The 55,130-nt window shown below is 66.2% G+C and carries 54 protein-coding genes (1 of these 54 running past the window's edge); 40 read left to right on the top strand and 14 right to left on the bottom strand.

The genetic code is table 11. The features are described 5' to 3' along the window. Together phaC and AC1DMS_RS27300 are read left to right on the top strand one after the other, a co-directional pair. Nucleotides 1-1,407, top strand: partial view of a class I poly(R)-hydroxyalkanoic acid synthase gene (phaC, locus tag AC1DMS_RS27305; protein WP_012747153.1) — the 3' portion only. 345 nt of this gene lie to the left of the window's left edge; 1,407 of the gene's 1,752 nt are visible here — the last part of the coding sequence; its start codon lies off the left edge, out of view; it ends in the stop codon at nucleotides 1,405-1,407. A gap of 65 nt (nucleotides 1,408-1,472) precedes the next feature. Further along, nucleotides 1,473-2,651, top strand: coding sequence for an acetyl-CoA C-acetyltransferase (locus tag AC1DMS_RS27300; protein WP_012747154.1), 1,179 nt, complete (start codon nucleotides 1,473-1,475; stop codon nucleotides 2,649-2,651). A gap of 509 nt (nucleotides 2,652-3,160) precedes the next feature. Here AC1DMS_RS27300 and AC1DMS_RS27295 read toward each other — a convergent pair. Continuing rightward, on the bottom strand, nucleotides 3,161-4,072 hold the full coding sequence (locus AC1DMS_RS27295) for a LysR family transcriptional regulator (protein WP_012747155.1): 912 nt from the start codon (nucleotides 4,070-4,072) through the stop codon (nucleotides 3,161-3,163). Between the two features lie 110 nt (nucleotides 4,073-4,182). Here AC1DMS_RS27295 and AC1DMS_RS27290 point away from each other — a divergent pair, with 110 nt between their 5' ends. The 5 genes from AC1DMS_RS27290 to AC1DMS_RS27270 are packed head-to-tail and all read left to right on the top strand — an operon-like array spanning nucleotide 4,183 to nucleotide 9,161. After that, nucleotides 4,183-5,157 (top strand): tripartite tricarboxylate transporter substrate binding protein, encoded by a 975-nt coding sequence (locus AC1DMS_RS27290; protein WP_012747156.1) that lies wholly within the window; start codon nucleotides 4,183-4,185, stop codon nucleotides 5,155-5,157. An 8-nt stretch (nucleotides 5,158-5,165) separates the two neighbouring features. Next, nucleotides 5,166-6,074, top strand: a complete 909-nt coding sequence (locus tag AC1DMS_RS27285) for an HTD2 family dehydratase (protein ID WP_012747157.1) — start codon at nucleotides 5,166-5,168, stop codon at nucleotides 6,072-6,074. A 20-nt stretch (nucleotides 6,075-6,094) separates the two neighbouring features. After that, the gene (locus tag AC1DMS_RS27280; protein ID WP_041945650.1) at nucleotides 6,095-7,276 is read left to right on the top strand and encodes a CaiB/BaiF CoA transferase family protein; all 1,182 of its coding nucleotides are present in this window, start codon (nucleotides 6,095-6,097) and stop codon (nucleotides 7,274-7,276) included. Beyond that, the gene (locus AC1DMS_RS27275) at nucleotides 7,273-8,160 is read left to right on the top strand and encodes an HpcH/HpaI aldolase/citrate lyase family protein (protein ID WP_418147160.1); all 888 of its coding nucleotides are present in this window, start codon (nucleotides 7,273-7,275) and stop codon (nucleotides 8,158-8,160) included. The genes AC1DMS_RS27280 and AC1DMS_RS27275 overlap by 4 nt, the downstream gene beginning before the upstream one ends. Beyond that, entirely contained in the window at nucleotides 8,157-9,161 is a 1,005-nt protein-coding gene (locus tag AC1DMS_RS27270; protein WP_012747160.1) for a tripartite tricarboxylate transporter substrate binding protein BugD, read from the top strand. Before AC1DMS_RS27275 ends, AC1DMS_RS27270 begins: the two co-directional genes overlap by 4 nt. On the opposite strand, the gene AC1DMS_RS27265 is transcribed toward AC1DMS_RS27270, so the two are convergent. Then, nucleotides 9,158-9,682, bottom strand: coding sequence for a CinA family protein (locus tag AC1DMS_RS27265; protein ID WP_012747161.1), 525 nt, complete (start codon nucleotides 9,680-9,682; stop codon nucleotides 9,158-9,160). The genes AC1DMS_RS27270 and AC1DMS_RS27265 overlap by 4 nt on opposite strands. A gap of 223 nt (nucleotides 9,683-9,905) precedes the next feature. Between AC1DMS_RS27265 and phbB the strand changes: the two genes are divergently transcribed. The 3 genes from phbB (at nucleotide 9,906) to AC1DMS_RS27250 (ending at nucleotide 13,858) form a co-directional block, all read left to right on the top strand. Beyond that, nucleotides 9,906-10,643: an acetoacetyl-CoA reductase gene (phbB, locus tag AC1DMS_RS27260; RefSeq protein ID WP_012747162.1), complete on the top strand. Its 738-nt coding sequence runs from the start codon at nucleotides 9,906-9,908 to the stop codon at nucleotides 10,641-10,643. 126 nt (nucleotides 10,644-10,769) lie between these two features. Further along, complete coding sequence (locus AC1DMS_RS27255; RefSeq protein WP_012747163.1) at nucleotides 10,770-12,113, top strand: dicarboxylate/amino acid:cation symporter; 1,344 nt, start codon at nucleotides 10,770-10,772, stop codon at nucleotides 12,111-12,113. A gap of 47 nt (nucleotides 12,114-12,160) precedes the next feature. Next, nucleotides 12,161-13,858, top strand: a complete 1,698-nt coding sequence (locus AC1DMS_RS27250) for a cation:proton antiporter domain-containing protein (protein ID WP_012747164.1) — start codon at nucleotides 12,161-12,163, stop codon at nucleotides 13,856-13,858. A 34-nt stretch (nucleotides 13,859-13,892) separates the two neighbouring features. On the opposite strand, the gene AC1DMS_RS27245 is transcribed toward AC1DMS_RS27250, so the two are convergent. Next, entirely contained in the window at nucleotides 13,893-14,297 is a 405-nt protein-coding gene (locus tag AC1DMS_RS27245; protein ID WP_012747165.1) for a hypothetical protein, read from the bottom strand. 392 nt (nucleotides 14,298-14,689) lie between these two features. Here AC1DMS_RS27245 and AC1DMS_RS27240 point away from each other — a divergent pair, with 392 nt between their 5' ends. Further along, entirely contained in the window at nucleotides 14,690-16,048 is a 1,359-nt protein-coding gene (locus AC1DMS_RS27240) for a homoserine dehydrogenase (RefSeq protein ID WP_012747166.1), read from the top strand. A 53-nt stretch (nucleotides 16,049-16,101) separates the two neighbouring features. After that, a complete protein-coding gene (locus tag AC1DMS_RS27235; protein ID WP_012747167.1) occupies nucleotides 16,102-16,488 on the top strand; it encodes a DUF1090 family protein in 387 nt (128 codons plus the stop codon). Nucleotides 16,489-16,506: 18 nt separating this feature from the next. On the opposite strand, the gene AC1DMS_RS27230 is transcribed toward AC1DMS_RS27235, so the two are convergent. After that, entirely contained in the window at nucleotides 16,507-17,358 is an 852-nt protein-coding gene (locus tag AC1DMS_RS27230) for a PA4780 family RIO1-like protein kinase (protein ID WP_012747168.1), read from the bottom strand. A gap of 315 nt (nucleotides 17,359-17,673) precedes the next feature. On the opposite strand from AC1DMS_RS27230, the gene AC1DMS_RS27225 reads away from it, so the two are divergent. The 6 genes from AC1DMS_RS27225 to AC1DMS_RS27200 all read left to right on the top strand — a co-directional run bounded on the left by AC1DMS_RS27225 (nucleotide 17,674) and on the right by AC1DMS_RS27200 (nucleotide 24,160). After that, nucleotides 17,674-18,060 (top strand): hypothetical protein, encoded by a 387-nt coding sequence (locus tag AC1DMS_RS27225; protein ID WP_012747169.1) that lies wholly within the window; start codon nucleotides 17,674-17,676, stop codon nucleotides 18,058-18,060. A 116-nt stretch (nucleotides 18,061-18,176) separates the two neighbouring features. Then, nucleotides 18,177-19,145, top strand: coding sequence for a tripartite tricarboxylate transporter substrate binding protein (locus tag AC1DMS_RS27220; RefSeq protein WP_012747170.1), 969 nt, complete (start codon nucleotides 18,177-18,179; stop codon nucleotides 19,143-19,145). 86 nt (nucleotides 19,146-19,231) lie between these two features. After that, complete coding sequence (locus tag AC1DMS_RS27215; protein WP_041945468.1) at nucleotides 19,232-20,623, top strand: acyclic terpene utilization AtuA family protein; 1,392 nt, start codon at nucleotides 19,232-19,234, stop codon at nucleotides 20,621-20,623. Next, on the top strand, nucleotides 20,620-20,988 hold the full coding sequence (locus tag AC1DMS_RS27210) for an AtuA-related protein (RefSeq protein WP_012747172.1): 369 nt from the start codon (nucleotides 20,620-20,622) through the stop codon (nucleotides 20,986-20,988). Before AC1DMS_RS27215 ends, AC1DMS_RS27210 begins: the two co-directional genes overlap by 4 nt. Nucleotides 20,989-21,035: 47 nt before the next feature. Next, nucleotides 21,036-22,007 (top strand): tripartite tricarboxylate transporter substrate binding protein, encoded by a 972-nt coding sequence (locus AC1DMS_RS27205; protein ID WP_012747173.1) that lies wholly within the window; start codon nucleotides 21,036-21,038, stop codon nucleotides 22,005-22,007. Between the two features lie 62 nt (nucleotides 22,008-22,069). After that, complete coding sequence (locus tag AC1DMS_RS27200; RefSeq protein ID WP_478181996.1) at nucleotides 22,070-24,160, top strand: alpha/beta hydrolase domain-containing protein; 2,091 nt, start codon at nucleotides 22,070-22,072, stop codon at nucleotides 24,158-24,160. Here the strand turns inward: AC1DMS_RS27200 and AC1DMS_RS27195 are convergent. Beyond that, a complete protein-coding gene (locus AC1DMS_RS27195) occupies nucleotides 24,157-24,954 on the bottom strand; it encodes an NAD(P)H-dependent oxidoreductase (protein ID WP_478181995.1) in 798 nt (265 codons plus the stop codon). The two genes, AC1DMS_RS27200 and AC1DMS_RS27195, sit on opposite strands and share 4 nt — an antisense overlap. An 89-nt stretch (nucleotides 24,955-25,043) precedes the next feature. On the opposite strand from AC1DMS_RS27195, the gene AC1DMS_RS27190 reads away from it, so the two are divergent. Then, the gene (locus tag AC1DMS_RS27190; protein ID WP_478181994.1) at nucleotides 25,044-25,937 is read left to right on the top strand and encodes a LysR family transcriptional regulator; all 894 of its coding nucleotides are present in this window, start codon (nucleotides 25,044-25,046) and stop codon (nucleotides 25,935-25,937) included. A gap of 46 nt (nucleotides 25,938-25,983) precedes the next feature. On the opposite strand, the gene AC1DMS_RS27185 is transcribed toward AC1DMS_RS27190, so the two are convergent. Together AC1DMS_RS27185 and AC1DMS_RS27180 are read right to left on the bottom strand one after the other, a co-directional pair. Further along, entirely contained in the window at nucleotides 25,984-26,388 is a 405-nt protein-coding gene (locus tag AC1DMS_RS27185; protein WP_478181993.1) for a nuclear transport factor 2 family protein, read from the bottom strand. 124 nt (nucleotides 26,389-26,512) lie between these two features. Further along, entirely contained in the window at nucleotides 26,513-27,007 is a 495-nt protein-coding gene (locus AC1DMS_RS27180) for an Lrp/AsnC family transcriptional regulator (RefSeq protein ID WP_206168836.1), read from the bottom strand. 65 nt (nucleotides 27,008-27,072) lie between these two features. On the opposite strand from AC1DMS_RS27180, the gene ilvB reads away from it, so the two are divergent. Further along, the gene (ilvB, locus tag AC1DMS_RS27175; RefSeq protein WP_478181992.1) at nucleotides 27,073-28,863 is read left to right on the top strand and encodes a biosynthetic-type acetolactate synthase large subunit; all 1,791 of its coding nucleotides are present in this window, start codon (nucleotides 27,073-27,075) and stop codon (nucleotides 28,861-28,863) included. On the opposite strand, the gene AC1DMS_RS27170 is transcribed toward ilvB, so the two are convergent. Together AC1DMS_RS27170 and AC1DMS_RS27165 are read right to left on the bottom strand one after the other, a co-directional pair. Beyond that, a complete protein-coding gene (locus AC1DMS_RS27170; protein WP_478181991.1) occupies nucleotides 28,860-30,419 on the bottom strand; it encodes a cation:proton antiporter in 1,560 nt (519 codons plus the stop codon). The genes ilvB and AC1DMS_RS27170 overlap by 4 nt on opposite strands. Before the next feature lie 85 nt (nucleotides 30,420-30,504). Beyond that, on the bottom strand, nucleotides 30,505-30,696 hold the full coding sequence (locus AC1DMS_RS27165; RefSeq protein WP_436035723.1) for a hypothetical protein: 192 nt from the start codon (nucleotides 30,694-30,696) through the stop codon (nucleotides 30,505-30,507). Between the two features lie 38 nt (nucleotides 30,697-30,734). On the opposite strand from AC1DMS_RS27165, the gene AC1DMS_RS27160 reads away from it, so the two are divergent. Next, complete coding sequence (locus AC1DMS_RS27160) at nucleotides 30,735-31,250, top strand: DUF305 domain-containing protein (RefSeq protein WP_478181990.1); 516 nt, start codon at nucleotides 30,735-30,737, stop codon at nucleotides 31,248-31,250. A 25-nt stretch (nucleotides 31,251-31,275) separates the two neighbouring features. Here AC1DMS_RS27160 and senC read toward each other — a convergent pair whose 3' ends face one another. Beyond that, nucleotides 31,276-32,349, bottom strand: coding sequence for a selenophosphate synthetase SenC (gene senC, locus AC1DMS_RS27155; RefSeq protein ID WP_478080655.1), 1,074 nt, complete (start codon nucleotides 32,347-32,349; stop codon nucleotides 31,276-31,278). Beyond that, nucleotides 32,346-33,341, bottom strand: coding sequence for a selenosugar synthase SenB (gene senB, locus AC1DMS_RS27150; RefSeq protein ID WP_307591361.1), 996 nt, complete (start codon nucleotides 33,339-33,341; stop codon nucleotides 32,346-32,348). Before senB ends, senC begins: the two co-directional genes overlap by 4 nt. Between senB and senA the strand changes: the two genes are divergently transcribed. The 7 genes from senA (at nucleotide 33,329) to AC1DMS_RS27115 (ending at nucleotide 39,515) form a co-directional block, all read left to right on the top strand. Continuing rightward, entirely contained in the window at nucleotides 33,329-34,579 is a 1,251-nt protein-coding gene (gene senA / locus AC1DMS_RS27145) for a selenoneine synthase SenA (protein WP_478181989.1), read from the top strand. The two genes, senB and senA, sit on opposite strands and share 13 nt — an antisense overlap. 52 nt (nucleotides 34,580-34,631) lie before the next feature. Next, a complete protein-coding gene (locus AC1DMS_RS27140; protein WP_012747185.1) occupies nucleotides 34,632-35,489 on the top strand; it encodes a putative selenate ABC transporter substrate-binding protein in 858 nt (285 codons plus the stop codon). Nucleotides 35,490-35,514: 25 nt separating this feature from the next. Then, nucleotides 35,515-36,333: a phosphonate ABC transporter ATP-binding protein gene (locus AC1DMS_RS27135; RefSeq protein WP_478181988.1), complete on the top strand. Its 819-nt coding sequence runs from the start codon at nucleotides 35,515-35,517 to the stop codon at nucleotides 36,331-36,333. Between the two features lie 2 nt (nucleotides 36,334-36,335). Further along, nucleotides 36,336-37,175, top strand: coding sequence for a PhnE/PtxC family ABC transporter permease (locus tag AC1DMS_RS27130; RefSeq protein ID WP_307591368.1), 840 nt, complete (start codon nucleotides 36,336-36,338; stop codon nucleotides 37,173-37,175). Nucleotides 37,176-37,188: 13 nt separating this feature from the next. After that, the gene (gene phnE, locus AC1DMS_RS27125) at nucleotides 37,189-38,028 is read left to right on the top strand and encodes a phosphonate ABC transporter, permease protein PhnE (RefSeq protein WP_478181987.1); all 840 of its coding nucleotides are present in this window, start codon (nucleotides 37,189-37,191) and stop codon (nucleotides 38,026-38,028) included. A gap of 887 nt (nucleotides 38,029-38,915) precedes the next feature. Next, complete coding sequence (relB, locus tag AC1DMS_RS27120; RefSeq protein ID WP_478181986.1) at nucleotides 38,916-39,215, top strand: type II toxin-antitoxin system RelB family antitoxin; 300 nt, start codon at nucleotides 38,916-38,918, stop codon at nucleotides 39,213-39,215. Nucleotides 39,216-39,218: 3 nt separating this feature from the next. Next, nucleotides 39,219-39,515 carry a type II toxin-antitoxin system RelE/ParE family toxin gene (locus tag AC1DMS_RS27115; protein WP_478181985.1) on the top strand — a complete coding sequence of 99 codons (297 nt, stop codon included), beginning with the start codon at nucleotides 39,219-39,221 and terminating at the stop codon, nucleotides 39,513-39,515. A gap of 578 nt (nucleotides 39,516-40,093) precedes the next feature. Here AC1DMS_RS27115 and AC1DMS_RS27110 read toward each other — a convergent pair. After that, nucleotides 40,094-41,320, bottom strand: a complete 1,227-nt coding sequence (locus tag AC1DMS_RS27110; RefSeq protein WP_478181984.1) for an IscS subfamily cysteine desulfurase — start codon at nucleotides 41,318-41,320, stop codon at nucleotides 40,094-40,096. A gap of 154 nt (nucleotides 41,321-41,474) precedes the next feature. Between AC1DMS_RS27110 and AC1DMS_RS27105 the strand changes: the two genes are divergently transcribed. The 10 genes from AC1DMS_RS27105 to AC1DMS_RS27060 are packed head-to-tail and all read left to right on the top strand — an operon-like array spanning nucleotide 41,475 to nucleotide 50,806. Further along, nucleotides 41,475-42,671 carry an ABC transporter substrate-binding protein gene (locus AC1DMS_RS27105; RefSeq protein WP_478181983.1) on the top strand — a complete coding sequence of 399 codons (1,197 nt, stop codon included), beginning with the start codon at nucleotides 41,475-41,477 and terminating at the stop codon, nucleotides 42,669-42,671. Between the two features lie 58 nt (nucleotides 42,672-42,729). Next, on the top strand, nucleotides 42,730-43,599 hold the full coding sequence (locus AC1DMS_RS27100) for a branched-chain amino acid ABC transporter permease (protein WP_478181982.1): 870 nt from the start codon (nucleotides 42,730-42,732) through the stop codon (nucleotides 43,597-43,599). Continuing rightward, complete coding sequence (locus AC1DMS_RS27095; RefSeq protein ID WP_478181981.1) at nucleotides 43,599-44,561, top strand: branched-chain amino acid ABC transporter permease; 963 nt, start codon at nucleotides 43,599-43,601, stop codon at nucleotides 44,559-44,561. Before AC1DMS_RS27100 ends, AC1DMS_RS27095 begins: the two co-directional genes overlap by 1 nt. Further along, nucleotides 44,548-45,300: an ABC transporter ATP-binding protein gene (locus AC1DMS_RS27090; protein ID WP_478181980.1), complete on the top strand. Its 753-nt coding sequence runs from the start codon at nucleotides 44,548-44,550 to the stop codon at nucleotides 45,298-45,300. The genes AC1DMS_RS27095 and AC1DMS_RS27090 overlap by 14 nt, the downstream gene beginning before the upstream one ends. Beyond that, complete coding sequence (locus AC1DMS_RS27085; protein ID WP_478181979.1) at nucleotides 45,293-45,988, top strand: ABC transporter ATP-binding protein; 696 nt, start codon at nucleotides 45,293-45,295, stop codon at nucleotides 45,986-45,988. The genes AC1DMS_RS27090 and AC1DMS_RS27085 overlap by 8 nt, the downstream gene beginning before the upstream one ends. Before the next feature lie 32 nt (nucleotides 45,989-46,020). After that, complete coding sequence (locus tag AC1DMS_RS27080) at nucleotides 46,021-46,794, top strand: SDR family NAD(P)-dependent oxidoreductase (RefSeq protein WP_478181978.1); 774 nt, start codon at nucleotides 46,021-46,023, stop codon at nucleotides 46,792-46,794. Between the two features lie 26 nt (nucleotides 46,795-46,820). Then, nucleotides 46,821-48,146 carry a Rieske 2Fe-2S domain-containing protein gene (locus tag AC1DMS_RS27075; RefSeq protein WP_478181977.1) on the top strand — a complete coding sequence of 442 codons (1,326 nt, stop codon included), beginning with the start codon at nucleotides 46,821-46,823 and terminating at the stop codon, nucleotides 48,144-48,146. A gap of 12 nt (nucleotides 48,147-48,158) precedes the next feature. Next, nucleotides 48,159-48,464, top strand: coding sequence for a non-heme iron oxygenase ferredoxin subunit (locus tag AC1DMS_RS27070; protein ID WP_478181976.1), 306 nt, complete (start codon nucleotides 48,159-48,161; stop codon nucleotides 48,462-48,464). A gap of 12 nt (nucleotides 48,465-48,476) precedes the next feature. Beyond that, on the top strand, nucleotides 48,477-49,709 hold the full coding sequence (locus AC1DMS_RS27065; protein ID WP_478181975.1) for an NAD(P)/FAD-dependent oxidoreductase: 1,233 nt from the start codon (nucleotides 48,477-48,479) through the stop codon (nucleotides 49,707-49,709). Next, nucleotides 49,706-50,806: a zinc-dependent alcohol dehydrogenase gene (locus AC1DMS_RS27060; protein ID WP_478181974.1), complete on the top strand. Its 1,101-nt coding sequence runs from the start codon at nucleotides 49,706-49,708 to the stop codon at nucleotides 50,804-50,806. The genes AC1DMS_RS27065 and AC1DMS_RS27060 overlap by 4 nt, the downstream gene beginning before the upstream one ends. A 270-nt stretch (nucleotides 50,807-51,076) precedes the next feature. On the opposite strand, the gene AC1DMS_RS27055 is transcribed toward AC1DMS_RS27060, so the two are convergent. Beyond that, complete coding sequence (locus AC1DMS_RS27055; protein ID WP_478181973.1) at nucleotides 51,077-51,943, bottom strand: SDR family NAD(P)-dependent oxidoreductase; 867 nt, start codon at nucleotides 51,941-51,943, stop codon at nucleotides 51,077-51,079. After that, nucleotides 51,940-52,680, bottom strand: a complete 741-nt coding sequence (locus AC1DMS_RS27050; RefSeq protein WP_478181972.1) for a dienelactone hydrolase family protein — start codon at nucleotides 52,678-52,680, stop codon at nucleotides 51,940-51,942. The genes AC1DMS_RS27055 and AC1DMS_RS27050 overlap by 4 nt, the downstream gene beginning before the upstream one ends. An 83-nt stretch (nucleotides 52,681-52,763) precedes the next feature. On the opposite strand from AC1DMS_RS27050, the gene AC1DMS_RS27045 reads away from it, so the two are divergent. Further along, complete coding sequence (locus tag AC1DMS_RS27045; RefSeq protein WP_478181971.1) at nucleotides 52,764-53,945, top strand: CaiB/BaiF CoA transferase family protein; 1,182 nt, start codon at nucleotides 52,764-52,766, stop codon at nucleotides 53,943-53,945. Nucleotides 53,946-53,985: 40 nt separating this feature from the next. Continuing rightward, a complete protein-coding gene (locus AC1DMS_RS27040; protein WP_478181970.1) occupies nucleotides 53,986-54,744 on the top strand; it encodes a citryl-CoA lyase in 759 nt (252 codons plus the stop codon). Nucleotides 54,745-55,130: the final 386 nt, after the last annotated feature.

Genomic DNA, 55,130 nt, shown 5'->3' with positions numbered 1-55,130 from the left:
TACCTGCTCAATGGCCGCACCCTGCTCAGCATGGCCGAGGCCATCGACGCCGACGAAAAGACCAAGGCGCGCATGCGTTTTGCGGTCGAGCAGTGGATGGCGGCCGCATCGCCCAGCAACTCGCTCGCCTTCAACGCAGAGGCGCAGAAGAAAGCCATCGACACGCAGGGCGAGAGCATTGCCAAGGGCATCCAGAACCTGCTGCACGACGTGAAGCAGGGCCACCTCAGCATGACCGACGAAAGCGCCTTCGAAGTGGGGCGCAACGTGGCCACCACCGAGGGCGCCGTGGTGTTCGAGAACGAGTATTTCCAACTGCTCGAATACAAGCCGCTCACGGCCAAGGTCTACGAGCGGCCGTTCCTGCTGGTGCCGCCGTGCATCAACAAGTTCTACATCCTCGACCTGCAGCCCGAGAACTCCCTGATCCGCTATGCCAACGAGCAGGGCCACCGCGTGTTCGTGGTGAGCTGGCGCAACCCCGACGAGTCGCTGGCCCACGCCACCTGGGACGACTACATCGAGAATGCCGCCATCAAGGCGATCCACCTCGTGCAGGAGATCGGCGGCAGCAAGCAGATCAATGCGCTGGGCTTCTGCGTGGGCGGCACCATCCTGAGCACCGCGCTGGCCGTGCTGGCGGCGCGCGGCGAAAAGCCGGCCGCTTCGGTCACGCTGCTCACCACCTTTCTCGACTTCAGCGACACCGGCATCCTCGACATCTTCGTGGACGAGGCGATGGTGGCGTACCGCGAAATGCAGCTGGGCAAGGGCGGCCTGCTGCCGGGCATGGACCTGGCCTCGACCTTCAGCTTCCTGCGGCCCAACGACCTGGTCTGGAACTACGTGGTCGGCAACTATCTGAAGGGCGAGACCCCGCCGCCCTTCGACCTGCTCTACTGGAACAGCGACGCCACCAACCTGCCGGGCCCGTTCTACACCTGGTACCTGCGCAACACCTACCACGAGAACAAGCTCGCCAAGCCCAATGCGCTCACGGTCTGCGGCGAGAAGATCGACCTCGGCAGGATCGACATCCCGGCCTACATCTACGGCTCGCGCGAAGACCACATCGTGCCGATCGGCGGCGCCTATGCCTCCACGCAGCTGCTGCCGGGCAAGAAGCGCTTCGTCATGGGCGCCTCGGGCCACATCGCCGGCGTGATCAATCCGCCCGCCAAGAAAAAGCGCAGCCACTGGACGCGCGAGGACGGCAAGTTCCCCAAGACCCAGGCCGAATGGCTGGCCGGCGCCACCGAGCATCCCGGCAGCTGGTGGACCGACTGGGCCCAATGGCTCAAGGGCCATGCGGGCAAGCAGGTCCCGGCGCCCAAGGCCTACGGCAACGGCAAGGCCTACAAGGCCATCGAGCCGGCGCCGGGACGCTACGTCAAGGCCAGGGCCTGATCCCGGACACGCACGCACGAGTTACCCGCACCGCTTCAATCCAAATCACTTCAACGGAGAACCTCATGGAAGACATCGTCATCGTTTCGGCTGCACGCACGGCGGTCGGCAAGTTCGGCGGCTCGCTCGCCGGCATTGCAGCCACCGAGCTGGGCGCCCTCGTGATCAAGGAAGTGATCGCGCGCGCCAATCTCACGGCCGACCAGGTCGGCGAAGCCATCATGGGCCAGGTGCTGGCCGCCGGTGCGGGGCAGAACCCCGCGCGCCAGGCATGGCTCAAGAGCGGCGGCGCCAAGGAAACGCCGGCGCTCACCATCAACGCCGTGTGCGGCTCGGGCCTGAAGGCCGTGATGCTCGCGGCGCAGGCCGTGGCCACGGGCGACAGCGAGATCGTGATTGCCGGCGGCCAGGAGAACATGAGCGCCGCGCCGCACGTGCTGCCCAATTCGCGCAACGGCCAGCGCATGGGCGACTGGAAGCTGGTCGACACGATGATCGTGGATGGCCTGTGGGACGTCTACAACCAGTACCACATGGGCATCACGGCCGAGAACGTGGCCAAGAAGTACGGCATCGACCGCTCCGCGCAGGACGAGCTCGCGCTCGGCAGCCAGACCAAGGCCGCGGCTGCGCAGGACGCCGGCAAGTTCAAGGACGAGATCGTGCCCGTGAGCATTGCGCAGAAGAAGGGCGACCCGATCGTCTTCGACAAGGACGAGTTCATCAACCGCAAGACCAGCGCCGAAGGCCTGGCGGGCCTGCGCCCTGCGTTCGACAAGGCCGGCGGCGTGACCGCGGGCAATGCCTCGGGCCTGAACGACGGCGCCGCCGCCGTGATGGTGATGACGGCCAAGAAGGCGGCCGCGCTCGGCCTCAAGCCGCTGGGCCGCATCGCAAGCTACGCCACGGCCGGCCTCGATCCGGCGATCATGGGCATGGGCCCGGTGCCGGCGTCGACCAAGGCGCTGCAGCGCGCCGGCTGGAAGGCCGCCGACCTCGACCTGCTCGAGATCAACGAGGCCTTCGCGGCGCAGGCCTGCGCGGTGAACAAGGAAATGGGCTGGGACGTGAACAAGGTCAACGTGAACGGCGGCGCCATTGCCATCGGCCACCCGATCGGCGCGTCGGGCTGCCGCATCCTGGTGACGCTGCTGCACGAGATGCAGCGCCAGAACGCGAAGAAGGGCATTGCGTCGCTGTGCATCGGCGGCGGCATGGGCGTGGCGCTGACGATCGAGCGATAGGTTTCGCGCTCTCGGGTCGCGCACATCTCTTTCGGGTGCGCGGCCGTTCGGGGCGCGCTCCCGCCGACGGGGTACCTTGCTCCGCGAATGTCCCCCGCCCTTCGGGCTCCTCCTTGATTTCGCTGCGCAAGGCACCCCATCGGCGGGAGCGTGATCAGAGCGTCGTTGATCAGCTGTGCACCCAGAGCGTGCCTTGTGCCCAGGGCATCGGGTGCTCCCCGCAGCGAAATAAAGGAGGAGCCGAAGGCGGGGGACATTCGCGGAGGGGAGTACCCGGTGGCCTGTGCACGCGCCCCGAACAAGAACAACAGCAACAGATCACTGCGGCGGACCGTGGCCCACTTTGTTCACCGCCCAATTTTTGAGCAAACTGATTATTCCCCTTGTAAAACAACAAGTTAGATCGGCTTTACAAGGAAGAACATCAGTTATCCCCAAAGTTGTCCACGGAAAATGGGGATGGCATCGGCTTCTTCAGAATTCGCCCGCAAGTCCTTGATTTGTGGCACTCAGCCGGCAGCGGCCTGCTCCACGGCGTAGTGCTGGCACAGCGTCTCGACCAGCGCCTGCGCATAGATCGGCAGTGCCGCCCGGTCGCGCACCAGCAGGTAGCGCTCCCGCACGCACCATGCGTCGCTGAGATCGATCAGCGCGAGCCGCATGCTTTCCTGATTGCGCCGCGCCGCCGACTCCGGCACCACGCCAATGCCCACGCCGCTGCCGATCATCCGGCACATGGCGTCGAAGCTGCCGAGCTGGATGCGCAGCTTCTGCCGCTTGCCGAGGTTGTCGGTGATCTGCGCCAGAAAGGTCTGCAAGGTGCTGCCTTGCTGCATGCCGATGGCGTCTTCGTCGAGCGTTTCCGCAAATGAAATCCTGCGGCGCTTCGCGAAGCGGTGCTTGCGCGAGGTGGCGAGCACCAGCCGGTCGGTGCTGAAGTGGATCGCTTCGAGGCCCAGCGTGTCGACGCGGCCCGCCACGATGCCGATGTCGGCGCGGCCGTCGAGCACGCCGCGCGGGATCTGAGCATTCGGTTTTTCCTGAAGGTCGACGTTGATGCGCGGATTGCGCGCAAGAAAGCCCGGCAAGATTTCAGGCAGGAAATCGGTCACCGCCGTGGTGTTGGCGAACACGCGCAGGTGGCCGCGCAGGCCGCCGCCGTATTCGAGCAGGTCGGCGCGCAGCTGCTCGGTCTGGTGCAGCACGAGGCGCGCGTGGTGCAGGAAGGCTTCCCCCGGCGGCAGCAGGCGCACGCCGCGCGCTTCGCGCTGCAGCAGCTGCAGCCCGGCCTGGTTTTCGAGCGCCTTGATGCGCGCGCTGGCCGCCGCAAGCGACAGGTGCTGCCGCTCGGCCGCGCGCGTGAGATTGCCGAGCTCGGCCGTGGCAACGAAGAGGCGCAGGTCGGTCAGGTCGAAAAGCATGGCGCCATCGTAAAGCCCGAGCCTTCGGTATTTCAGAAGCCTGGGTTTCGAAATCGCAGATTGCGCACGCTGCCGCGGCAGAACACCATGCGGCCATGGAGACAAAGACAATGACATTCCGCGCACTGGCGCTTCTTTCCCTTGCCGCGGCAGCGCTCTGCACTGCGGTTCCGGCTGCCGCGCAGCCCTACCCCTCGCGCCCCGTCACGCTCGTCGTGCCGCAGGCTGCGGGCGGCACCAACGACATCGTGGGCCGCCTCGTGGGCCAGAAGATCGGCGAGCTGATGAACGCGAGCGTGGTGGTCGACAACCGGCCGGGCGCGGGCGGCAACATCGGCACGCAACTGGTCGCCAAGGGCCCGAAGGACGGCTACATGCTGCTCATGACCATCAGCAGCAGCCAGGCCATCAACCCGGCGCTCTACAAGAACCCGGGCTTCGATCCGGTGAAGGACTTCAAGCCCGTGGGCCTGATCGGCGCGGTGCCCAACGTGCTGCTGGTCAACCCCTCGTTTCCCGCGAAGGATTTCAACGAGTTCCTGAAGCTCGCGCGGCAGAAGGGCGCCAACTACCAGTACGCCTCGGCCGGCAACGGCACGCTCAACCACCTGCTGGGCGAAATGCTCAACAGCATGGCCGGTATCTCGCTGCAGCACGTGCCGTACAAGGGCGTGGCGCCCGCACTCAACGACGTGCTCGGCGGGCAGCTGCCGATCGTGTTCGCGAGCCTGCCTTCGGCGCTCTCGCACATCAAGGCCGGCAAGCTGCGCGCGCTGGCCGTGAGCGGCGAGAAGCGCTCGCCAGTGCTGCCGGAGGTGCCTGCCATTGCCGAGGCCGTGCCGGGCTACAACGGCACGCTCTGGATCGGCCTGTTCGCGCCAGCGGGCGTGCCGCCCGAGGTGCTCGCCACGCTGCAGGACGCGACGCGCAAGGCGCTGGCCGCGAAGGACCTGCGCGACAAGCTTGAACAGCAGGGCGTGGAGATCGCGGCGCCCACCACGCCCGATCAATTCTCGAAACTGCTGCAGGACGACCTCGCCAAGTGGGCGCGCATCGTCAAGGCCTCCGGCGCAGCAGTTGACTGAAGGAACCCATGAGCAATCCCGTCCAAGAAAAGTCCTCCGGCGCGATCGACAGCGGCACGCTCGCCAAGCTCCAGGCCTGGCAAGGCCGCAGCGAAACGCTGGCCGACGACATCACCGCCGCTCCCGTGCGCGCACTCTCGGCCACGCTCGACCGCGACGACGCACCGCCCGCCGCCGGCACGCGCCTGCCCGAGCTCTGGCATTGGCTCTACTTCCTGCCGCACCATCGCCAATCCGAGATCGGCGAGGACGGCCATGCGAAGCGCGGCGGCTTCCTGCCGCCCGTGCCGCTGCCGCGCCGCATGTGGGCCGGCGGCCGGCTGGCGTGGGAGCCGGGCAATCCGCTGCAGGTGGGTGACAGGGCCGAGCGCACCTCGACCATCGCCTCGGTCAGCCACAAGCTGGGCCGCACGGGCGAGCTGATGTTCGTGCTGGTGCGCCATGAAGTGCGCAACGAACGCGGCCTTGCGCTGACCGAGGAGCACGACATCGTCTACCGCGCCGCGGCCGCGCCCGGCGAGAAGGCGCCGCCGCCCACGCCGGCGCCGAAGGACGCCGCCTTCAGCCGCGAGATCGTGCCCGACGACGTGCTGCTGTTCCGCTATTCGGCGCTCACCTTCAACGGCCACCGCATCCACTACGACCGCCGCTACGTGACGCAGGTCGAGGGCTATCCGGGCCTGATCGTGCACGGCCCGCTGATCGCGACGCTGCTCGTGGACCTGCTGCGCCGCAACGTGCCGGGCGCGCAGCTCGCGCGCTTCGAGTTCCGCGCCGTGCGGCCGACCTTCGACATTGCGCCGTTCCGCGTGCACGGCAAGCCGGTCGAAGGCAGCACGGACGGCAAGACCTTCAGCCTCTGGGGCGAGGACGCCGATGGCTGGCTCACGATGCAGGCCACGGCCGTGCTCGCATGAAAAAAATGGAAAACACGTCCATGACAAGACCCCTCGACGGCATCACCGTGGTTTCGCTCGAGCACGCGATCGCCGCGCCGTTCTGCACCCGGCAGCTGGCCGACCTCGGCGCCCGCGTCATCAAGGTGGAACGCCCCGGCGCCGGCGACTTCGCGCGCGCCTACGACGCACGCGTGGGCGGCGAGGCCTCGCACTTCGTGTGGGTGAACCGCTCCAAGGAAAGCCTCACGCTCGACCTCAAGCAGCCCGCCGCGCTCGCGGTGCTGCAGGCGCTGGTGGCCGATGCCGACGTGCTGGTGCAGAACCTCGCGCCCGGCGCGGCCGCGCGCATGGGCCTGGGCGCGGAAGCGCTGCAGGCCCTGCATCCGCGGCTCATCGTCTGCGATATCTCGGGCTACGGCGACGACGGCCCGTACCGCGACAAGAAGGCCTACGACCTGCTGATCCAGAGCGAGGCAGGCTTTCTCTCGGTCACGGGCACGCCGGACGATCCCTGCAAGTCGGGCAATTCCATCGCCGACATCGCGGCGGGCATGTACGCCTACACCGGCATCCTCGCGGCGCTGCTGCAGCGCGGCAAGACCGGCAAGGGCTCGCACATCGACGTGTCGATGCTCGAATCGCTCGCCGAGTGGATGGGCTACCCGATGTACTACGCCTACGAAGGCGCGCCGCCGCCGCCGCGCAGCGCGGCCTCGCACGCCACCATCTATCCCTACGGTCCCTTTCCCGCGGGCGACGGCGGCACGGTGATGCTGGGCCTGCAGAACGAGCGCGAATGGCGCGTGTTCTGCGAGAAGGTGCTGCAGCAGGCGGGGCTTGCCACCGACGCGCGCTTCGACAGCAATGCGCGACGCAACGAGAACCGCGACGCGCTGCGCGCGATCATCGTCGAGACCTTTGCCGCGCTCGGTACCGCGCAGGTGGTCGAGCGCCTCGATGCGGCGCAGATCGCCAACGCACGCATGAACGACATGGCCGGGCTGTGGGCGCATCCGCAATTGCAGGCGCGCGAGCGCTGGCGGCAGGTGGGCTCGCCGGCCGGCGACATTCCGGCGCTGCTGCCGGCCGGCCGCCAGAGCGCCTTCGACTACCGCATGGACGCGATACCGGCCGTGGGCCAGCACACCGACGCCATCCTGCGCAGCCTGGGCCGCAGCGAGGCGGACATCGCGGCGCTGCGCGAGGCGGGGGCGGTGTGAGCACGGCAGCGCTCGCGCTGGCGCGCGCCTTTCTCTTCGTGCCGGCCGACCGGCCCGAGCGCCACGCGCGCGCGCTGGCCACCGGCGCGGGCGCGGTGATCGTCGACCTGGAGGATGCGGTGGCGCCCGAGCGCAAGGCCGCGGCGCGCGAAGGCCTCGCGGCGTCGTTCGCCGCGCTGCCCGCGGCCGGCCGGCAGCGCCTGCTGGTGCGCATCAATGCCGCAGGCACGCCGTGGCACGAGGACGACTGCGCGGCCGTGGCCGGGCTGGTCTTGCAGGGGCTGATTGCGGGCGTGGTGCTGCCCAAGGCGGAGCGGGGCGGCGACCTGCGGCTGCTGGCCGAAGCCATCGGCCCCCGAGGCGTGCTCGTGCCGCTCGTCGAATCGGCGGCCGGGCTTGCGGCGGTTGATGAACTCGCGGCGGCGCCACAGGTGCTGCGGCTCGCCTTTGGCAACCTCGATTTCCAGGCCGATGTCGGGCTGGCCTGCGATGCGGACGAAGCCGAGCTGGTGCCGGTGCGCCTCGCGCTGCTGCTGGCCTCGCGCCGCGCCGGGCTGCCCGCGCCGATCGACGGCGTGACGGCCGACTGGCGCGATGCGCAACGCCTGGCCGCCGACACCGCACGCGCGCGGCGCGGCGGCTTCGGCGCCAAGCTGTGCATCCACCCCGACCAGGTTGCGCCGGTGCAGGCCGCGCTCGGCCCGAGCGACAGCGAGCTCGCATGGGCGCGCCGCGTGATCGAGGCCGTGCGGTCGGCTGGCGGCGGCGTCGCCAGCCTCGACGGCCGCATGGTCGACGCGCCGGTGGTTCGCCTGGCCGAACGGCTGCAGGCGCTCGCTGCGGAACAAGACAGCCATCCAACAACCAAGGAGACAAGCAAGTGAATCTGAAGAAGAACTGGAAGGGCCGCACCCTGCTGGCCGCATCGCTGGGCGCAGGCCTGCTGGCCGTGCAAGCGCCGGCCGCGGCGCAGGCGCCCTGGCCCGAGAAGCCCATCACCATGGTCGTGCCGTACTCGGCCGGCGGCCCCACCGACGTGGTCGCGCGCATGCTCGCGATTCCCATGGGCAAGTCGCTCGGGCAGACCGTGATCGTCGAGAACACCGTGGGCGCGGGCGGCACCATCGCGCCCGCGCGCGTGGCCAAGGCGGCGCCCAACGGCTACACCATCCTGATCCACCACATGGGCATGGCCACCGCGCCCGCGCTCTACAAGAAGCTCAACTACGACCCGCTGAAGGACTTCGAATACGTGGGCCAGGTGATGGACGTGCCCATGACCCTGCTCTCGCGCAAGGACTTTCCGGCCAGCAACTTCCAGGAACTGCTGGCCTACGTGAAGACGAACAAGGACAAGGTCACGCTTGCCAACGCCGGCATCGGCGCGGTCTCGCAGCTGTGCGGCATGCTGCTGGCGCACCAGATCGGGGTGCAGCTCACCACCGTGCCCTACAAGGGCGCCGGCCCGGCGCTTAACGACCTGATGGGCGGACAGGTCGACCTGCTGTGCGACCAGACCACGCAGACCGCGCCGGTCATCAAGGACGGCAACCGCGTCAAGGTGTTCGGCGTGACCACGCCGAAGCGCCTGTCCAGCATGCCCAGCATTCCCACGCTCGACGAGCAGGGCCTGAAGGGTTTCGACGTGAAGGTGTGGCACGGCATCTACGCGCCCAAGGGCACGCCGCCGGCCGTGATGGAAAAGCTCAACACGGCCCTGCGCGCCGCGCTGCAGGACGACATGGTCAAGCACCGCTTCGCCGATCTGAGCACCGAGGCGGTGCCGATGGACAAGGTGACGCCCGAAGCGCTGCGCACCCACCTGGCGGCCGAGACCGAGAAGTGGGGGAAGGTGATCAAGGCGGCGGGGGTGCAGGCGGACTAGGAGCCTGGCGCTCGGCGATCCTGCGCCAGCAGCGTCTGGTGGAACAGCAGGAGCAGTTGCCGCGCAAAGACGTCCATGTTCGACGCGCGGTCCGCATCGGCGGTTTCGATCGTCCGGCTGGCCGCAGCCTCTCCGGCGACGGCCACGCACACATGCCCCGGCGCGTCGCCATAGGGGCTGCCGGACGGGCCGGCCGCGCCGCTTTCGGCAATGCCCCAGGTGGCGCGGTGGCTGCCCCGGATCCTGCCTGCAATGAAGCTGGCATAGGGTTCGGTTTCCGCGCGCATGCCGGCCATGTCTTCGGCCGTCAGTCCCAAGAGCGCTTTTCCGGCCCGGCGCGAGTAGACGACCGCGCCGCCGAGGAAGAAAGCCGAGGCGCCCGGGATGGCGAGCAGGGCGGCCGACACCAGCCCGCCGGCCGAGGATTCGGCCACCGCCACCGTCTGGCGCCGCTCGCGCAGGATGGCGCCGACACGGCCGGCGAGGATGGAAAGCGGCTCGAGGCCGGCGGTGTCAGGCATGGGGGCGTTGCCCGGCGTTTTCGAAATTCATACTTTCGAACTCCTTGGAAGCAAAGGGGTGTGCGGGACGGCGGCGGACTTATGCAATATGGTTGCACATGCGGCCGCGCCGTGACAGCTGGTTGCAAGCTCGGCTCAGTGTTTTCCTCAGAGTTCGACGGCTTGAAACTCGCTAGAGTGAAGGCGGCCGTTCAGGCTTTTCGCACACATCAAGGAAAAAATCATGAGCAAGAAAGTTGCATATGTCACCGGGGGCATGGGTGGCATCGGAACAGCCATCTGCCAGCGCCTTCACAAGGACGGCTTCACTGTCGTCGCAGGCTGCGGCCCCACGCGCGACCATGCCAAGTGGCTGGCCGAGCAGAAAGCCCTGGGCTTCGAGTTCCATGCGTCGGTCGGCAATGTCGGCGACTGGCAGTCCACCGTCGAGGCCTTTTCCGCCGCCAAGGCAGCGCACGGCCCCATCGACGTGCTGGTCAACAACGCCGGCATCACGCGGGACCGCATGTTCCTGAAAATGACGCCCGAGGACTGGAGCGCGGTCATCGAGACCAACCTCAACAGCATGTTCAACGTCACCAAGCAGGTGGTGGGCGACATGGTCGAGAAGGGCTGGGGCCGCATCATCAATATCAGCTCGGTCAATGGCGCCAAAGGCCAGGCGGGGCAGACCAACTATTCGGCGGCCAAGGCCGGCATGCACGGCTTCACGATGGCGTTGGCGCAGGAGCTGGCGAGCAAGGGCGTCACGGTCAACACCGTGAGCCCGGGCTACATTGGCACCGACATGGTCAAGGCCATCCGCCAGGAAGTGCTCGACAAGATCGTGGCCACCATTCCGGTCAAGCGCCTGGGCGAGCCGAGCGAAATTGCTTCCATCATCGCGTGGCTTGCCACCGACGAGGGCGGCTACAGTACGGGCGCCGACTTCTCGGTCAACGGCGGCCTGCACATGCACTGATCATGCTGACGAGAAGCTGATCGAAAAGACCCGCCGAGGCGGGTTTTTTCATTTCTGCGATGTGGCTTCTACGTATCAGAGAAGCGGTCGATTCGGTTCTACAGTTTCCAACCCTCCGGAGGCAACATGGCAGACACAACAATCACACCCACCAGAAAGCTCCCGCTCTATCGTTCGCTCTACGTGCAGGTGATCACGGCGGTGATCATCGGCGTGCTGCTCGGCCACTTCCAGCCGGCGCTGGGCGAGGCCATGAAGCCGCTGGGCGACGGCTTCATCAAGCTCATCAAGATGATCATCGCGCCGATCATCTTCTGCACCGTGGTGGTGGGCATCGCAGGCATGGAGGACATGAAGAAGGTCGGCAAGACCGGCGGCCTGGCGCTCCTGTACTTCGAGATCGTGAGCTCCATCGCGCTGGTGGTGGGCCTCGTGCTGGTCAACCTGCTCAAGCCCGGCGCGGGCATGAACATCGACCCGTCCACGCTCGACACCAAGGCGCTCGCGTCCTATACCGGCCCGGGCAAGATGACGGGCACGGTCGACTTCCTGCTCAACGTCATCCCCAGCACGCTGGTCGACGCCTTCGCCAAGGGCGAGATCCTGCAGGTGCTGCTGATCGCGGTGCTGTTCGGCTTTGCGCTGCACCGCTTCGGCGGGCGCGGCACGCTGGTGTTCGACGTGATCGAGAAGGGCTCGCACGTGCTCTTCGTGATCGTGGGCTACATCATGAAGCTGGCGCCCATCGGCGCCTTCGGCGCGATGGCCTTCACCATCGGCAAGTACGGCCTGGGCAGCCTGTTCTCGCTCGGCAAGCTGATGGGCACGTTCTACCTGACCTGCCTCTTGTTCATCTTCGTGGTGCTCGGGCTCATTGCGCGCTTCCACGGCTTCAGCATCTGGAAGTTCATCAAGTACATCAAGGAAGAGCTGCTGATCGTGCTGGGCACCTCGTCCTCCGAATCGGTGCTGCCGCGCATGATGGAGAAGATGGAGAACCTGGGCGCCAACAAGACCTGCGTGGGCCTGGTGATTCCCACCGGCTACTCGTTCAACCTGGACGGCACCTCCATCTACCTCACGATGGCGGCCGTGTTCATTGCGCAGGCCACCAACACGCCGATGACGCTGATGCAGGAGATCACGCTGCTGGCCGTGCTGCTGCTCACCTCCAAGGGCGCGGCGGGCGTCACGGGCAGCGGCTTCATCGTGCTGGCGGCCACGCTGTCGGCCGTGGGCCATGTGCCGGTGGCGGGCCTGGCGCTGATCCTGGGCATCGACCGCTTCATGTCGGAGGCGCGCGCACTGACCAACCTGATCGGCAACGGCGTGGCCACCATCGTGGTGGCCAAGTGGACCAACGAGCTCGACACCGAGCGGCTGCACGCCGGGCTCAACAACGAGAGCTGGGTCGAGTCGCAGGAGCCCGAAGTGCTCGAAGGCGCACGCATCGCAAAGATGGCCGATTGATGCCCGTGTGAAACGAAAGGGGCGCATCGTTCCTGCAAAATGGAGCAATGCCCCACAGCGTTTCCCTGATCAACACGATTGCCGCCGGCCTGGGGCTGGCGCTCGTGCTGGGTTTCCTGGCGCTGCGGCTGCGGCTGCCGGCGCTGGTGGGCTACCTGCTCGCGGGCGTGATCATCGGGCCCTTCACGCCGGGCTTCGTGGCCGATGCGGGCATTGCGGCGCAGCTGGCCGAGATCGGCGTGATGCTGCTGATGTTCGGCGTGGGCCTGCATTTTTCGCTCGACGACCTGCTGGCGGTGCGCAAGATCGCGCTGCCGGGCGCACTCGCGCAGATCGCGGTGGCCACGCTGCTGGGCGGTGCGCTGGCGCTCTGGTGGGGCTGGTCATGGGGCGAGGCGCTGGTCTTCGGCCTGGCGCTGTCGGTGGCAAGCACGGTCGTGCTGCTGCGCGCGCTCGAGAGCCTGGGCATTCTCGATTCGTTCACCGGGCGCATCGCGGTCGGCTGGCTGGTGGTCGAGGACCTGGCCATGGTGCTGGTCCTGGTGCTGATGCCGCCGCTCGCGGGGGCGCTGGGCGGCCAGGCGGGCGATTCGGCCAACGCCGATCCGCTGTGGCAGACGCTCGGCGTCACGCTGCTGCAGGTGGGCGGGTTCGTGGCGCTGATGCTGGTGGTGGGGCGGCGCGCGTTTCCTTGGATTCTCTGGCAGGTCACGCGCACCGGCTCGCGCGAGCTGTTCACGCTGTGCGTGATCGCGGCCGCAGTCAGCATCGCCTTTGCGTCGGCGGCGCTGTTCGGCGTGTCGTTCGCGCTGGGCGCTTTCTTCGCGGGCATGGTGATGCGCGAATCCGAATTCAGCCACCGCGCGGCGCAGGAGTCGCTGCCGCTGCGCGATGCCTTCGCGGTGCTGTTCTTCGTGTCGGTGGGCATGCTCTTCGATCCCTCGGTGCTCGTCGATCGGCCGCTGCAGGTGCTGGCGGTGGTGGGCGTGATCGTGCTGGGCAAGTCGCTGGCCGCCTGCGCGCTGGTGCTGGCGTTCCGCTATCCGCTGGGCACGGCGCTCACCGTGAGCGCGAGCCTTGCGCAGATCGGGGAGTTCTCGTTCATTCTTGCGGGGCTCGGCGTCTCGCTCGGCCTGCTGCCGGTGGAAGGGCAGAGCCTGATCCTGGCCGGCGCGCTGATTTCCATTGCCACCAATCCGCTGTGGTTCAGCCTGGTCGCACCGATCGAGAAATGGCTGCACGGCCGCTTCCCGGCGGCGCGCAGCCTCGAATCGCACGACCATCCGCTGGCCGAACTGCCGACCACCACCGAAGCCCGTTACCTGTCCCGCCAGGTGGTGCTGGTGGGCTATGGCCGCGTCGGGCGCCGCATCGCGTCCGAGCTGGAGGCGCACGACATTCCCTACGTGGTGGCGGAGCAGAACCGCGAGCTGGTCGAGAAGCTGCGCGAGGCCGGCGTGGCGGCCGTCTGGGGCGACGCGGCCGATCCGGCCGTGCTGATCCAGGCGCACATCGCGCGTGCCCGCGTGCTGGTGGTGGCCATCCCGGACGCCATGAACGTGCGGCAGATGATGGAAACCGCCCGCACCCTCAATCCGGCCATCGAAACCGTGATCCGCAGCCACAACGAGGAAGAAGCCGGGCTGCTGACCCGCGAGATGGCCGCCACGGTCTTCCTGGGCGAACAGGAACTCGCGCAGGCCATGGCGCGCGACGTGGTGCGGCGCGCAGCGGCGGCCGCCTGAGCCGCCAGCGGATCGATCGAGCAGGGGGATTCGGTCAGAGGTCTTCGATGACCAGCGTGCGATAGCGCTGCGCGATCGAATAGGGCACGGTGCGCACCAGTTCCATCAGGCGGTTGGCGTCCTCTTCGTGCTTCGTCCTGACCAGGAGGCCGGCATGGCCTTCGCGCGCCAGCTTGGTGTAGGCGCGCACGGTGGCTGCGTCGGTTCCGGCCGACGGCAGCGGCTCGTCGGCTTCCCTCACGGTGGGTGTGATCTCCTCCAGGATCGTGGCCGCGGGAATCAGGTAGATCTCGTCACCGCTCACGCCGTTCTCGATCAGCTTGTGGCCGATGCGGTTGGCGTCCTCCGTGCTCGGGAACATCACCATCGAATAGCCTGTGGGGTAGAAAGCGCCGCCGATGCTCGAGCGCATGCGGGGCTCCAGAACGAAATTCTTCATGATGCTGCCTCCTGGATGATGCAGTTCTTTGCCCACCACACTAGGCCTGCGGCCGCTCGCCTGCTGTAGGCCTGCTCCCCGAAATTCCGCAGGCTGGGCGCGCCAGCCGTCGAAGCGGGTCCGGCCCGCTCCTGTACACTGGCGGCTTCATGCCGTGCCAATCCTTCCCCTCTACCGTCTGCGCAGCCTCCATGGCCCGCATGATGCCGCCTGCCTTCGCGCGGGCGGAGGGGTCATTGGTTGCACGAATGATTACCACCATTACCACCGCGGCCACCTGAGCACGCGCAGGTGGCCGTTTCGGCAGCCACCTGGTGTATCGCTCTTCTTCTCCGAATGAATGAAACCCAGCTCTGGCAGCTGGGTTTCTTGTTTTTCATCCGGAGATGTCCATGTACCGCGATCCAGTCCAGTCCCTCGAACCCCTGCCCAGCCGCCCCGCGGCCATCCGTGCGCTGCGCGTGGGGATGATCGGCATCGGCACCGTCGGCTCGGGCACATTCCGGGTGCTGGCGCGCAACCAGGCCGAGATCGCGGGCCGGGCGGGCCGGCCCGTCGAGCTGGTGATGGTGGCCGCGCGCAACCTGGTGCGCGCCGCCGCCATCGTGGGCGCGGATGTTCCGCTCACGGACGACCCGCTGCGCGTGGCCACCCATCCCGATGTCGACGTGGTGGTGGAAGTGGCCGGCGGCACCGGCCCGGCGCGCGAATGGGTGCTGGCCGCCATCGCGCACGGCAAGCACGTGGTCACGGCCAACAAGGCCTTGCTGGCGGTGCATGGCGCCGAAATCTTTGCCGCGGCCCGGCGGCATGGGGTGGCCGTGGCCTACGAGGGCGCAGTGGCGGTGAGCATTCCCATTGTCAAGGCGCTGCGCGAGGGCCTCGCGGCCAACCGCATCGAGTGGGTGGCGGGCATCATCAACGGCACCACCAACTTCATCCTGAGCAAGATGAGGGATGAAGGCCTGGACTTCGCAGCCGCGCTCGCGCAGGCCCAGGCGCTCGGCTATGCGGAGGCCGATCCGGCCTTCGACATCGAAGGCATCGACGCCGCGCACAAGCTCACGCTGCTGGCCGCCAATGCCTTCGGCACCACCGTGCGGCTTGCCGATGTGCAGGTGCAAGGCATCACGGCACTCGAGCGGGTGGACGTGGCCTGTGCCGAGCAGCTGGGCTACCGCATCAAGCTGCTGGGCGTGGCGCGGCGCCGGGAGGAGGGCGTGGAGCTGCGCGTGCAGCCCGCGCTGGTGCCCGCATCGCACCTGATGGCGCATGTGAGCGGGTCGATGAACGCCGTGATGGTCAAGGGCGATGCGTCCGGCGTGACGATGTACTACGGCGCCGGCGCGGGCTCCGAACAGACCGCATCGGCGGTGATTGCCGACCTGGTCGATGTGGCGCGGCTGGACGGCACCCATGCCGCGCAGCGCGTGCCGCACCTGGGCTTCCATGCGCATGCGATGAGCGCGTTGCCGGCGTTGCCCCGCGCCGAGGCATGCGGCGCGCACTACCTGCGCATCCCCGTGCATGCCGCCAGCCAGATCGAGGCGGTGTCGGGCTGGCTGGCGGGGCAGCAGGTGCCGGTGCAGCAGGTGGCGCTGGCGGCTGCGCAGCCCGGCATGGGCGCGCAGCTGCTGGTGCTCACGCAGCCGGTGCGGCAGGGCACGATGGACCTGGCGCTGCATGCGCTTCATGCGCATCCCTCGGTCGCAGGAAAGGTCACGGCGCTGTGCGTGGAGGCGCTGGCCTGAGACAGAATGCGCCACGGCATGCATTGGCAGGCCGATGGAACGGAGTGGGTGCAATGGATTTCGCCTGGCATGGTGGCCTTCTTCGATGGGTGCGGCGCGAACTGCGCATGGAGCGCTGGTTCCTGGGAATGGCGCTGGCCCTGGCCGCACCCGCATTCGCCCAGGCCGCGGAGCCGGCGGAGGGCGCCGCTTCATCTTGCGAAGCGGAAGAGGCCGCGCTGGAGCACGACATGGACCTGGCCCGCTCCAGGGGCCAGATGCTGCGCCGCCGGCAGCTCGCCGAGAACCTGGACGCGCTGCGGGCGCGCTGCCGGGCATCGGAGCCGCCGCAAAGCCGCGCGGCGCGCATTGACAAGCTGGAGCACGACATCCGCGCGCTGCGGGCCGAGCTCGAACATGCCGAGGCGCAGCTGCGCGAGCTGAAGAACGAGCGGCCCTGACGGCCGCGCCGGCCCGCGTCAGAGCCTGGGCAGCTGCATGCGCAGGCGCCGCGCCGCTTCTTCCTCGCGCGCGTCGTCCACCTCGCGCAGCACGTTGCCCAGGTCGACGGGGCCGGTGTCGCGCGCATGCGTGCCGCTCAGCACCGACTCGACGCGCAGCAGGCCGCGCTCGTACAGGTGCCAGATCTCGTCGCCGTAGTGCGTGCCCAGGAGCTCCGGCGCGAACTGGCCGAAGAAGTTGCGCAGGTTGTCCACGTCGCGCAGCAGCATGCGCTTTGCATGGTTGTTGCCCGCCGCATCCACCGCCTGCGGCAGGTCGATCACCACCGGGCCGTCGGCCGCGAGCAGCACGTTGAATTCCGACAGGTCGCCGTGCACCACGCCCGCGCACAGCATGCGCACCACTTCCTTCAGCAGGCTGGCGTGGTGCTGCACGGCTTCCTCGCGCGTGAAGGCCACGTCGTTCAGGCGCGGGGCCGCATCGCCGTTGGCATCGGTCACCAGCTCCATCAGCAGCACGCCTTCCAGGAAGTTGTAGGGAACGGGCACGCGCACGCCGGCCGCCGCCAGGCGGTAGAGCGCATCGACCTCGGCGCTTTGCCAGATGGCCTCGGTCACCTGGCGGCCGAAGCGCGTGCCCTTGGCCATGGCGCGCGTTTCGCGCGAATTGCGCACGCGGCGGTTCTCGGTGTAGTCGACGGCCTGGCGGAAGCTGCGCTTGTCGGCTTCCTTGTAGACCTTGGCGCAGCGCGTCTCCTCGCCGCAGCGCACCACGTAGACCATGGCTTCCTTGCCGCTCATCAGCTGGCGGACCACCGTGTCGATCAGGCCTTCGTCGACCAGCGACTGCAGTCGTGGTGGTGCTTTCATTGGTACCGCTCCATCGGGTCCAGCGGGCGGGTCGAGAGGAAGGCCCTCAGGCTTTCCGGGCCGATCTGGTAGACCGCATCATGCCTGTGCGGCGCGAAGGGCCTCGGTCGTGCGGGCCCGCGACCCGATCGCTATCAGCTTTCGCGCATCGCTTCAAAGGGCGGCCGGCTGTTTCCACGTCGCGATTGCCGGGATTGCGTGCGCCATGAGGTTGTACCTGGATGCCATCGCAAAATCGATTTCACGGACCAGCCCAAAAAGCAAGAACGGTTCGCAGCCTCCCTCCATCCAATCATTGAATCGAAGGAAATCCGAATGACCATCTCCAACGCCAAGCGTCTTTCTGCCATCGCAGTGGCCCTCGCTGCCGCCGCCGGCGCCGTCCGTGCCGAAACCTATGAAGGCGTCCATCCCCTGACCACCGCCGAGAGCCGCGCCAACGTGGCTGCCGGGGCCGTGGTGGCCGCGCGCATTGGCAATCCCTATGCCACGGGTGTCGATGCAGGCCCGATGCATCCGCCGGTCGCCATGAACAACCGCGACACCGTGCGTGCCGAAGCGGTGGCCGCCGCACGCGCACCGGACCCGTACGCCGAAGCTGCCTCCTCGGGCACCACGCCGATCGTCGCCGGTGCGGTGGACCGCGCAACGGTGCGGGCCGAAGCCTATGCCGCCGCACGCGGCAATGCGCTGCCACTGTAGTTGCAGAAAGGCAAGAAGGCCGGGCCTGCGAAAGCGGGCCCGGCTTTTTTGCGTGGAGCGCCGGCCGGCGCCGCACCTGGCCGATGTAAGGTGGCGGGCTCAAGCAGAGATTCGAAATGAACAAGAGCAAGCTCGCCGCATTCCTCCTTGCCTGCGCATCGGCAATGGCCGCTTCCGCCCAGGAGTGGCCGACCAAGCCCGTGCGCCTGATCGTTCCCGCGCCCGCCGGCAGTTCGCTGGACCTGATCGCGCGCACGCTGGCCGACCGGCTGCGCCCCCTGTGGAAGCAGCCCATCGTGATCGAGACCAAGGCCGGCGCGGGCGGCCTGATCGGCATGGACGCCGTGGCCAAGGCGCCGAACGACGGCCATACATTGGGCATCGGCTTCAACGGACCGATCGCCTTCGGCCCCTACATGTACAGCCGCATGCCGTATGCGCCCGCACGCGACCTGATGCCGATCGTGCTCACCACCTCGCAGCCCAACGTGCTGGCGGTGCAGGCCGGCAACCCTGCCAACACGCTGCCGGAATTCGTGGCGTGGGCCAGGAAGCAGGGCCACCCGTTCAGCTATGCGTCGGTGGGCGCGGGGAGTTCATCGCACCTGACGATGGAACTGTTTCGCAGCGTGGCCGGCATCGAGGCGGTGCACGTGCCCTATGCCGGATCGCCGCCGGCGGGCCTTTCGGTGGCGGCCGGCGACACGCAGGCGCTGTTCACCGTGGCACCGGCGCTGCTGCCGCTCGTGCAGGGCAAGCGCATCAAGCTGCTCGCGGTCACGAGCGCGAAGCGCTCCGAGCTCATGAAGGACCTGCCCACCGTGGCGGAGTCGGGCTATCCGGGCTTCGAGTCGCTGGCCTGGAACGGCCTCTTCAGCGCGAGCGGCACGCCGCCCGAGGTGGTTCGCCGCATCAATGCCGATGTGAACACGGTGCTGCAGGAGCCCGCCGTGCGCGAACTGCTGGCCAACCAGGGCCTGGTGGCGGGCGGCGGCTCCGCCGAGGAGTTCGGCTCGTTCATCGACAGCGAGGGCCGCAAATGGGGCGCGATCATCGCCAGGCGTGGCATCCGGCTCGACCAGTGAGATTTTTCGGGCGATCTGGAATTCAGATCAATTGATCCGAATTTTCGATTTTACGGATGATGGCGGGCTGCCTAAAGTCCGCCTCGATGAATGCCAATGCACCGCCTCCACTGCTGATCGGCTGCGCGGCCGGATTTTCCGGCGACCGCACCGATGCGGCTGGGCCGGTGGTCGACACGCTGATCGCGCGGCTCGCCGGCGGCCCGGCCGGCCAGCGTGCCTTCCTGATCTTCGAGACGCTGGCCGAACGCACGCTCGCGCTCGCCCAACTGCGCCGCCGCGACAACCCCGACGCCGGCTACGAGCCCTTGCTCGACGCCATGCTGCGGCCCGTGCTGGCGCGCTGCCTCGCGCACGGCATCCGCATCGTGAGCAACTTCGGCGCGGCCAACCCGCGCGCCGCGGCCCGCCACATCGCCCGCATGGCGCGCGAACTGGGCGCCGATGCGCCGCGCATCGCGGTGGTCGAGGGCGACGATCTTTCGGGCCCTGCGCACCGCGCGCTCTTGCATGAAACGCTGGGCGCGCAGATGGAGGGCCTGCGCATCGTCAGCGCCAATGCCTACATCGGCGCCGAGCCGATCGCCGCCGCGCTCGACGCCGGCGCGCAGATCGTGGTGTGCGGCCGCGTGGCCGACCCTTCGCTTGCGGTCGGCCCCGCCATGTCGCACTTCGGCTGGCGCGCCGACGACTGGCACCGGCTGGGCCGCGCCACCATGGCGGGCCACCTGCTCGAATGCGGCGCGCAGGTGTGCGGCGGCTATTTCGCCGATCCGGGCTACAAGGACGTGCCGGGGCTCGACAACGTGGGCTTCCCGATTGCCGAGATCGATGCCGACGGCCAATGCACCATCGGCAAGGCCGACGGCACCGGCGGCCTCGTGAGCGAAGCCACCGTGAAGGAGCAACTGCTCTACGAAGTGCACGACCCGAGCGCCTACCTCACGCCCGACGTGGTGGCCGACATCGCCGAAGCCGAGGTGCGCGCGCTGCCCGGCAGCGATCGCGTCGAACTCTCCGGCGTGCGCGGCCACGCGCGGCCGAGCCATTACAAGGTCAACGTCTGCCACGAAGGCGGCTGGCTCGCCGAGGGAGAAATCTCCTACGCGGGCCCGCGTGCCGAGGCGCGCGCCCGGCTCGCGGCCGAGGTGCTGCGCAAGCGGCTCGACGGGCTGGCGCTGCGCGTGGACCTGATCGGTGCGCTGAGCATCCTGGGCGACGACGCCGGCCGCATGCTCGCGGACACGCCCGACACGGGCCTGCGCGACGTGCGCCTGCGCGTGGCGGCCACGCATGCGGAGCGCGCGCAGGCCGAGCGCCTGGCGCGCGAGGTCATGGCGCTCTACACCTGCGGACCCGCGGGCGGCGGCGGCGTGCGCACAGCGCTCACGCCGCGGCTCAACACCCTGTCGTGCCTGCTGCCGCGCGAAGCGGTGCCGGTGCGCTTCGAACTGCTCGGCGCAGAGGCCCTGGCATGAACACATCGACCGGCGACATGATCGAAGTGCCGCTCTACCGCGCGGCCCACGGCCGCACCGGCGACAAGGGCGACCGCTCCAACATCAGCGTGATCGCCTGGCACGCGGATCTGTATGCCTTGCTGGCCGAACAGCTCACGCCCGAGCGCGTGTCGATGCAGTTCCGCCACCGCGCACCGGCGCGGGTGCAGCGCTTCCTGCTGCCCCGGCTGCATGCGATGAACTTCGTGCTCGACGCGGTGCTCGACGGCGGCGTCAACGATGCGCTGAACCTCGATGCGCACGGCAAGGCGCTGTCTTTCCTGCTGCTCGACATGCCCATCCGCGTGCCGCGCGCGCTCGTGCCGCTGCTGGCGGGGCCGTAGCGGCAGCCATCCATTTTTTTACCAGCCATCCATCCGGAGACAAAACAATGAAACGACGTTCCCTCACCCTTTCGGCCGCCGCGCTGGCCCTGGTGCCGCTGCTGGGCCACGCACAGCAGCAGGCCTTCCCGGAAAAGCCCATCACCTTCGTCGTGCCCTTTGCGGCCGGCACCGCCACCGACCAGATCGCGCGTGCGCTGGGCAACAGCATCACGGCCGAAACGAAGCAGCCCGTGGTGATCGACAACAAGGCCGGCGCGAGCGGCTTCATTGCCTCGCAGCAGGCGGCCAAGGCGCCGGCCGATGGCTACACCGTGCTGATCACCACCAACACCACGCATGCCGCCAATGAGCACCTGTTCAAGAAGCTGCCCTACGACCCGGTGAAAGACTTCGCGCCCGTCACCGCACTCGGCAAGGGCGGCCAGATCATGGTGGTGAACCCGTCGTTCCCTGCGAAGAGCGTGGCCGAGTTCGTGGCGCTCGCGAAGAAGGAGCCGGGCAAGTACAGCTTCGGCAGCGGCAGTTCGTCCAGCCGCATGGCGGGCGAGCTGCTGCAGCAGATGGCCGACATCAAGCTGCTGCACGTGCCCTACAAGAGCAATACGCTGGCCGTCACCGACCTGCTGGGCGGCCAGATCCACATGATGATCACCGACGCGGCCACCGGCCTGCCGCAGGTCAAGGCCGGCAAGCTGCGCGCGTTGGGCGTTTCGAGCGCCGCGCGTTCGCCGCTCGCACCCGAGGTGCCCACCATCTCGGAAGCCGGCGTGAAGGGCTACGAGATGGGCTACTGGTTCGCGGCCTATGCGCCTGCGAAGACGCCGCCGGCCGTGGTCAAGCGGCTCAACGAGCTGCTGGTGAAGGCCGCGAAGAGCGAGTCCGCGAAGACGGCTTTCTACGAGCCCACCGGCACCGAGGTGTTCACCACCTCGCCCGAAGAGCTCGCCAGGTTCCAGACGGCCGAGTCGCAGAAATGGGGCCGCATCGTGAAGGCGGCCGGCATCGAAGCCGAGTAGGGCGCGCGCCGGCCGTAGCGGGGATCGGCACCGCATAGATACCCCAACGAAGGAGACAAACCATGAAACGCTGGAGCCTGTTGGCTGCCACGGTGGCTTCGGCCGCCCTTTTTCTGAGCGCATGCGGCGGAAGCGGCGGTGGAGGAGGCGGTGGCTTCGTGCTGCCGCCGCCGGCTACGACCACGCCGCCGCCGGCAACTGCCGAAGCGCCCAAGTTCAAGCTCGCCATCTCGAAGACCGAGGACGTGGCCGGCAGCTTCGGCAGCGTCGGCGCCTACGAGAAGATCAGCGGCACCTTCACGGGCGAGGTCGATCCGAAGGACGCGCACAACGCCATCATCCAGGACCTGTCGCTTGCGCCGCTCAATGCCAACGGCAAGGTCGAGTACAGCTCCGACTTCGTGCTCTTCAAGCCCAAGGACATGAGCAAGGCCAGCGGCGTGCTGCGCTACGACGCGCCGAACCGCGGCAACATCGTCAACCTCGATCCGTACTTTGCGTCGCGCGGCTATGTGTTTCTCACGGCCGCGTGGCAGGGCGATGTGCCGGCCGCGGCGGGCAAGCTCACGCTCAAGGTGCCCGTGGCTCGCAATGCGGACGGCAGCACCATCACCGGCACCTACCGCGCCGAGCTGCTGCCCACGGCGGCCACCGCCGATTCGCTGCCGCTGCCCGGCGGGCCGTTCAACGCGGCCATGCAGGCCTATGCGACCGCGAGCCTGGACAACACCCGGCCCGGCTACGTGCTCACGCGGCGCATCAACGAAGCCGATGCGCGCCAGCTCATTCCCGCGAGCGACTGGAAGTTTGCCAAGTGCAGCGCCGCCGCGCCGTTCCCCGGCACGCCCGACGAGACGAACGTGTGCCTGCGCGACAAATGGGACCCGGCCTACATGTACGAGCTGGTCTACGTCGCGAAGGACCCGAAGGTCATGGGCCTGGGCCTCGCGGCGGTGCGCGACATGATCGCCTTCTTCCATCGCGAGGCGAGCGACGCCGCGGGCACCGCCAATCCGGTGGCCGCCGCCATCAGGAACACCATTGCTTCCGGCGTGTCGCAGTGCGGCAACTTCATGAAGACCTTCGTGCACCTGGGCTTCAACCAGGACCTCGCGGGGCGCAAGGTGTTCGACGGCGTGTTCGCGCAGATCGCGGCGCGGCAGACCAACATCAACATGCGCTTCGCGATTCCGGGCGGCGGCGGAGGCGTGCGTACCGACCACACGGCCTTCGGCCAGGCCGGCACGCGCGGCCTCTCGAAGGACTATGTGGACGACGTGGCGCAGCGCCGCGGCGGCATCCTGTCGCGCTGCGAGGCGAGCGGCACCTGTCCCAAGCTCTTCATCGGCTTCAGCGGCACGGAGTTCTATGTGCTGCAGGGCTCGCCGCTGCTGACCGACGCCTGGGGCACGGCCGACCTCGTGCAGCCGGACAACGCGCGCATCTACTACTACGCGAGCACGCACCACCTGCTGGGCCTGCCCTCGCTGCCGGCCGCGAGCGCCGGTGCGCTCTACGCCACCAACGCCAACGCCGGCGTGGTGCCGGTGGTGCGCGCGCTCTACCAGAACCTGGAGGACTGGGTCATCAAGGGCACCACGCCGCCCGACAGCCAAGTGCCCAAGCTGGCCGACGCCACGCTGGTGCGCCCGCAGCAGCTGAAGTTTCCCTCCATTCCGGGCGCGAACTACACGGCCCTGGTCAACACCTATTCGCTGCTCGACTGGGGGCCGAACTACCGGCCGCAGGACGAGAGCGGCATTGCCACGCAGGTGCCGCCCGCGTACCTGGGCCGCGACTACGCCATCCTCGTGCCGCAGGTGGATGCCGACGGCAACGACATCGCGGGCATCCGCAGCCTCGATGTGGCAGTGCCGGTGGGCACCAACACCGGTTGGAACTACACCAGCAAGCCGGGCACCATCGATCTGGCAGGCTTGTTCGGCGCGTACTTTCCGTTTGCGAAGACGGCGGCCGAGCGTTCGGGCAGCGGCGATCCGCGTCCGTCGCTGCAGGAGCGCTACATCGACCAGGCCGGCTACGTCGCGGCCCTGACCGCCGCGGCCAACGACCTCGTCGCCAGGCGCTTCATGCTGCGCGCCGATGCGGATGCGGCCATTGCCAATGCGGCGGCGAATCCGGTGCTGCCTTAACCCGAGTTCCTGCCGGCCGGTGCGGCGTGCACCGCAAAGCCTGCCTCGCCCGGCGCGATGTCGTCGCGCAGGGTGAGCGCGGGAATCTCATAGTCGCCGGCGTTCTGCGGGCGGAACGGGATCGGCTCGGTGGTTTCGAGTGTGTCGAGCCGGCGGCCCAGTTCCTCGGTGATGCGCGCGTAGGCCGCGGCATCGACCTTGCCGGTGCGGTACACCACATAGGGCGGCAGCACCTCGAAGCCGGGGTAGTAGAGGATGCCGTGGTGGATGGGAAACAGCAGGTCGTCCATCGGCCCGTTGATGCCGCGCGCACTGTAGTGCGAGGCCCAGCCGCCGGTCGTGACCACCAGCATGGCGCGCTTGCCGGCCATCACGCCCTGGCCGAAGCGGTCGCCCCAATGCGTGTCGGAATGCTCGCCCACGCCGTAGGCAAAGCCATAGGCGTAGACGCGGTCGACCCAGCCCTTGAGGATGGCCGGCATCGTGTACCACCACAGCGGAAACTGGAAGATCACGGTGTCGGCCCAGAGCAGCTTGGCCTGCTCGGCGGCGACTTCCTCGCGCTGGGTGCCGGCCTCGAAGGCGCGCTGGGAATCGGCGATGGCGTCGAAGGGTGCGCCGGGCTCGAGATGCGCGAAGTCGTCGGCGGCCAGCGTCGCCTTCCATTGCATGGCGTACAGGTCAGACACCTGCACCTCGTGCCCGGCCTGCACGAGGCGTTCGCGCATGAACTGTTTTAGCGAGCCGTTGAGGGAACGGGCTTCGGGGTGGGCATGGACAAGAAGGATTTTCATGGCTGCATGGTTCGTCGGATGAAGATGCAGGCAGGTTAGGCGTCGCCGAGCTATATTGGAAATGAATATTCAGAATTCCAGGAATAGCAATGGACAATTTCAAGCGGCTCGACCTCAACCTGCTGCTCACGCTCGACGTGCTGCTGGCCGAACGCAGCGTGACCCGTGCCGCCGAGCGCCTGAACCTCTCGCAGCCCTCGGTGAGCGTGCAGCTCGCCAGGTTGCGCGAGGTGTTCAGCGATCCGCTGCTGGTGCCCGCGCAGCGCGGCATGCGGCCCACCGCGCGCGCCGACGAATTGCGCGAGCCGCTGCGCGAAGCGCTGGAATCACTGGGCCGCGCGGTGGCGCCCACCAAGCCCTTCGACCCCGCCGAGGCGACCACCACCTGGCGCGTGGCCGCGGCCGACTATGCCGAGTCGGCGATCCTGCTGCCGGCGCTCGCGGGTCTTCGCGCAGCCGCGCCCCACACGCGGCTGGCCGTGGTGGAGGCGGTGCCCTCGCGCATGGCGCGGCAGCTGGAGCAGGGGGAGATCGACCTGTTCTTCCACACCAGCGTGGGCGCACCGCCCGGGCTGCACCGGCGCGTGCTGTTCAACGAGCGCTACGTGCTCGCCGGGCGCAGCGGCCATCCGCGGCTGAAGCGCCGGCCGACGCTGGCGCAGTTCTGTGCGCTGGAGCACGTGGTGGTGTCGCTCGGCGGCGGCGGCTTTGCCGGGCCCACGGACGATGCGCTGGCGCAGCAGGGGCTCGCGCGGCGCGTGGCGCTTTCGGTGCCGCATTTCCTTTTCATGATGTCGGTACTGGCCGGCACCGACATGGTCGCGATGCTGCCCGAGCGGCTCGCGCGCGGCGCGCCGGGGCTGCGCGTGGTGGAGGCGCCGCTGGAGGTGCCGGGCTACGAGATGGCGATGCTGTGGCACGAGCGGCGGCATCGCGATCCGGCGCACAAGTGGCTGCGGGAGCGGATTGCGGCGAGCCTGTAGGCGCCCGGGTGTGAGGGCGCCGGGCGGAAGTTCGCGGCCGCGAGAGCTAGTGGCTCTTTGCCTTTCCCGTGGGCGCAGGTGCTTCCGTGTGCATGACACATCGCCAGGCGTCCCCGTCGCGGATCCACGTCGATGTGTCGAGCATGTCCTGCTCGATCTTTTCGGACTTTCCTCTCGGCGACAGGGTCTGATGGGCCTTGTAGCTCAGGACGGCGGTGTCGTCGTTGGGGAAGGTGGCCTCCATGTCGCTGAGCTTGAACGACTTGACCACCATGGTCCCGTGCTCCGCCATCTCGCGGTAGCCGGCGTGGTCGAACTTCATGGAGCCATGGGAGCTCACCATGAAGGCCGGTTCGCACAGCAAGTCGATGGCTGTGTTCGTGTCGGTGTCCACCATCGACTGCCAGAATTTCTTTTCAAGAGCGAAGAGCTCGCGGCTTTTGTCTTGCACAGGCGTCTCCTGGATACGTTGGGAAAGCAACGATCGAGTCGCCATGGAGCCTGCGGTGCAGGGTCACCCGCAGAGTTGTGGTCAGCAGCTTCCTACGACACGCAATGCGCGAAGTGCACCGCCCTCAGATGACCGGCACGCTGGTTTCCTTGAGCACGCGCAGCACGAAATGCGACTTGCTGTGGCGGATGCCCGGGATCTTGTAGAGCTTTTCGCGCAGCAGCCGTTCGTAGTCGCGCGTGTCGCGCACCGCGATGCGGATGTAGTAGTCGTAGTCGCCCGACACCAGGTAGGCCTCCTGGATCTCCGGAATGGTCGCGAGCACGCGGCCGAAGTCGTAGAGCGTTTCGTCGGTGTGGCTTTCGAGCGTGACCTGGACGATGACCGAATCGTGGTAGCCGAGCTTGGCCGGGTCAACGTCGATGGTGTAGCGCTTGATGACGCCATGGGCCTCGAGCTTCTTGATGCGCGTCCAGCAGCTGGTGGGCGACAGGCCGACCTCGTTGCCGATCTCCTGCAGGGTCTTGCGCGAGTCGAGCAGCAGCACCCGCAGGATCGCCATGTCGATCTTGTCGAAAGATCCTTCTTCATTGGAGGCTGTTTTCCGAAGAGTTTTCATGAATTGGACCGAAAGAGCCAAAAGAAAGAAGCAAATTCTGCATCAGAAGCGGAAGAATCGACGGCATGCGACTGCTCGACCTTCCCCTCACGTCTTCCCCGTCCCTCCGTCCCGAAGCCCCCGACGCCGCCTTTCGCGTGCGCAACGGCGCCGAGGCCCTGCTCGACACGCTGGTCGAGTGCGGCGTCGACACCATCTTCGGCTACCCGGGCGGCGCCGCGCTGCCGCTGTACGACGCTCTACACGGCGAACCGCGGCTGCGCCATGTGCTGGTGCGCCATGAGCAGGCCGCGGTGCATGCGGCCGAGGGCTATGCGCGCAGCACGGGGCGCGTGGGCGTGGTGCTGGTCACCTCGGGGCCGGGCGTCGGCAACACCATCACGGGGCTGCTCGATGCCATGAGCGATTCGGTGCCGGTGCTCTGCATCAGCGGGCAGGTCGCGACCGCGGTGATCGGCACGCAGGCCTTCCAGGAGAGCGACGCGCTGGGCATGTCGCGCCCCGTCACCAAGTGGAACCAGCAGGTGCGCGCGGCGGACGATGTGCCGGCGCTGGTGCGCCGCGCGCTCGAGATCGCCGCCTCGGGCCGGCCGGGCCCGGTGCTGCTCGACGTGCCGAAGGACATCCAGCTCGCGCGCCTCGGGCACGGCGCCGCGCTGAAGCCGTTGCGCGCGCTGCGCACGGGCAGGGCGGCGCTGCCGCCGAAGGCCATGCTGCAGCGCGCGGCCGACCTGCTCTCGACCGCGCGCCGGCCGGTGCTCTACGGCGGCGGCGGGCTGATCAACTCGGGGCCGGCCGCCTGCGAGGCCTTCGCGCAGCTGGTGCAGCGCCTGCATGCGCCGTGCACGCTCACGCTGATGGGACTCGGCGCCTTCCCCGCGTCCGACCCCAAATTCATCGGCATGCTGGGCATGCACGGCATGCTCGAAGCCAACCTTGCGATGCACGAGGCCGACCTGGTGGTGTGCGTCGGTGCGCGCTTCGACGACCGCGTGACCGGCAAGCTCGACGAGTTCTGTCCGCATGCGCGCAAGATCCACGTCGACATCGACCCCGGCAGCATCAACAAGGTGGTGAAGGTCGATGTACCCATGGTGGGCGACTGCGCGGCGATCCTCGACGCCGTGCTCGCGCTGCTGCCGGCCGAAGGCCTTGCGCCCGGGCGGCTCGCGCCGTGGTGGGAGCGCATCGAGCGCTGGCGCGCGCAAGAGTGCCAGCGCTTTGCGCCGCGCGGCGATGCGATCCTGCCGCAGCAGCTGATGTTGTCGCTGCAGCGCGCCATCGCGGGCCGCGACGCGATCGTCTCCACCGACGTGGGCCAGCACCAGATGTGGGCCGCGCAGTACCTGCGCTTCGACAGCCCGCGCCGCTGGCTCACCTCGGGCGGCGCCGGCACCATGGGCTACGGGCTGCCCGCGGCCATCGGCGCGCAGATCGGCCACCCCGATGCGCTGACGGTCTGCGTGAGCGGCGACGCCTCGGTGCTCATGAACATCCAGGAGCTGTCGACGGCGGTGCAGCACCGCGCGCCTGTGAAGCTGGTGCTGTGCAACAACGGCTACATGGGCATGGTGCGGCAGTGGCAGGAGCTCAACCACGGCAACCGGCTGAGCCACAGCTGGAACGAGGCGCTGCCCGATTTCGTGGCGCTGGCCAAGGCCTTCGGCTGGGGCGCACGCCGCGTGTCGGACCCGGCCGAACTCGAAGCCGCGCTGGCCGAATGCCTGGCCAGCGAAGGCCCGTTCTTCCTCGACGTGCAGGTCGCCGCGCAGGAAAACTGCTTTCCGATGATGCCGGCCGGGCAGGGGCACCACCGCGTGATGCTGGCGAAGGACCGCTGGTACGAGGAAGCCTAGACGCTCTGCAGGCGCACGTCGGCGGCCGGGATCGCATTGAGCTCGGCCCAGTCCATCTCCTCCTCGAGCCGGTGGTAGGTGTCATCCTCGATCCGGCCAACCGCGCGCAGGCCGTCGAGTGCCTGCCGTTGCGCGCGGATGGCCGTGGCGCGCAGGCGGTCGTGCGCCGTCTTCGCCTGCGGCTCGGCCGTGTCCGACGCCAGCACGCGCGCCGCGCGGTACTCGTCGCGCACGGCCTCGGCCTCGGTGCCGTTCTCGGCTTCGAGCGCAGACAGCGCCGCATCCATCATGGCGGTGCGCGCGAGCGAGATCTCTTCTTCGAGCGATGCATCGGGCGCGATCTTCAAGGCCCTGATCAGCGGCCCGATCGTGAAGCCCTGGATCACCAGCGTGCCGAGCACGACCGCGAACGCGCTCAGCACGATCAGGTCGCGTCCCGGAAAGTCGGGCGGCAGCGCGAAGGCCGTGGCCATGGTGACCAGCCCACGCATGCCCGACCATCCCACCAGCAGCCCGATGCGCTTCGACGGAATCGCAATGCGCCGGGGCTTGAAGCCCAGCCGGTGCTTGGCCGCGCGCATCACCGCACCGTAGAACAGCACCCAGCCCACACGCACCGCGATGACCAGCGCCAGCACGATGCCCGCGAATTGCAGCGCGTGCGCAAGCGCGGGCCCCGAAAGCCGGTCGACGATGCCGCGTGCCTGCAGGCCCATCAGGAAGAACGCGAGCACGTTGAGCGTGAACACCACCGCGCCCCACACCGCGTAGGAATGCACGCGGTCGCGCGGTGCGTTGCGGCCCGGCGCGTATTGGCCCAGCGTCATGCCGAACGCGACCACCGAGATGATCGGCGACAGGTGCAGCCGCTCGGCCACGATCCATGCGCCGAAGGTCATGACAAACTGGAAGATGATGGCCGAGCGCGTGCCGGCAAAGAGCGGTGCGCCCACGTGCAGGTTGAGCTTGGCGAACACGATGCCGACCAGCGCGCCGCCCGGCACTGCAACCAGCAGCATCGGCAGCGAGCTGGTGATCGGCAGGTGCGCCGAGCCTGCGGCCGACACCGCCACGCCGAACACCAGCAGTGCGACGGCGTCATTGAGCAGGCTTTCGCCGTTGATGACCGACAGCGTGCGCCGCGGAATGCGGAACTGCTGCATCACCGCCGCGGCGGCCACCGCATCGGGCGGTGCGACGATGGCGCCGAGCGTGATGGCCGCGGCCAGCGGCAGGCCGGCGAATGCCCAGCCAGCCCATGCCACCGCAGCGGTGGTCAGCAGCACGGCCACCAGCACCAGCGAAACCAGCGGCAGCCAGTTGCGGCGCAGCTCGCGCGGCGCGGTGTCGAAGGCCGAGTCGAGCAGTGCAGGCGCGATGAAAAGCGCGAGCGCCAGGTGCGGATCGAGGCTGATGTGCGGCACCCAGGGCATCGCGCCCAGCGCCACGCCGGCCAGCGCCAGCATCGACGGGTAGGGCAGCGCAAGGCGCCGCGAAAGCTGCAGCAGCAGGCAGGCCGCGACCAGCATGAGCAGCACGTTTTCGAAGATGTCCACCGGGGCCCCTCAGTTCTTCATGTCGTTCCCAGAATACTAGGAGAGGCCCGGCCGTTTTTTGCGGGATGCCGTCGGTGCGCGCCGCTCAGGCGAAGATTTCTTCGGGAAGGGACTGTGCTTCGGGCGATGCGAGCGAGGCCAGCGGCTGCGGCGTGGCCTCCAGCAATGCCCGCGTGTAGCCATGGCGCGGCGCATCGAACACCGCGCCGCCGCTTGCAGCTTCCCACGAGGCGATGCGCTTTTTTCCTACGCGAGCACAGCTTTGCAAAAGGAGCATCGGGTTTCGTTTGTTGCGCAGGGTACGGCAACGGGCCCATGCTCGTCTTTGCAGAGAGAGAGAACACGATGGAACCTCGCGAACATGCCCCGCAGCACCAAGGCGGGCACCCCTACGGGATGTTTGCAGTGAACATGCTGCTCAGCCTCGCCGTCATGTACCTGGTCATGTTTTCGATGATCGACGGCTGGGGCGACTTCCGGAACAACCTCAACATGTTCTACATGGCGCTCACCATGGTCGCGCCGATGGGAATCATCATGCTCGCCACCATGCGAGGCATGTACCGCAGCAAGGCGCTCAATGCGGCGCTCCATGCGGGGCTCGCGCTTCTGTTTGTCGCCGCCCTGGCCGGGACTCGGCAGCAGGGCCTGATCGGCGACAGGCAGTTCATCGCCTCGATGGTGCCGCACCACTCGGGCGCCATCCTCATGTGCCGCGAGGCCGAGCTCAAGGACCCGGAACTGGTCAGGCTGTGCGGGCAGATCTCGAGCTCGCAGCGCAAGGAGATCGATGAGATGAACGCAATCCAGAAGCGACTGGGTGCGAGATAGCCCGAGCCGCGGTCCCGGCAGCCCGTCAGCGGATCACCAGCCGCGGCGCGCTCCCTTGCGCGCTGGCAGCGCCAATCACCGCGGCGTCGTCGAAGCCATGCCGGCGGAAGATGGCCAATACCTCGTCGAGTGCCTCGGGCGCGCAAGAAACCAGCAGTCCGCCGCTGGTCTGCGGGTCGGTGAGCAGGGCGCGCTCTTCCTCGGCAAAGTTCTGCGGCAGCGCCACGTCGGACCCGTAGCCGGCCCAGTTGCGGCCGGAGGCGCCGGTGACATGCCCCGACTGCACGAGGCCGCGCACGCCTTCCAGCACGGGCACCTGCTGCCAGTCGATCTCCAGCGACAGCTTTGCGCCGCGCGCCAGTTCCAGCGCATGGCCGGCCAGGCCGAAGCCCGTCACGTCGGTCAGCGCATGCACGCCGTCGAGCGCCGCGAGCTCGGGGCCGGGCGTGTTCAGCCGCGTCGTGGTGGCGATCATGCGTTGGTAGCCGGCCGCGTCGAGTGCTTCCTTCTTGAGCGCCGCCGACAGGATGCCCACGCCCAGCGGCTTGCCCAGCACCAGCAGGTCGCCGGCCTTGGCGCCGGCATTGCGCTTGACGCGCTTCGGGTGGACCAGCCCGAGCGCGACCAGCCCGTAGATGGCTTCGACCGAATCGATGGTGTGGCCGCCCGCGATCGGAATGCCCGCCGCCCGGCACACCGATTCGCCGCCTTCGAGGATGCGCCCGATGGTCGCCGTGCTGAGCACGTTGATCGGCATGCCGACCAGCGCGAGCGCCAGGATCGGCTTGCCGCCCATCGCGTACACGTCGGAGATCGCGTTGGTGGCCGCGATGCGGCCGAAGTCGAACGGATCGTCGACGATCGGCATGAAGAAGTCGGTGGTGGCGATCAGCGCCTGCTCGTCGTTGAGCTGGTAGACGGCCGCGTCGTCGGCCGTCTCGATGCCGACCAGCAGCTCGGGCGGCATCGGCATGCGCGCCGTGCCCTTGAGGATTTCCGACAGCACGCCGGGCGCGATCTTGCAGCCGCAGCCGCCGCCGTGCGACAGCGAGGTGAGGCGGGGCTCGGCGGCGGGGGCTTGCGGGAGGGCAGCGTTCATGGTGGTGGTGGCTGGAGTTCGTTCAGGAGTTGGAACAGTGCGGCCTGCTCGGCCCTGGGGTCGAACAGCGGCGCGCGCAACGCGCATTGTGTGCGCAAGCTGTCGAGCAGACCGGCCGCGCGGTCTTTGGACCCCTGGCCCGCGCGGCAGGCCTCGAGCAGCGCCGCCAGCGCGGCGGCATCCCCGTGCGGAAAGTAGCCCGCGTAGTCGTTGCCGAGCATGCCGACATTGCCGGGCACGCGCGACGCCAGCACCGGCGTGCCGCTGCGCACCGCCTCCATGATCACGTGGGCCCCGCCTTCCAGCGCGCTGGTGTGCACCAGCACGTGGGCGCGCTGGATGCGCTGGCGGGTCTGCGCATGGGGCAGGGGGCCGAGCCAGCGGTAGCCCGGGCAGTCGCTTGCCAATGCGCGCGCGAGTTCGCCCAGCCCGGCATCGCCCGCGTCGCCGATGTGGTCGATGCGGATGTCCCCGCGCCCGCACAGCAGGCGCGCCGCGTCGAACAGCGTCTGCGGCGACTTGACCTGCCGCAGGTGGCCGACCATCACCGCGCGCAGTTGGCGTGCGGACTTGGGCAGCTCGGCGCGCGGGGGTGTCGACTGGTACACCACGCGCGCCTTGGCCCGGCATTCCGGCGGCAGGGCCTCGGCGCCCAGCGCCTGCAGCACGACCAGGCGCTGCGCCAGCTGCAGCGAGCGCTGCGCCTGCGGGTCGCTGCCGATGTCCTGGTACAGGTCGGTGCCGGTCAGCACCACGGCCAGGCCGCGGCCGGGGTGGGCGTGGGCCCAGTGCGCGATCGATTCTGCGGAGCGCCGCGCGTGCAGCGCCAGCATCACGGTGTCGGCCGATGCGCCTGCATCGGGCCATTGCTGCACCACGCGTGCGCTGCAGGCCGGCGACAGCAGGGCCTTCCAGCGCTGGGCGGTGCGCCAGTTGCCATTGTTGGCGCCGGGCAAGGCCGGGCTTACGATGACAAGCGATGGATTCGACATTGCCTGTTTATAGCGTGGCCGGTGCGCCCGAGGCACTCGCGCTGCGCGCGGGGCCGTCGGCATCGGTGCGCGCGGCGCTGCTGGCCGCACGGCGGCGCACGCTCGACCTCGCGGACGATTTCCGGGCCGCGCTGGGGGATGCCTATCCCGGCATCGGCTACGCGCCCGAACTCAATCCGCCGCTCTGGGAGCTGGGCCACGTGGCCTGGTTCCAGGAATGGTGGATCGGCCGCAACCGGCAGCGCGCACGCGGCGTGGCCTGCGAGCCGGACCACGCGCGCGAGCCTTCGCTGCTGCCGCAGGCCGATGCCTGGTACGACTCCGGCCGCGTGGCGCACCGCACCCGCTGGGCGCTCCCGGTGCCCGATGCCGAGGCCACGCGCGGCTACCTCGAACGCACGTTTGCGCAAACGTTGGCACTGCTGGACGAGCTTCCGCCCGATGGGCACGACGATGCGCTGTACTTCTTCCGCCTGGTCGCCCTGCACGAGGCCATGCACGCGGAAGCGGCGGCCTACATGGCCGAAGGCCTGGGCATCTCGCTGCGCGAGGGCGGGCCCGGGCCGCAGCTTGCGGAGGATGCGGAACTGGAACTGCCGGCGCAGCGCTTTCGCATCGGCTCCGAGGCCGGCGCGGGCTTTGCGTTCGACAACGAGCTGCTGCCGCACGACGTCGCCATCGGGCCACTGCGCATCGATGCGCAGCCCGTGAGCTGGGCGCGCTTCCTGCCGTTCGTGGAAGCCGGCGGCTATGAGGACCCGGCGTGGTGGTCCGACGCGGGCCGCGACTGGCTCGCGCGCCAGCCGCTGCGCCACCCTGCCCATCTGCGTGCGGCGGGCACCGGTTGGCAGCAGCGGCGCGGCGGCCGCTGGCTGCCGCTCGACCCGCAGGCCGCTGCGGTCCACCTGAACGCGCACGAAGCCGAGGCCTGGTGCCGCTGGGCCGGGCGGCGGCTGCCGACCGAAGCCGAATGGGAGTGCGCGGCGCTCACGCTGCCGGGCTTCGCCTGGGGCCGGGTCGGGGAATGGACCTCGAGCCCGTTCGAGCCTTACCCAGGTTTCGCGCCCCATCCCTACCGCGACTACTCGGCGCCATGGTTCGGCACCCGGCGCGTGCTGCGCGGCGCCTGCCACGCCACGTCGGCGGCGCTCGCGCATGCGCGCTACCGCAACTTCTTCGAGCCGCACCGCCGCGACATCTTTGCCGGCTTCCGCAGCTGCCGGGCCGCCGGCGGGTGATCGGGGTCTTGCGGTCTAATCCCCGCCTTGTTCTTCGCTTTTCGGGAGTCTCATGAAATTCGCTGTCTTGCCTCGCTTCGTGCTGGCGCTGGCCCTGCTGGCCGGTGCCATCGCCGCGCAGGCCCAACAAACCTTCCGCATCACCGCGATCCCCGACGAATCGCCCACCGAGCTCGCGCGCAAGTCGGCGCCGCTGGCCGCCTACCTGGAGCGCAAGCTGGGCGTGAAGGTCGAATTCACGCCGGTCACCGACTACGCCGCCGCCGTCGAGGCCCTGGCCAACAAGCAGGTCGACCTGGCCTGGCTCGGCGGCTTCACCTTCGTGCAGGCCAGCCATCGTTCGGGCGGCAAGGTGGTGCCGCTGGTGCAGCGCGAGGAAGACGAGAAATTCCGCTCGGTGTTCATCACGACGAATCCGGACATCCGCTCGCTCGCCGACCTCAAGGGCCGCAACCTGAGCTTCGGCTCGCAGTCCAGCACCTCGGGCCACCTGATGCCGCGCAGCTTCCTGCTGGCGGCCGGCATCGACCCCGACCGCGACCTCAAGCGCGTGGCCTATTCCGGCGCGCACGATGCCACGGTGGCCGCAGTGGCATCGGGCAAGGTGGACGCCGGGGCGCTCAACATCTCGGTGTGGGACAAGCTCGTGGCCGACAAGAAGGTCGATCCGGCGAAGGTGCGGGTGTTCTACACCACGCCCGCCTACTACGACTACAACTGGACCGTGCATGCCGACATGCCGGCCGCCCGGCGCGAGCAGCTGGTGCGCGCGTTCATCGAACTGAGCCCGGCCACGCCTGAGGGCAAGGACATCCTCGCGCTGCAGCGTGCCACGCGCTTCGTGCCGACGCGCGCCGAGAACTACAAGGGCATCGAGGCCGCGGCGCGCAACGCCGGGCTGCTGAACTGACCGGCGCGATGCAGGAGCGAAGCCGGTGAACATCGAGCTGCGGTCGGCCTCCGGCCGGCACCCGGCGGCCCCCGCCGCGGCGCCGCCGGCGCTGCGGGCGCTGGACCTGCAGGTGGCGGCGGGCGAGCAGGCTGCGGTGATCGGCCCTTCGGGCGCCGGCAAGACGACGCTGCTGCACCTGATGGCCTGTGCGCTCGCGCCCGCGGCCGGCAGCATCGAGCTCGACGGCCGCGATCCCTGGCGGCTGCCCCGGCGCGAACTGCAGCGCCTGCGCGGCCGGCTGTTCCTGGCGCCCCAGGTGCCGCCGCTGCCGCCGCGCCAGCGCGTGGTGACCGCGGTGCTGGCCGGCCGGCTGCCGCGCATCGGGCTGTGGCAGGCGCTGCGCAGCCTGTTCTATCCGACCGGCATCGCGCAGGCCGACGCCGCGCTGGCGCGTTTCGACATGGCGGACAAGCTCTTCGCGCGCGTGGACCGGCTGTCCGGCGGCGAGCGGCAGCGCGTGGGGCTGGCGCGCGGCCTGCTGTCCGAAGCGCAACTGGTGCTGGTCGACGAGCCCTTGTCGGCGCTGGACCCGGCCCGCGCCGGGCAGGCGCTGGACACCCTCACGCAATGGGCGCGCGACAGCGGGGCCACGCTGGTGGCCACCCTGCACGACGTGCCGCTCGCGCTGCAGCACTTTCCGCGCATCATCGGCCTGCGCGACGGATTGCTGGCCTTCGACCTGCCGACCGCGCAGGTGACGCCGGCCTTGCTGCGCGAACTCTATGCGCAGGAGCCGGCGCAGGCCGGCGTCCTCGACGAGGGTCCGGTCGCAGCGGCTCCTGTCGTGATGCACTGCCGCTGAGCATGGCCGCCGTCCCGTCACGCACAACACCGGCCGAGCGCGACCCCGCCTGGGCGCACCGCGTGTTCTGGCTGCTGGCCGCGGCCGTGGTGCTGTGGCCCATGCTCGTGCTGACCGAATTCAAGCCCTGGCTGCTGCTGGCGCCTGGCGGCATGGAGCCGGCGCTGCAATTTCTGGCCGGCTTCGTGCCGCCGCGCATGGACGCGGAGTTCCTGGCGCTGGTGGCGCGGGAAACCTGGCGCACGGTGGCCATTGCCACGGCCGGGCTCACGCTGGCCATGGTGCTGGCGGTTCCGCTCACGCTGCTGTCGGTGCGCTCGCTCTCCATCTCCGGCCTGGCCGGCCGCATGGCGGCGCTGCCGGCGGTGCTCCGCTTTTCGGTGCGCGGCCTGCTGATCGTGCTGCGCAGCGTGCCGGAACTCATCTGGGCGCTGGTGTTCGTGCGCGTGGTCGGGCTGGGCGTCACGGCCGGCGTGCTGGCCATCGCGCTCACCTATGCCGGCATGCTGGGCAAGGTCTACGGCGAGATTTTGGAAAGCGGCGATGCCCATCCGACCGAGACGCTGCTGCGCAACGGCGCCGGCCGCATCCAGGCCTTTTTCTACGGCCTGCTGCCGCAGAACGCGGCCGAGCTCACCAGCTACACCGTCTACCGCTGGGAGTGCGCCATCCGCTCGTCCGCGGTGCTCGGCTTCGTGGGCGCGGGCGGGCTCGGCCAGCAGATGGATTCGTCGATGAAGATGTTCAACGGCGCCGAGGTCAGCACCATGCTGCTGGTGTTCGTGCTGCTGGTCGCGGCCACCGACCGGCTGAGCGCCTGGCTGCGGCGCGCCCTGGCCTGAGAGCCTCCTCGCCATGCCCAAGACCGAACCGCAATCATCCGCCGCCAACGAGGTCTACCGGCTGCCGCCGCCGCTGTTCGATGCGCGCTGCCGCGCCTGCTGGATGGTCGCTGCCTTGGCGGCGCTGGTGGTCGCGAGCTTCTGGTCGCTCGACCTGCAGTGGGCGCGCTTCTTCTCGATCGATTCGCTGGCCCGCATGGGCCGCTTCGCCGGCGAGCTCGCCAAGCCGGCCCTTGGTGCGGCCTTCCTGCAGAAGCTGCTGCCGGCCGCGCTCGAGACGCTGGCGATGTCGGTGGTCGGCACCTTGCTGGCCGTGGTGGCCGGCCTGCTGCTCGCGCTGCCCGCGAGCAAGCTGCACGCCGGCGACCCGGCGCGCTGGCGCGGCCCCACGCGGCTGCTGCTCAATGCCTTGCGCAGCGTGCCGGAACTGATGTGGGCCGCGCTGCTGCTGATAGCGGCCGGCCTCGGGCCTTTCGCGGGCACGTTGGCGCTGGCGGTGCACACCTCCGGCGTGCTGGGCCGCCTGTTCGCCGAAAGCATCGAGAACGCGGCCCAGGGCCCCGCCTTTGCGCTGCGCGTGCGCGGCGTGCCGGAAGGGCGGGTGTTCCTCTATGCGACGCTGCCGCAGGTGCTGCCGCAACTGATGAGCTATGCGCTCTACCGGTGGGAGAACAACATCCGCGCCGCGGCCGTGCTGGGCGTGGTCGGCGCCGGCGGACTGGGCCAGATGCTGGCCTTCCACCTGGGCCTGTTCCAGATGCGCGAGACCAGCGCGGTGCTGCTGGCCATGATCGTGCTGGTCGCGCTGGTGGATGCTGCGAGCTACATCGCGCGGCGCCTGATGGGGCGGTGAACCTCGCCCGGGCGGCCGCTGCATGAGAAACTACAGCTGAAGGCCATCTGTATGAACGAAAGCGCCAAGCTGTTGAATTTGAAAGAAAAAGTCGTTTCCGTCGCGCCCATGATGGATAAATCGGAAACCTGAGATAAATCAACTACTTAGGGGCCTCCGTGTGCAGCGCGTGTGCACTGCTTTGGCAAGTTGGAAGCGTTTTTAGATGATTTAGGTCAGCGACCATCTGCCTGTCACGCTGGAGCGCGCGGGTTCGAGTTCCGTCTACAAATCATGGGTTGCAGCAGAAATGCTGCGACTCGTCTTTCTTTGCCTGCGTCGGGGAACACTTGAACTTGAGTCGAGCGTTCGCGGTGTCGGCTGCTTCTCTTGGTCGCGGTAGGGACCGGGATTGCTCCCCGCCCTCCACACAGATCCGTACGTGCGGCCACTACCGCATACGGCTCCTGCCTTGAGTCATGACGTAAAGCGTTATTACGGATGCGGGTGAGCACTCGAGCCCGCGGGAGCTAGCGTTCGACCAAACGCCTGAACCCAGGGCATTCGTCCACGCTGCGCTCGCCGCCGTAGCGCATATAGCCACGCCCAAGCACGTCCTGGCAGAGCGCGTCCAAGGGGTCAACATTGCCCGTACGGTATGGTAGTTGAAGTGGCCCTGGACCACACGCCGCAGCCAGCGACCAACAACTGGGACCTGGCTTCGTCGACGAGTCTGTTCGTGAGCCTGAAGTGGCCGCGTCGGGGCTTGGGCAGCGGGAAGAGGCCAAGCAGCGAACTGAGACCGCCTCTGCGGCGTCCAGGCCAATCAGGCGCTGCGCCGATGCATGTTGCACTGTCATTCAAATGAATTACAATAAATCTGTTGTTCTCTGACTTGGAGGCCCGCCATGGTCGCAAACGCACTAGTACAGACCCGCATCGACGCTGACGTGAAAGAGCGCGCCACCGCAGTGCTCGACAACATCGGCCTGACCGTCTCGGACGTGATGAGGATCGTTCTGACACGTGTGGCCAAGGAGGGCGCATTGCCGGCGGGTTTTACCGTTGACGCTGCGGCCCATGACGCGTGGTTCCGGGCCAAGGTGCAGGAGGCCTTGGATGATCCGCGTCCCGCCGTCCCACACGAGAAAGTTGAAGCGCATTTCGCCAAACGCCGCGCAGCTGCACTGCTCAAAGCGGGTGGGTAAGGCGTGAGGCTGGAGTGGTCGCCGTTGGCGATGGATGACCGGGGGCGGATTTTCGACTTCATCGAACAAGACGATCCGCGCGCGGCGATTGCAGTGGACGAGCGCATCGCCACGCAAGTGCTGGTGCTATTGCAGTTTCCAGAAGGCGGGCGTCCAGGGCGCGTCGAAGGGACGCGCGAACTGGTCGTTCGCCGCACACCGTACATCGTGGCCTATCGGGTTGGAAAGGATTGCGTTCGCGTCCTGCGAATTCTTCACAGCGCGCAGTTGTGGCCCGGCGAACTGACAGACCTGTTGTGAAGAGGGGCCGAATGTTGTTCGCCATCCGGTGTTTGCATGGCGAGAACGTGCGTGAGCAGAGCATGCGAGCCCTTGGGTTCAGCCTCTTGGAAGCTTCATCCCGTCGGAACTAGAAGCATCCCACTGCTCGCCGTTCGTCCGCCGACATCGGCGACAGGGTGCGACTGGGCCCTTGACAGGCTTCGGACGGCGCCTGCTCGGATGACCAATCCACACGGAAAGACGATCGAGTTCATGATGTGACGTGCTGAACTTGGCGATGCGCATCCCCGACAACCACGCCCGCAACATCGGGCAGGAGAAGCCGTCGGCACATCGGTTCATTTATCGGTGCGTGGATGCGCCAACCGCTCCGCAGTAATTCGATGAACCGCAGCGTGTTGGCCGGCAGCAGCCGGGTTCCAGTCGGCCCGTATGCCCGACACCGACTCTCCATGGCAGTCCGGCAGGATGCGACGCAAGCACCCGTGGGCTAGGTCGTCGGCCACCACGCCTTCGGACGGCAGCGCGATCTCCTGGCCAGCGTTGACAAGCGACACTGAGAGTGAGCCGCACCGTGATCTCGACCTGTGACCGTGTCAATGCGCAGCCCATTGAATCGATGAGATGTCGACCCCTTCCTTGTACATATCCCACAGCGGACTCAGCAGGCGAAGCCTCGCCACGGTTTCCGTGACTTGCCGGATCACCGCATCGATCTCAGACTCTGTTGTGAACCGTCCAAGCGTGAAGCGAATGGAGCTGTGGGCAAGTTCGTCGCTGCGTCCCAGAGCGCGAAGCACGAAGGATGGCTCCAGAGAAGCTGAAGTGCAGGCGGAACCCGACGACACTGCGATGTCCTTCATTCCCATGATGAGCGACTCCCCTTCGACGTAGTTGAAGCTCATGTTGAGGTTGTGCGGCACCCGGTGCTCAAGACTGCCGTTGACATACACCTCCTCCATTTGGGTCAGGCCTGCGCTGAGCCTATCCCGCAACTGCCTCACGCGCGCGGACTCTGCCTCCATTTCAATCTTCGCCAAGCGGAAGGCCTCGCCCATACCGACGATCTGGTGAGTCGGCAGGGTGCCGGAGCGCATCCCGCGCTCATGACCCCCACCGTGGATCTGCGCCTCGATGCGAATCCGCGGCTTGCGACGCACGTACAGCGCCCCGATGCCCTTGGGACCGTAGACCTTGTGTGCGGTCACGGTCAACAGGTCGGCGTTGAATGTGCTGAGGTCGATCGGAATCTTTCCCGCCCCCTGTACCGCGTCGCAGTGGTAGACGATGCCGCGCTCGCGGCACAGCTGTGCAATCTCCTCGACTGGGTTGATCACGCCGATCTCGTTGTTGACCAACATGATGGACACCAGAATCGTGTCGCCGCGCAGGGCCTCTCGCAGCGAATCGATGCCTACGCGTCCGTCGCTCTCAACGTCGAGGTATGTGACCGTGAACCCTTCACGCTCCAATTCTCTGCACGTGTCCAGAACAGCCTTGTGCTCCGTCTTTTGCGTGACGATGTGCTTGCCCTTGCCGCTGTAAAAGTGGGCAGCACCTTTGATGGCGAGGTTGTTGCCTTCGGTAGCGCCAGAGGTCCAAACGATCTCCCGCGGATCCGCTCCTAAGAGACTCGCAACGTGGCCACGCGCCGTCTCCACTGCACTTTCTGCCTCCCATCCGTAGACATGACTGCGCGAGGCAGGATTTCCGAAGTGCTCACCGAGGTAAGGAAGGAGTGCGGCGACAACTCGCGGGTCGGTTGGGGTCGTCGCCATGTAGTCCATGTAGATCGGTCGAGAAGGGGCGGAAGGCAAAGTCATGCGCGTGAGTCCAGGTTGCGGGTGTGTCTAAGTGTGAGTGCACCAGAAAGGCATGCTCCGCGCCATCAAAGTGCCTCTTGTATTCCTCAACTACCCTAGTTGACAGATGTATATGGCGAATATAGCATTGCCTCGCAATCACAAGGAGCACACCATGGTTATCGATCGCAGAGGGTTCTTGGCCGGCGCTGCAGGCGCAGGTTTGGCGGCTACTTTTCAGCCCGCGTGGGCGCAAACAAAGGAGGCAGTGCGAATCGGTGTGCCGACGGGCGTCACGGGGAACTGGTCGGCTCTTGGATCGCAGATCCAGCGCACGTGCCGACTGTTCGCGAAGACGGTAAACGCCAAAGGCGGCATCGATGGTCGTCAGGTCGAGTTCTTTTTCGAAGACACGCAGGGGGACCCCGCTGCGTGCGTACGCAAGACCTCTGAACTGATCGAAGGCCGCGGTGTCAAGTTGATCACGGGCGTCATCTCCAGCGGCGAGTCCCTGGCCATCATGCCGCGCCTCGCAGATTGGAACGCCTTGTACTTGGCCGGCATCAGCGGTGTTGGTTCGCTGACGGCGCAGAACTTCGTCCCCAACGCTTTTCGCACTTGCACTTCCGGTCCCATGCGTGCCCGCGCGATCTCGCTCTGGTTCGCCAAGTCGCCCAAGATGAAGTTCTTCACCATCGCCCAGGACTATGCCTGGGGGAAGAACAGTCTTTCGACGTTCGAGCAGCTCATAGGCGGCCTGGGCAAGCAAACGGTGGGAAGCGTGCTGACGCCCCTGGGCACCAAGGATTACTCCAGCTACATCGCTCGCATCCGTCAAGCCAAGCCGGAAGTGCTTTACGTCGCCATGAGCGGCGACGACGCCACCGCCTTCCTCAAGCAGGCTGGCCAATACCGGCTGGGCGAGCAGATGCAAATCGTGACCGAGGTCCTGGATCTGTTGAATACGCGACCGCTAGGCGATGCCGGCGTAGGGTTGTATGGCGTGAGCCAATACAACTATTCGTACGACACCGCCGCGAACAAGGAGTTCGTCCGTCTGTTCAAGGCCGAGTACAGCGAAATTCCGGACACGTACGACGGCGAGACCTGGCAAGGCTTGAGCATGCTTGCAGAAGGGGTGCGACGTGCCAAGTCCGTCGACGCGATGACAGTCAGGAAAGCCCTGGTCGACCTGGAGATCGAGTCGGTCAAGGGGCGGGTGAAGTTGCGGGGCTGCGACCAGCAAGGCGAGCAAAGCGTCTTTATTGCGCGTCTGGAGAAGAGCACCGATGCGAGTTACCCACTCCCCAAGATCATCGAAACGTTCAGCTCAGAGGCAGTCATTCCGGCCTGCCGCAAAGACACGTTTTGACGCGAGCGTTGACCGCTGAGCCCGTCGCTAGAACATCAAACCTCACGAAAGACGCACTATGAGTGTGTTGCAACTTTGGCTCAACCTTGGGCTGAACACGCTATCCCTTGCATCGCTTCTCGCGATGCTCACGGTGGGCTTGACGCTGATTTTCGGCATCATGCGCATCATGAACTTTGCCCACGGGGCGATGTACATGTTTGGCGCTTACGTCGGTATTTCGGCGGCCCAATGGGCCGGCAACTTCTGGGCCGGACTTCTGCTTGCGGCACTGAGTGCTGCGGCCGTTGGGGCCATTTTTGAATCGGGGCTTCTGCGTCACCTTTATAAGCGCGACGCGAGCAGCTTCCTTCTGATCACGTTCGGGCTGAGTCTGGTGCTCACCGAATCCATGCGTCTTGGGTGGGGATCAAACAGCCGCGACGTCCAACTGCCGGAAGCGCTCGCTGGGGTGGTGTTCGTCATGGATGAGCCTTTTCCCCTCTACCGCGTTTTCCTGATTGTTTTCGGGTTGACCGCTTTGGGCATCCTTGCGATCGTCATCTTGAGGTCTCGACTGGGCCTGCTCATCCGGTCGATCTCGCAAAACGCAGAAATGACACAGGCACTAGGTATCAATGTCGGGACCATCCGCACGTTGACCTTCGCCGTGGGTTGCGGCTTTGCTGGATTGGGTGGTTTCCTTGCCGTCCCGCTCATCACGGGTTACATCGGCATGGGCAGCGCGGCCATCATCGAATCGTTCGTCATCGTGATGATCGGGGGTATGGGCAGCTTTCTCGGATCCGCTGTCGGCAGCCTGCTGGTCGCCACAACACAGTCGTTCGGCAACTTCTACTTTCCCGACCTCTCGCTGGTGGTTACCTACCTCCTGATGATTGGCGTTCTGCTTTATCGCCCGGGTGGCTTGTTTGGAGAAGAAGAGTGATGAAGTACGCCGTTCCTGTCGTCGCCATGCTGGCGGCGGCCCCGTTCGCTCTCCAGAGCTACCAAGTCACGCTGTTGACGGAAATACTGATCTTTGCGCTGTTTGCTATGAGCCTGGACGTGCAAATGGGCTATGCCCGAATGTTTTCCTTCGGCCATGTTCTGCCGTACGGTGTCGGCGCGTACGCCTGTGCATTTGCGCTGCTGGCTGGCTGGCAGTTGCCTTTCGCGATTGCCGCTGCCGTGCTTGTTGCAACGCTGCTTTCCATCCCGATCGGATGGTTAAGCACACGGGCTAGCGGCGTCGCCTTCGCGATGCTGACGTTGGCGTTTGCGCAACTCGGCTATGCAATTGTTTTCAAGTGGAACACGCTGACCGGCGGTTCGGATGGGCTGACCGGCTTTGCGCGCAATGCAGGCCCGTTCGGGTTCGAGGGATTCATGTCCCGCGATGGCTTCTTCTGGCTTGTTCTGATCGTCGTGTTTGCGATGTACTGGTTGGCCCGAGGCTTCATGAACTCCGCGATGGGTAGAGCCATCGTCGGCGTTCGTGAAAACGAGCGGCGCGCCAGCGCCATCGGTTATGTGCCGCGGACCTTGCGCATCGTCGCATTCGTCGTGTCCGGCGCACTCGCGGGCGTGGCGGGGGCGCTGCATGCAGGGTTCCTGCTGTTCGTCTCCCCGGAGATATTGCATTGGATGCTGTCGGGACACGTCATCATCGCCGTCATCCTTGGCGGAACGGGCACCTTGATCGGCCCGATGATCGGAGCCGCCTTGATCGTTCTTGCTCACCACCAGTTGAGCGCAGTGACCGACAGTTGGCCATTGGTCATGGGGTTGCTGTTCATCGTCGTTGTCATTGCCGCGCCCAAGGGCCTGTGGGGCATCAAAACTTCGCTCGCCGCCAAGATTTCGCAACGCCGCGCACCCCCCGCTGGAGAGAAACATGCCGCTTCTTGAATGTTCTGGTCTTACCAAGCGCTGGGGAGCGGTCACGACGGTCGATGACGTGAGCCTCACCGTTGATGCAGGCGAGGTGGTCGCACTCATCGGTCCGAACGGGGCGGGTAAGAGCACCGTGTTCAACCTGATTGCAGGCGCGGTAAAGAAGACCGCTGGAGCCGTGCGCTTCGCTGGTGAAAGTGTCGAACACCTTTCCGCGTATGACCTGGCTCAGAGGGGCCTCAGTCGTACGTACCAGATTACCTGCTTGTTTCCGCAGCTGACGGTCCTGGAAAACGTCCGACTGGCCGTTCAAGCCAGATCTCCCGGGCGGCTCAGGCCGATGGCGTCGAAGGCTTTTGCAGAGAAGACTGAGGCAGCGGCGATGGAGTGGCTCGCTCGAGTTCGTCTGACTGATTGTGCAGACCGCACCGCCGGCGAGCTATCTCATGGTGATCAACGGCTGCTGGAGATCGCGACGGCCCTGGCGCTTCAGCCAAAGCTGGTTCTTCTGGACGAGCCCACGCAAGGCATGTCGGTCGAAGAGACCCGCGCGACGGTGAGATTGCTCAAGTCGTTACTGGAGGACGCACCCATCGCGGTGCTGCTGGTGGAACACGATCTGGAGGTCGTGTTCGGCGTTGCGGACCGCATCGTCGTACTGGATCAGGGGCGCAAGATCGCCGATGGCAAACCGGAGGCGGTGCGAAACGATCCGGCGGTGCAGCGCGCGTATCTGGGGGTGGCACATGCTTAAACTTGATCGCCTGGAAGGCGGCTATGGATCCGGCAAGGTTCTCTTCGGCGTCGACTTTCAGGTGCCGAAGGGTGAAGTGACCGCAATCATCGGGCGAAACGGCGTGGGTAAGACCACGACGCTCAAGACCGTCATGGGCATCGTGCAGGCGTCTTCCGGCACGGTTTCGCTCGATGGCCTCGATCTGAGTCGCAAGCCAGCGCACGAAATGGTGAGGGCGGGCATTGGATACGTGCCCGAAGGCAGGCAAATATTCCCGGCGCTGACGGTCCTTGAGAACCTGCGCGTGGGCCAGCGCAGCAAGCCAAAAACCTGGACCGAAGAGCGGGTGCTCGACCTGTTTCCCAACCTCCAACGCCGCATCAAGAACGCCGGGCACGCCCTTTCTGGCGGTGAGCAGCAGATGCTAGCGATTGCGCGAGCTTTGGTGACGGACGTCAAAGTTCTGATGCTCGACGAGCCGACACAGGGTCTGGCACCCATGGTGGTCCAGCAGATCGGCGACGTGGTCAAGTTGCTGAAGTCCGAAGGGGTCGCGGTCCTGCTTGTCGAGCAGAACCTGAATCTCACCGAGAGCATCTCGGACCGCATCTTGGTGATGTCCAAAGGAAAGGTCGTGGAGACGCTCTCCATCGCCGATTTCAAGGCTGACGCAGAGCGCGTCCATCGTCAGTGGCTGACGATCTGAACATCTTTCGATTGAGAATCAGGAGCTATCAGATGATCGAATTCAACGGCAGCCCGCTGCTGGACGGACAAGTGGCTGTGGTGACCGGAGCGGGTCAAGGGATGGGACGCGAAATCGCCATCGGCCTTGCCGCAGCGGGCGCGAAGGTGGTGGTCGCCGACGTGAATATGCAGACCACCGAAGAGACCGCCGCGCTAATCACGCAGCAGGGAGGGACCGCATGGTCAGTGCTTTGGGACGTCTCCGATCCCGACCAAGCGAAGCAGGTGGCGGCTCGTGTCCACGAGCTGGCCGGCGACGCGTCCATTCTCGTGAACAACGCGGGCATCCATCGCCGCGGTCAGTTCGGCGAGGAAAGCCACTTTGGCACTTGGCGTGAGGTCATGGCGGTGAACCTGGACGGGATCATGTACGGAATCACGGCTTTTCTGGATCAGCTCAAGCGCACCAAGGGCAACATCATCAATTTGGCGTCGATCCAATCCTTCACCGCAGCCCCGAACTTCACTACGGCCTATGCCGCCAGCAAGGGCGGGGTGGCGATGCTGACCAAATCGCTGGCGGTAGACCTGGCCCAGCATGGCGTGCGCGTCAACGCTATCGCACCGGGCTTTATCGAAACCCCGCAAACCGCCGTCTCTCGGGCCAATCCCGACCGCGTCGCGTTCGTCATGTCGCACACACCGATGAAGCGCGCTGGTCGCGCAGACGAGATGGCAGGCCCTGCCGTCTTTCTGGCTTCGCACCTTGCTTCCTTTGTGACCGGTGTCATTCTCCCGGTTGACGGCGGCTTCCTCACCCTTTGACTCGAGTCTCGATAAGGAAACACACCATGGCACACGTCAACAAACTCGATGTACTGTCCCACGTGAGCAAAGGAACGCCGGTCGGTGAATTGTTCCGCTCCGTTTGGTTGCCCGCTATGCTTTCATCTCAGCTGCCCGAGCCCGGCTGTGCGCCCGTGCGCCTGAAGCTACTCGGCGAAGAGCTCGTCGCTTTCCGCAACGGCAAGGGTGAGGTCGGCATCGTTCAGGCCAACTGCGCCCACCGACTCGCACCGCTTTTTTACGGACGGGTAGAGCAGGAAGGCATCCGATGCAACTACCACGGATGGCTCTACAACGCCTCTGGCGACTGCCTGGAGATGAAGAACGCGGCCGACCAATCGATCTGCAAGAAGGTCAAGCTGACCGCTTACAAGGCACAGGAGAAAGCCGACATCGTGTGGGTGTTCATGGGCAGCGGCGAACCCCCATCGCTTCCCCAATTTCCGTGGATCGATCTGCCGAAGTCGCAGCGCAATGCGACGGTGTGGATCCAGGAGTCCAACTGGCTGCAGGGTATGGAAGGCGAACTGGACAGCTCGCACGTCTCGATCCTCCACACGAATCCGGCCACGATGGCGACCTCTCCGGTGCACCGTCCGTATTCGGCGATTGACATCACGCCCAAGCTGTTCGCCAAGGATACGTCCATCGGCGTCATCGGCATCGCGCGCCGCAACGCTGACGAGAATTTCTATTGGCGCGTCTCTCAGTTCATGGCCCCGTGCTTCAGTTCCATCCCCAGTGCAGACTTCCCCGTGGGTGGCCGCGCCTTCATTCCGATTGATGACCACAACACCTACACCTGGGACTTCAACTACTACCTCAAGGGCGATCTTCCCGAAGCTTTCCTGGACTACATTGGCAAAGGGCTGGCCTTTCCTCCGGACAGTGTTTATGAACCGTATCACCTGAACACGGGCGCCATCATTGACACGTTCGTTCCCGTTCGGAATCAACGCAACAACTACATGATCGACCGCAAGGGGGCCAGCCTGTCGAGCCCGTCCGGCATTCATGGCCTCAATGACCAAGATCGTGCCATGCAGGAGGGCATGCTGGCCCTCCCGGGGACCGAAGGCCGCATCGTCGATCGCGAGAAAGAGTTCCTGCTCCCGACCGACATCGCGATCGTCCGCAGCCGCCGCCGCCTGCTCGAGTACGTCAAGTCCGAAGAGAGCCTCGCGAAGTTCCGCGAGATCGTCAAGGATGGCAGCGCCTACGCGGTCGTGCCGCTAGACGTCGTTTCCGAGCTGGGGGAGATGGACGAGTTCCTGGAACGTCATCACGGCGAACTGATGCCTGGCGACACCGCCGAGCCCGCTGCCGCCTAGTCGCTTGTCGTCATGACGCTTCAACTTATCACCGCATGCGACAAGGTCACGCACGACGCTCCGTACGCCTATGAAGGCCAGGGCAAAAAGATTGCGATCTACCGGGTCGATGACGAGTTCTTCGCAACCGACAACGTCTGTCCGCACGCCTACGCTCTGATGTCCGACGGCTTCGTGGAAGGCGAAACCATCGAGTGCCCCTTACATGGCGCCGTGTTCAACATCCGCACTGGCAAATGCATGGGCCCGCCCGCGGAGTCTGATCTGGAGACGTATCCCGTCACGGTGGTCGACAACAAGATCTTCCTTCACCTCTAGTCGGCCGCGAACATGTCCAAAATCAACGACATCGTGATCATCGGGGCCGGGCAGTCCGGTGGCTGGGCAGCCAAGACGTTGCGCGATTCAGGCTTCACGGGCTCAGTGCTGATGATCGGCGATGAAAGCCATCTTCCCTACGAACGTCCGCCCCTGTCAAAGCAAGTCTTGCTCGGCGAGCTGGGACCCGGTGCATGTCAACTGTGGTCGCACGAGCGCCTCGCGGAGCTGGGAATTCAAGTGGAGCTTGGGAATCAGGTCGAGCGAGTCGACCGGACCTCCGGTCAGGTTGTTTGCCGGGACGGAAAGTCGTTCCACTTCGACCAGCTGCTTCTGGCAACAGGATCTCGACCTCGGCAATTGATCTGCGAGGGTGCTGAGCTGCAGGGGGTGTATTACCTGCGGACGATCGACGACTGCCTGGCCATTCGCGCCAACCTCGGAACCGCCATCCAACTGGTTGTTGTGGGCGGCGGCTGGATCGGGCTGGAAGTTGCCTCAGGTCTGCGAGCGCGCGGCGCCCATGTCACGGTGCTCGAGGCTTCCAATCAACTCTGCGGACGCTCGCTTCCTCCGTCGCTCAGCAAGTATTTCCTGGAACAGCACGTGAGTCGCGGCGTGGACATTCGGCTGGGCGCTCGCCTCAAACGCTTCGCGGGAAATGGAAAGATTCAAGGGGTTGAGCTCGATGACGGTTCGATCGTGCCTGCTACGGTAGTGCTCGTAGGCATCGGTGCGGTACCGAACGACGAACTTGCACGGTCCTGCGGGCTGGACGTTGGCAACGGCATCGTGGTCGACGAGCACTGCCGGACTTCAGACCCCAGAGTATTTGCCTGCGGTGACGTGACCGACCAGCCGCTGGGACAGGGCAGGGGGCGCCTCGAATCTTGGAAGAACGCGCAGGATCAAGGGGTGGCAGCTGCGAAGGCGATGCTGGGCGTCGAGCCCGCCACTAGAGAACTGCCGTGGTTCTGGTCCGACCAGTTCGACATCAACTTTCAGTTGTTGGGCATCGTGCCCCCAGGCGCGCAGCAGTACCGAAAGATTAATGCGAGTGACAACGGCTTCATCGACTTCTTTGTGCAAGAAGGACACTTGGTAGCAGCGGCGGCCATCAACAGCCCTCGCGAATTGCGGGAAGCCAAGAGAGCGATCCAGAAAGCGCTTCCGTTCTCGAAAGATGGCTTGGTGTTGATTGAAGATCAATGTGATGTCTCTGAGAGGCAGGAGAAAGAACTATGAGTGGCGCAAGAGCGTTGGTGCTGGAGTCACCCAAGAACCTCCAGTTGCGTGAATTCCCCATGCCCGAGATCGGCGACGACGACGCGGTGTTGCGGGTCGAAGCCTGTGGTCTGTGCGGCACCGATTATGAGCAATGGCTCGGTCACCTCGGCGATTGGGGTGGAGGCATGCCGATCGTCCCCGGCCACGAAATCATGGGGTTCATCGAGCGCATCGGGCCCACTGCGGCCAAGCGCTGGCGTGTGCGAGAAGGCGACCGTGTCGCGGTCGAGCCGATCATCCCTTGCGGGCACTGTGCAGATTGCATAGCGGGCGAGTACACGCGGTGTCAGTCCGACTTGGGGTATGGCCTGTACCAGAATATCCACTCCGCGCCGTCGCTGTGGGGCGGCTACGCGAGTCATGTGTATCTGCATCCGAAGACGATGGTGCACAAGCTACCCACGGACGTCGCCACCGACCTGATGACCTTGGTCAATCCCTTGTCCAATGCAATCCGTTGGGTGTACGAGGTGGGCGGCGCGGCGCTCGGAAAGACGGTCGTGATCGCTGGTCCAGGGCAGCGGGGGCTGCTGGCTGCTGTGGCTGCACGTAGGGCAGGCGCCTCGCAGATCATTGTGACCGGGACATCGTCTGACCGCGGCCGTTTGGATCTGGCCCTCCAGCTTGGCGCTACGGCGGTCATCGATGTCGATAAAGAAGATCCAGTGGAGCGCGTGATCGAAATTACCGGTGGACGATTGGCCGATGTGGTCCTTGACGTGTCGGCGGGATCGATGGCGCCGATCATCCAGGGTGTGGACATGGTCAAGCGCGGCGGGCGAATCGTGCTGGCCGGTCTCAAAGCGAACAAGCCGCTCGACGGGTTTCCGATCGACAAAGCAGTGTTGCGGGAGATTCAGCTTGTCGGGGTGCTGAGTGCGGGGTGGGAATCGACTGAATTGGCGATCGACATCATCAAGCATGCCGGTGAGGCGCTACGGCCGCTGTGCACGCATTCTTTTGGAATGGAAAACGGCACTGAGGCGGTGCGCACGCTTGGGCGAGAGGTGACCGACGGGCGGGACGCGATCCACATCACCCTCACGCCCGAATAAGCATGTGTGCAGCCTGTTATCGCGCTGCCTCGTTTCGTTCGCTTCTAGCGAACGAGGAGCGCGCAGCGGGGGACGAAAAGAAAAATCAAGAGCCCTCGCCGGTCAATTCTTCTGACGGATCTCCCCCAGCCTCAATCGGTACGCTTGGAAGCGAGCAGTCCCAGCAAAGGGTGTAGCGCCACGCGCCCCCATCCCGGCGCACGGTGACGAGTGCAGATTGAGCCTGCGTTGTTCGCAGACCAAGCAATCAGGCTGCACGGTTCCCGCGGATCAGGCCTTGGCCGCCGGGATGTGCGATTGCGCGCCCAACTGTGGCCAGGCAATCGGCGCGGTTGCTGCGGTGAGGCGTTCCTGGACCGAGAGCGCCAAGTCCCAGTGCCTCGCCACGAGCCTCAAGCCAGTGACGTCATTTGCTTCGTTCGAACACAGCCAGAGCACCGGTTCAGCGAGCTTCTCGGGTTGAATCAGGTCTCCGGGTTCTATGCCGCAGTCCGCCGGCACCATGCGGGAGTTCACTGGTCCACCGGGGAGTAGCACGTTGACGGTGACGCCAGTTCCATCCAAATCCTGGAACATGATGCGCGATGACGCCTCCAGTGCGGCTTTGCAAGGCCCATAGGGGCCGATGCCCTGGCGATACATCGTGTCCAGACTGGTCGAGACATTGATAATGCGCCCCCAGCCCCGTTGCATCATGTCCGGCGCGAACACTGTGCTGAGCAGTTGAGCTCCAAAGACGTTGACCCGCAGCATCTCAAGCCATAGCGCATCCGGGGTGGACCAGAATTTTGGCTTCGCCACGAGATAGGCTGGATCATTGCGCTCAGGACCTATCGCTGCGTTATTGATCAGGATGTCTATCCCGGAAGCTGCTTCGACCAGCTCCGCCCGCAGCGCCTGGGCACTTGGCCGGTCAGCGATGTCCATTACCTTGGCAATAACGCTGCCACCACGTTCCCGCAAGTGCGTGGTCACCTGCTGGAGTTCGTGTGCTGCGACATCCACCAGGACGAGACTGGCGCCGGCGGCGCCCAAGCGCTGCGCAATTGCCAGGCCAATGCCTTGTGCCGCTCCTGTCACTAGTGCAGTTCGGCCCTTGAGCTCGTTGACCGCGTATGGCAATAGGGATTCGATCATGCTCGTGAGTCCCTGGGTACCGCTTCGGCAAAGCGGCTGGCCGCAAAGCGCAGTGCTCGACTTCTCGCGAGTTCGTGTGCGCCTGGATTGAAGCGATCCGCTCGAAGCCGGTTGAAGAAGGCATGCTCGGCGCCCTCGTAGGTATGGAACTCGTCGTTGGCCCGTCCGCGCTTGGCGACTTCGTCGCGGACGGCTTGGATGACGTCGACAGGGTTGTGGTTGTCGTTCGTTCCGAAGTGGAACTGCACAGGACATCTGATCGCCTGGATCAGATCGCCCAGCTTGTTCAAGCCTACCCCGTACATGGAAATCATCCCGGACAGTGGTGTGGCAGCGGCCAAGCGAACCGCCATTCGGCCGCCCAGGCAAAAGCCGACCGCGATGGGCCGTTGCTCTGCCGCCTGTTCTGCCTGTAGCCAGTCGGCGCAAGCAGTCAGATCCAACACTCCCGTGACCTCGTCGTAGCGCAGGGAGTAGTCCACGGCCGCTTGGCGCTCGTTGGCGTCCTCGCCGTTGCCCAAGTCCAAATTACGTGCCAGCCGCCAGTAGATGTCCGGCACAACAACTGCATAGCCCGCTCCGGCAAGGTCGTCCGCGATCGAACGCATCGCGGGCGTGACACCGAAGATCTCCTGGATCAAAACGATGGAGCCGCTGGCTTGGGCAGGTCGGGTGAAGTACGCGTCCATGCGGTCTGAACCGATGGGAATCGAAACATTTGTCGAAAGGAGATCCATGGCAAGTAGGTTTGTTGACAAAGGTAGTTGAATGATGCATCCTAGCATGCAGCATTTGGTGTTGCAACGACGTGGAAGGAAAAATGGACAAGAACCCAACCTCGCCCCTGACCGGCGTGCGAATCGTCGAACTCACGGCGATGATCACGGGGCCGCTGGCCGGCACACTGTTGGCGGATCTAGGCGCCGAGGTGATCAAGGTGGAAAACCCGAAGGATGGCGACCCCTTCCGATCTTTCCGCGGTGGCACTTACAGCCCCTACTTCGCCACGTACAACCGCAACAAAAAAGGGGTCACGCTCAACCTGAAAGGTGCGTTGGGGAAAGAAGCGTTCCTGAAGTTGATAGAAAGCGCTGACGTGCTGATAGTGAACTTCCGCTCTGGTGTGATGGAGCGGCTCGGGCTCGGCGTGGATCAGCTGCGGGAGGTCAACCCTCGCCTGATCGTTTGCTCCATCACAGGTTTTGGCGAGTCAGGCCCGTACGCTGATCGGCCTGCCTATGATGCGGTGGGACAAGCGCTGAGCGGCATCTCCAGCCTCTTGCTTGGTGCCGATGCGCAAATAACCGGGCCCTCGATTGCGGACAACCTGACGGGCATGTATGCCAGCTACGGGATCCTCGGCGCACTGTTCGAACGGGAACGCACAGGCAAGCCCCGTACGCTGCAGCTGAACATGCTGGAGTCGACGATGGCGTTCATCAGCGATCCCTTCGCCAATTTCACGATGGCGGGTGTCAAGCCGGATCCTTTGATGCGAGTGCGCGCGTCGCAGTCTTACGCCCTACGCTGCCAAGATGGATCCTTGGTGGCCGTGCACATGTCCTCGCCTCAAAAGTTCTGGGTGGGCTTGCTCAAGGCCCTTGAGCGCGAGGACCTGGCGACGGACCCGCGCTTCGCTGAGCGAGCACAGCGGCTGGACAACTATGAAGAACTTGCCATTGAACTAAACCGTACGTCGAAGACGCAGCCGCGTGACCATTGGTTGGCTCGCCTTGTCGAGAACGACGTGCCGCATGCACCTGTGCTGACGCTTCCAGAAGTCATGGACGACGTACAGGTGAAGCACCTAAAGACCTTCGCGAAGGCCGAACACGCCGTGCACGGTCCGCAGAAGATGATTCGCAGGCCGGTTCTTTACGACGGCCAGCGGGAGGACCAACCGTTGCAGCCCGCCCCCGATCTCGGCGAACACTCCGACGAGGTGTTTCGCGCACTCGGCTATGCCGACGAAGTCATCGCGAAGATTCAGTCCGGCGGCTAAAAAATTGGCGGATGAGACATAGAACTTCAGGAAATCAATCATGACGAAGACACGAATTGGAACCCACCTTAATGACACCGCGCGGCTTCGGATTCGCGGCAAAGACACACTAAGTGAAGTCGTCGGCGAACTGAGCTTTACCGAAGGCTTCTACTTGGTCGTTACTGGCCGAGTGCCGACCGCGACGCAGCGCAAGGTTCTGGACGCGGCATTACTTGTCCTGATGGACCATGGCCTGACGCCCAGCGCACTCGTGGCTCGCATCGTTGCTGACTCTAATCCCGATGACGTTCAGATCTCGCTGGCAGCGGGTGCATTGATGGTCGGCAATCGATACGCGGGTACGATGGTGGGCGCAGGCCGGGTGTTGAGCGAAGGCATGTCCTTTGCAGGCGACAAGCGCGAATGGGCGAAGAGTCTCGTCGCCAAGTTTCGTCAATCGAAGCGCCGTGTCCCCGGCTTCGGTCACGCCAACTACAAGAGTGTGGACCCGCGTGCGGCGCGGCTGTTCAAGGTGGCTGAAGCGGCCGGCGTGAAGGGCGACTACATCGCCTTGCTGCAGACGTTGAGTGAAGAGATCGATGCCGACGCGGGCAAGCGGATTGTCCTGAACGCGACTGGCGCACTCGGCGCGATCTTGCACGAGATCGACTTCCCTGTGGAGGCAATGCGCGCGGTCGCTGTGGTGAGCCGCTGTGCAGGGCTGGTCGGTCATGTGCTCGAGGAGCGGAGCTCGCCCATTTCTCCAGATATTTTTGCCTTCAGCGAATCGATTGCCTACGAAGAGGGGCCGTATTAAAGGCATTTCCTAGACGGGCGAAGAACGCGCGCTTGCCGTTGACGGGTGGCGTGTGCCTAGGCGCCTAGTTCCGCGACTGTACCTCTGAGCCTTGGCGCCGCACCGACTCGGCGCACCACTCTTTCCGAAGCATCGAATGGATCGAACGACTTTGAGCCTGAAGGCCGCGGTAATGAAATCTGTCCAGAAGCGGTACCGTACCCGTCCGGATCATCCGTGGGCAAAGCTTCCGGAATAGTAATAGTCCGACGAAGGCCGTCCTTGCCTGATGTGCAAGCTGCGGGAAGCATCTGACCCGAATCGCAGACCCGCTTGGAGGTGTGCGCTAAGAGGAGATGGTGCACACCATGAAGAGCGAGCAAGACCCAGAGAAGGCGAGCCGGCGA

The organism is Variovorax sp. 05T418, assembly GCF_056396385.1.
This window is presented reverse-complemented; position numbering and strand designations above follow the sequence as displayed.

Coding starts and splice junctions, on each gene's coding strand:
- AC1DMS_RS27300 (WP_012747154.1), top strand. CDS start 1,473: ATGGAAGACATCGTCATCGTTTCGGCTGCACGCACGGCGGTCGGCAAG.
- AC1DMS_RS27295 (WP_012747155.1), bottom strand. CDS start 4,072: ATGCTTTTCGACCTGACCGACCTGCGCCTCTTCGTTGCCACGGCCGAG.
- AC1DMS_RS27290 (WP_012747156.1), top strand. CDS start 4,183: ATGACATTCCGCGCACTGGCGCTTCTTTCCCTTGCCGCGGCAGCGCTC.
- AC1DMS_RS27285 (WP_012747157.1), top strand. CDS start 5,166: ATGAGCAATCCCGTCCAAGAAAAGTCCTCCGGCGCGATCGACAGCGGC.
- AC1DMS_RS27280 (WP_041945650.1), top strand. CDS start 6,095: ATGACAAGACCCCTCGACGGCATCACCGTGGTTTCGCTCGAGCACGCG.
- AC1DMS_RS27265 (WP_012747161.1), bottom strand. CDS start 9,682: ATGCCTGACACCGCCGGCCTCGAGCCGCTTTCCATCCTCGCCGGCCGT.
- phbB (WP_012747162.1), top strand. CDS start 9,906: ATGAGCAAGAAAGTTGCATATGTCACCGGGGGCATGGGTGGCATCGGA.
- AC1DMS_RS27255 (WP_012747163.1), top strand. CDS start 10,770: ATGGCAGACACAACAATCACACCCACCAGAAAGCTCCCGCTCTATCGT.
- AC1DMS_RS27250 (WP_012747164.1), top strand. CDS start 12,161: ATGCCCCACAGCGTTTCCCTGATCAACACGATTGCCGCCGGCCTGGGG.
- AC1DMS_RS27245 (WP_012747165.1), bottom strand. CDS start 14,297: ATGAAGAATTTCGTTCTGGAGCCCCGCATGCGCTCGAGCATCGGCGGC.
- AC1DMS_RS27240 (WP_012747166.1), top strand. CDS start 14,690: ATGTACCGCGATCCAGTCCAGTCCCTCGAACCCCTGCCCAGCCGCCCC.
- AC1DMS_RS27235 (WP_012747167.1), top strand. CDS start 16,102: ATGGATTTCGCCTGGCATGGTGGCCTTCTTCGATGGGTGCGGCGCGAA.
- AC1DMS_RS27230 (WP_012747168.1), bottom strand. CDS start 17,358: ATGAAAGCACCACCACGACTGCAGTCGCTGGTCGACGAAGGCCTGATC.
- AC1DMS_RS27225 (WP_012747169.1), top strand. CDS start 17,674: ATGACCATCTCCAACGCCAAGCGTCTTTCTGCCATCGCAGTGGCCCTC.
- AC1DMS_RS27220 (WP_012747170.1), top strand. CDS start 18,177: ATGAACAAGAGCAAGCTCGCCGCATTCCTCCTTGCCTGCGCATCGGCA.
- AC1DMS_RS27215 (WP_041945468.1), top strand. CDS start 19,232: ATGAATGCCAATGCACCGCCTCCACTGCTGATCGGCTGCGCGGCCGGA.
- AC1DMS_RS27210 (WP_012747172.1), top strand. CDS start 20,620: ATGAACACATCGACCGGCGACATGATCGAAGTGCCGCTCTACCGCGCG.
- AC1DMS_RS27205 (WP_012747173.1), top strand. CDS start 21,036: ATGAAACGACGTTCCCTCACCCTTTCGGCCGCCGCGCTGGCCCTGGTG.
- AC1DMS_RS27200 (WP_478181996.1), top strand. CDS start 22,070: ATGAAACGCTGGAGCCTGTTGGCTGCCACGGTGGCTTCGGCCGCCCTT.
- AC1DMS_RS27195 (WP_478181995.1), bottom strand. CDS start 24,954: ATGAAAATCCTTCTTGTCCATGCCCACCCCGAAGCCCGTTCCCTCAAC.
- AC1DMS_RS27190 (WP_478181994.1), top strand. CDS start 25,044: ATGGACAATTTCAAGCGGCTCGACCTCAACCTGCTGCTCACGCTCGAC.
- AC1DMS_RS27180 (WP_206168836.1), bottom strand. CDS start 27,007: ATGAAAACTCTTCGGAAAACAGCCTCCAATGAAGAAGGATCTTTCGAC.
- ilvB (WP_478181992.1), top strand. CDS start 27,073: ATGCGACTGCTCGACCTTCCCCTCACGTCTTCCCCGTCCCTCCGTCCC.
- AC1DMS_RS27165 (WP_436035723.1), bottom strand. CDS start 30,696: ATGCTCCTTTTGCAAAGCTGTGCTCGCGTAGGAAAAAAGCGCATCGCC.
- AC1DMS_RS27160 (WP_478181990.1), top strand. CDS start 30,735: ATGCTCGTCTTTGCAGAGAGAGAGAACACGATGGAACCTCGCGAACAT.
- senC (WP_478080655.1), bottom strand. CDS start 32,349: ATGAACGCTGCCCTCCCGCAAGCCCCCGCCGCCGAGCCCCGCCTCACC.
- senA (WP_478181989.1), top strand. CDS start 33,329: ATGGATTCGACATTGCCTGTTTATAGCGTGGCCGGTGCGCCCGAGGCA.
- senB (WP_307591361.1), bottom strand. CDS start 33,341: ATGTCGAATCCATCGCTTGTCATCGTAAGCCCGGCCTTGCCCGGCGCC.
- AC1DMS_RS27140 (WP_012747185.1), top strand. CDS start 34,632: ATGAAATTCGCTGTCTTGCCTCGCTTCGTGCTGGCGCTGGCCCTGCTG.
- AC1DMS_RS27130 (WP_307591368.1), top strand. CDS start 36,336: ATGGCCGCCGTCCCGTCACGCACAACACCGGCCGAGCGCGACCCCGCC.
- phnE (WP_478181987.1), top strand. CDS start 37,189: ATGCCCAAGACCGAACCGCAATCATCCGCCGCCAACGAGGTCTACCGG.
- relB (WP_478181986.1), top strand. CDS start 38,916: ATGGTCGCAAACGCACTAGTACAGACCCGCATCGACGCTGACGTGAAA.
- AC1DMS_RS27110 (WP_478181984.1), bottom strand. CDS start 41,320: ATGACTTTGCCTTCCGCCCCTTCTCGACCGATCTACATGGACTACATG.
- AC1DMS_RS27105 (WP_478181983.1), top strand. CDS start 41,475: ATGGTTATCGATCGCAGAGGGTTCTTGGCCGGCGCTGCAGGCGCAGGT.
- AC1DMS_RS27100 (WP_478181982.1), top strand. CDS start 42,730: ATGAGTGTGTTGCAACTTTGGCTCAACCTTGGGCTGAACACGCTATCC.
- AC1DMS_RS27095 (WP_478181981.1), top strand. CDS start 43,599: ATGAAGTACGCCGTTCCTGTCGTCGCCATGCTGGCGGCGGCCCCGTTC.
- AC1DMS_RS27090 (WP_478181980.1), top strand. CDS start 44,548: ATGCCGCTTCTTGAATGTTCTGGTCTTACCAAGCGCTGGGGAGCGGTC.
- AC1DMS_RS27085 (WP_478181979.1), top strand. CDS start 45,293: ATGCTTAAACTTGATCGCCTGGAAGGCGGCTATGGATCCGGCAAGGTT.
- AC1DMS_RS27080 (WP_478181978.1), top strand. CDS start 46,021: ATGATCGAATTCAACGGCAGCCCGCTGCTGGACGGACAAGTGGCTGTG.
- AC1DMS_RS27075 (WP_478181977.1), top strand. CDS start 46,821: ATGGCACACGTCAACAAACTCGATGTACTGTCCCACGTGAGCAAAGGA.
- AC1DMS_RS27070 (WP_478181976.1), top strand. CDS start 48,159: ATGACGCTTCAACTTATCACCGCATGCGACAAGGTCACGCACGACGCT.
- AC1DMS_RS27065 (WP_478181975.1), top strand. CDS start 48,477: ATGTCCAAAATCAACGACATCGTGATCATCGGGGCCGGGCAGTCCGGT.
- AC1DMS_RS27060 (WP_478181974.1), top strand. CDS start 49,706: ATGAGTGGCGCAAGAGCGTTGGTGCTGGAGTCACCCAAGAACCTCCAG.
- AC1DMS_RS27055 (WP_478181973.1), bottom strand. CDS start 51,943: ATGATCGAATCCCTATTGCCATACGCGGTCAACGAGCTCAAGGGCCGA.
- AC1DMS_RS27050 (WP_478181972.1), bottom strand. CDS start 52,680: ATGGATCTCCTTTCGACAAATGTTTCGATTCCCATCGGTTCAGACCGC.
- AC1DMS_RS27045 (WP_478181971.1), top strand. CDS start 52,764: ATGGACAAGAACCCAACCTCGCCCCTGACCGGCGTGCGAATCGTCGAA.
- AC1DMS_RS27040 (WP_478181970.1), top strand. CDS start 53,986: ATGACGAAGACACGAATTGGAACCCACCTTAATGACACCGCGCGGCTT.